Annotated in this window: 50 protein-coding genes and 1 pseudogene (2 of these 51 cut by a window edge); 26 read left to right on the top strand and 25 right to left on the bottom strand. The window is 65.9% G+C overall.

The annotated features are described in order from the left end of the window. The 5 genes from ACIHFD_RS36195 to ACIHFD_RS36175 all read right to left on the bottom strand — a co-directional run. Positions 1-314 carry the beginning of an ATP-binding cassette domain-containing protein gene (locus ACIHFD_RS36195; protein ID WP_397370801.1) on the bottom strand. The gene continues 598 nt to the left of window position 1, outside the view, so the window shows 314 of its 912 coding nt (coding positions 1-314); its start codon is at positions 312-314; its stop codon lies beyond the left edge, outside the window. A gap of 62 nt (positions 315-376) precedes the next feature. Next, on the bottom strand, positions 377-1,471 hold the full coding sequence (locus ACIHFD_RS36190) for a hypothetical protein (RefSeq protein ID WP_397370800.1): 1,095 nt from the start codon (positions 1,469-1,471) through the stop codon (positions 377-379). Continuing rightward, entirely contained in the window at positions 1,468-2,265 is a 798-nt protein-coding gene (locus tag ACIHFD_RS36185) for a hypothetical protein (protein WP_397370799.1), read from the bottom strand. Before ACIHFD_RS36185 ends, ACIHFD_RS36190 begins: the two co-directional genes overlap by 4 nt. Beyond that, positions 2,262-3,467, bottom strand: a complete 1,206-nt coding sequence (locus tag ACIHFD_RS36180) for a M16 family metallopeptidase (RefSeq protein WP_397370798.1) — start codon at positions 3,465-3,467, stop codon at positions 2,262-2,264. The genes ACIHFD_RS36185 and ACIHFD_RS36180 overlap by 4 nt, the downstream gene beginning before the upstream one ends. Before the next feature lie 196 nt (positions 3,468-3,663). Next, positions 3,664-4,452, bottom strand: a complete 789-nt coding sequence (locus tag ACIHFD_RS36175; RefSeq protein ID WP_397370797.1) for a hypothetical protein — start codon at positions 4,450-4,452, stop codon at positions 3,664-3,666. Between the two features lie 380 nt (positions 4,453-4,832). Between ACIHFD_RS36175 and ACIHFD_RS36170 the strand changes: the two genes are divergently transcribed. Then, entirely contained in the window at positions 4,833-5,111 is a 279-nt protein-coding gene (locus tag ACIHFD_RS36170) for a hypothetical protein (RefSeq protein WP_397370796.1), read from the top strand. A gap of 9 nt (positions 5,112-5,120) precedes the next feature. On the opposite strand, the gene ACIHFD_RS36165 is transcribed toward ACIHFD_RS36170, so the two are convergent. From ACIHFD_RS36165 to ACIHFD_RS36145, 5 genes and pseudogenes are all read right to left on the bottom strand, one after another. Next, positions 5,121-6,125: a LuxR C-terminal-related transcriptional regulator gene (locus ACIHFD_RS36165; RefSeq protein WP_397370795.1), complete on the bottom strand. Its 1,005-nt coding sequence runs from the start codon at positions 6,123-6,125 to the stop codon at positions 5,121-5,123. A 215-nt stretch (positions 6,126-6,340) separates the two neighbouring features. Next, positions 6,341-7,114, bottom strand: coding sequence for an IS21-like element helper ATPase IstB (gene istB, locus ACIHFD_RS36160; RefSeq protein ID WP_397370794.1), 774 nt, complete (start codon positions 7,112-7,114; stop codon positions 6,341-6,343). A 73-nt stretch (positions 7,115-7,187) separates the two neighbouring features. Then, entirely contained in the window at positions 7,188-8,660 is a 1,473-nt protein-coding gene (gene istA, locus ACIHFD_RS36155; RefSeq protein WP_397370793.1) for an IS21 family transposase, read from the bottom strand. Between the two features lie 329 nt (positions 8,661-8,989). After that, complete coding sequence (locus tag ACIHFD_RS36150) at positions 8,990-9,130, bottom strand: hypothetical protein (RefSeq protein WP_397370880.1); 141 nt, start codon at positions 9,128-9,130, stop codon at positions 8,990-8,992. Then, positions 9,111-9,236: pseudogene (locus ACIHFD_RS36145) on the bottom strand (IS3 family transposase); the annotation flags it as partial. The pseudogene ACIHFD_RS36145 and the gene ACIHFD_RS36150, both read right to left, overlap by 20 nt. 848 nt (positions 9,237-10,084) lie before the next feature. Here ACIHFD_RS36145 and ACIHFD_RS36140 point away from each other — a divergent pair. The 6 genes from ACIHFD_RS36140 to ACIHFD_RS36115 all read left to right on the top strand — a co-directional run bounded on the left by ACIHFD_RS36140 (position 10,085) and on the right by ACIHFD_RS36115 (position 16,510). Further along, complete coding sequence (locus ACIHFD_RS36140; RefSeq protein ID WP_397370792.1) at positions 10,085-10,942, top strand: ParB N-terminal domain-containing protein; 858 nt, start codon at positions 10,085-10,087, stop codon at positions 10,940-10,942. Between the two features lie 127 nt (positions 10,943-11,069). Then, a complete protein-coding gene (gltX, locus tag ACIHFD_RS36135) occupies positions 11,070-12,530 on the top strand; it encodes a glutamate--tRNA ligase (protein WP_397370791.1) in 1,461 nt (486 codons plus the stop codon). Then, positions 12,527-13,561, top strand: coding sequence for a Gfo/Idh/MocA family protein (locus ACIHFD_RS36130; protein ID WP_397370790.1), 1,035 nt, complete (start codon positions 12,527-12,529; stop codon positions 13,559-13,561). Before gltX ends, ACIHFD_RS36130 begins: the two co-directional genes overlap by 4 nt. After that, entirely contained in the window at positions 13,561-14,472 is a 912-nt protein-coding gene (locus ACIHFD_RS36125) for a carbohydrate kinase family protein (protein WP_397370789.1), read from the top strand. The genes ACIHFD_RS36130 and ACIHFD_RS36125 overlap by 1 nt, the downstream gene beginning before the upstream one ends. A 59-nt stretch (positions 14,473-14,531) precedes the next feature. Next, a complete protein-coding gene (locus tag ACIHFD_RS36120) occupies positions 14,532-15,215 on the top strand; it encodes a diguanylate cyclase domain-containing protein (protein WP_397370788.1) in 684 nt (227 codons plus the stop codon). Next, positions 15,212-16,510 carry a M20/M25/M40 family metallo-hydrolase gene (locus ACIHFD_RS36115; RefSeq protein ID WP_397370787.1) on the top strand — a complete coding sequence of 433 codons (1,299 nt, stop codon included), beginning with the start codon at positions 15,212-15,214 and terminating at the stop codon, positions 16,508-16,510. The genes ACIHFD_RS36120 and ACIHFD_RS36115 overlap by 4 nt, the downstream gene beginning before the upstream one ends. Here ACIHFD_RS36115 and ACIHFD_RS36110 read toward each other — a convergent pair. Then, on the bottom strand, positions 16,471-17,067 hold the full coding sequence (locus ACIHFD_RS36110; protein ID WP_397370786.1) for a hypothetical protein: 597 nt from the start codon (positions 17,065-17,067) through the stop codon (positions 16,471-16,473). The two genes, ACIHFD_RS36115 and ACIHFD_RS36110, sit on opposite strands and share 40 nt — an antisense overlap. Before the next feature lie 79 nt (positions 17,068-17,146). On the opposite strand from ACIHFD_RS36110, the gene ACIHFD_RS36105 reads away from it, so the two are divergent. Beyond that, positions 17,147-17,791, top strand: a complete 645-nt coding sequence (locus ACIHFD_RS36105; protein ID WP_397370785.1) for a hypothetical protein — start codon at positions 17,147-17,149, stop codon at positions 17,789-17,791. A 3-nt stretch (positions 17,792-17,794) separates the two neighbouring features. Here the strand turns inward: ACIHFD_RS36105 and ACIHFD_RS36100 are convergent, their stop codons facing one another. From ACIHFD_RS36100 to ACIHFD_RS36075, 6 genes are all read right to left on the bottom strand, one after another. After that, positions 17,795-19,306 carry a hypothetical protein gene (locus ACIHFD_RS36100; RefSeq protein WP_397370784.1) on the bottom strand — a complete coding sequence of 504 codons (1,512 nt, stop codon included), beginning with the start codon at positions 19,304-19,306 and terminating at the stop codon, positions 17,795-17,797. A gap of 7 nt (positions 19,307-19,313) precedes the next feature. After that, entirely contained in the window at positions 19,314-19,877 is a 564-nt protein-coding gene (locus tag ACIHFD_RS36095) for a hypothetical protein (protein ID WP_397370783.1), read from the bottom strand. Further along, positions 19,867-20,895: a hypothetical protein gene (locus ACIHFD_RS36090; RefSeq protein WP_397370782.1), complete on the bottom strand. Its 1,029-nt coding sequence runs from the start codon at positions 20,893-20,895 to the stop codon at positions 19,867-19,869. The genes ACIHFD_RS36095 and ACIHFD_RS36090 overlap by 11 nt, the downstream gene beginning before the upstream one ends. A 23-nt stretch (positions 20,896-20,918) precedes the next feature. Next, positions 20,919-22,130, bottom strand: a complete 1,212-nt coding sequence (locus tag ACIHFD_RS36085; protein ID WP_397370781.1) for a phytanoyl-CoA dioxygenase family protein — start codon at positions 22,128-22,130, stop codon at positions 20,919-20,921. 263 nt (positions 22,131-22,393) lie between these two features. After that, positions 22,394-23,074: an adenylate kinase family protein gene (locus ACIHFD_RS36080; RefSeq protein ID WP_397370780.1), complete on the bottom strand. Its 681-nt coding sequence runs from the start codon at positions 23,072-23,074 to the stop codon at positions 22,394-22,396. Beyond that, positions 23,071-23,979 (bottom strand): LLM class flavin-dependent oxidoreductase, encoded by a 909-nt coding sequence (locus tag ACIHFD_RS36075; RefSeq protein ID WP_397370779.1) that lies wholly within the window; start codon positions 23,977-23,979, stop codon positions 23,071-23,073. The genes ACIHFD_RS36080 and ACIHFD_RS36075 overlap by 4 nt, the downstream gene beginning before the upstream one ends. 170 nt (positions 23,980-24,149) lie before the next feature. On the opposite strand from ACIHFD_RS36075, the gene ACIHFD_RS36070 reads away from it, so the two are divergent. The 6 genes from ACIHFD_RS36070 (at position 24,150) to ACIHFD_RS36045 (ending at position 31,550) form a co-directional block, all read left to right on the top strand. Continuing rightward, positions 24,150-25,085, top strand: a complete 936-nt coding sequence (locus ACIHFD_RS36070) for a PHP domain-containing protein (protein ID WP_397370778.1) — start codon at positions 24,150-24,152, stop codon at positions 25,083-25,085. Beyond that, a complete protein-coding gene (locus tag ACIHFD_RS36065) occupies positions 25,082-26,737 on the top strand; it encodes a carbamoyltransferase N-terminal domain-containing protein (protein ID WP_397370777.1) in 1,656 nt (551 codons plus the stop codon). The genes ACIHFD_RS36070 and ACIHFD_RS36065 overlap by 4 nt, the downstream gene beginning before the upstream one ends. Beyond that, complete coding sequence (locus tag ACIHFD_RS36060; RefSeq protein WP_397370776.1) at positions 26,712-27,947, top strand: PLP-dependent aminotransferase family protein; 1,236 nt, start codon at positions 26,712-26,714, stop codon at positions 27,945-27,947. Before ACIHFD_RS36065 ends, ACIHFD_RS36060 begins: the two co-directional genes overlap by 26 nt. Positions 27,948-28,070: 123 nt before the next feature. Continuing rightward, complete coding sequence (locus tag ACIHFD_RS36055) at positions 28,071-29,174, top strand: radical SAM protein (protein WP_397370774.1); 1,104 nt, start codon at positions 28,071-28,073, stop codon at positions 29,172-29,174. After that, a complete protein-coding gene (locus ACIHFD_RS36050) occupies positions 29,171-30,235 on the top strand; it encodes a Gfo/Idh/MocA family protein (protein ID WP_397370773.1) in 1,065 nt (354 codons plus the stop codon). Before ACIHFD_RS36055 ends, ACIHFD_RS36050 begins: the two co-directional genes overlap by 4 nt. Positions 30,236-30,269: 34 nt before the next feature. Beyond that, on the top strand, positions 30,270-31,550 hold the full coding sequence (locus tag ACIHFD_RS36045; RefSeq protein WP_397370772.1) for an HAD-IA family hydrolase: 1,281 nt from the start codon (positions 30,270-30,272) through the stop codon (positions 31,548-31,550). Positions 31,551-31,587: 37 nt separating this feature from the next. Here ACIHFD_RS36045 and ACIHFD_RS36040 read toward each other — a convergent pair whose 3' ends face one another. Then, positions 31,588-32,436, bottom strand: coding sequence for an LLM class flavin-dependent oxidoreductase (locus ACIHFD_RS36040; RefSeq protein ID WP_397370771.1), 849 nt, complete (start codon positions 32,434-32,436; stop codon positions 31,588-31,590). Positions 32,437-32,540: 104 nt separating this feature from the next. Here ACIHFD_RS36040 and ACIHFD_RS36035 point away from each other — a divergent pair, with 104 nt between their 5' ends. After that, positions 32,541-33,419: a sugar phosphate isomerase/epimerase family protein gene (locus ACIHFD_RS36035; RefSeq protein WP_397370770.1), complete on the top strand. Its 879-nt coding sequence runs from the start codon at positions 32,541-32,543 to the stop codon at positions 33,417-33,419. After that, positions 33,416-34,654: a tyrosine--tRNA ligase gene (gene tyrS, locus ACIHFD_RS36030; RefSeq protein WP_397370769.1), complete on the top strand. Its 1,239-nt coding sequence runs from the start codon at positions 33,416-33,418 to the stop codon at positions 34,652-34,654. Before ACIHFD_RS36035 ends, tyrS begins: the two co-directional genes overlap by 4 nt. Here the strand turns inward: tyrS and ACIHFD_RS36025 are convergent. Continuing rightward, a complete protein-coding gene (locus tag ACIHFD_RS36025; RefSeq protein WP_397370768.1) occupies positions 34,599-35,048 on the bottom strand; it encodes a phosphopantetheine-binding protein in 450 nt (149 codons plus the stop codon). The two genes, tyrS and ACIHFD_RS36025, sit on opposite strands and share 56 nt — an antisense overlap. 49 nt (positions 35,049-35,097) lie before the next feature. Here ACIHFD_RS36025 and ACIHFD_RS36020 point away from each other — a divergent pair, with 49 nt between their 5' ends. The 7 genes from ACIHFD_RS36020 (at position 35,098) to ACIHFD_RS35990 (ending at position 49,315) form a co-directional block, all read left to right on the top strand. After that, entirely contained in the window at positions 35,098-43,794 is an 8,697-nt protein-coding gene (locus tag ACIHFD_RS36020; RefSeq protein ID WP_397370767.1) for an amino acid adenylation domain-containing protein, read from the top strand. Next, positions 43,794-44,012 (top strand): MbtH family protein, encoded by a 219-nt coding sequence (locus ACIHFD_RS36015; protein WP_397370766.1) that lies wholly within the window; start codon positions 43,794-43,796, stop codon positions 44,010-44,012. Before ACIHFD_RS36020 ends, ACIHFD_RS36015 begins: the two co-directional genes overlap by 1 nt. Beyond that, positions 44,009-44,965 (top strand): ABC transporter ATP-binding protein, encoded by a 957-nt coding sequence (locus tag ACIHFD_RS36010; RefSeq protein ID WP_397370765.1) that lies wholly within the window; start codon positions 44,009-44,011, stop codon positions 44,963-44,965. Before ACIHFD_RS36015 ends, ACIHFD_RS36010 begins: the two co-directional genes overlap by 4 nt. A gap of 8 nt (positions 44,966-44,973) precedes the next feature. After that, positions 44,974-45,765, top strand: coding sequence for an ABC transporter permease (locus ACIHFD_RS36005; RefSeq protein ID WP_397370764.1), 792 nt, complete (start codon positions 44,974-44,976; stop codon positions 45,763-45,765). 10 nt (positions 45,766-45,775) lie between these two features. Next, on the top strand, positions 45,776-46,573 hold the full coding sequence (locus ACIHFD_RS36000) for an ABC transporter permease (RefSeq protein ID WP_397370763.1): 798 nt from the start codon (positions 45,776-45,778) through the stop codon (positions 46,571-46,573). A gap of 70 nt (positions 46,574-46,643) precedes the next feature. Next, the gene (locus tag ACIHFD_RS35995; RefSeq protein WP_397370762.1) at positions 46,644-47,771 is read left to right on the top strand and encodes a hypothetical protein; all 1,128 of its coding nucleotides are present in this window, start codon (positions 46,644-46,646) and stop codon (positions 47,769-47,771) included. Between the two features lie 11 nt (positions 47,772-47,782). Then, entirely contained in the window at positions 47,783-49,315 is a 1,533-nt protein-coding gene (locus tag ACIHFD_RS35990; protein ID WP_397370761.1) for an amino acid adenylation domain-containing protein, read from the top strand. Positions 49,316-49,364: 49 nt separating this feature from the next. Here the strand turns inward: ACIHFD_RS35990 and ACIHFD_RS35985 are convergent, their stop codons facing one another. After that, the gene (locus ACIHFD_RS35985) at positions 49,365-49,745 is read right to left on the bottom strand and encodes an integrase core domain-containing protein (RefSeq protein ID WP_397370760.1); all 381 of its coding nucleotides are present in this window, start codon (positions 49,743-49,745) and stop codon (positions 49,365-49,367) included. Between ACIHFD_RS35985 and ACIHFD_RS35980 the strand changes: the two genes are divergently transcribed. Beyond that, complete coding sequence (locus ACIHFD_RS35980) at positions 49,738-51,534, top strand: transposase (protein ID WP_397370759.1); 1,797 nt, start codon at positions 49,738-49,740, stop codon at positions 51,532-51,534. The two genes, ACIHFD_RS35985 and ACIHFD_RS35980, sit on opposite strands and share 8 nt — an antisense overlap. Positions 51,535-51,541: 7 nt before the next feature. Here ACIHFD_RS35980 and ACIHFD_RS35975 read toward each other — a convergent pair whose 3' ends face one another. Beyond that, positions 51,542-51,802, bottom strand: a complete 261-nt coding sequence (locus ACIHFD_RS35975; protein WP_397370758.1) for a hypothetical protein — start codon at positions 51,800-51,802, stop codon at positions 51,542-51,544. Positions 51,803-52,046: 244 nt separating this feature from the next. On the opposite strand from ACIHFD_RS35975, the gene ACIHFD_RS35970 reads away from it, so the two are divergent. Beyond that, positions 52,047-52,340, top strand: a complete 294-nt coding sequence (locus ACIHFD_RS35970) for a hypothetical protein (RefSeq protein ID WP_397370757.1) — start codon at positions 52,047-52,049, stop codon at positions 52,338-52,340. Continuing rightward, positions 52,337-52,474, top strand: coding sequence for a hypothetical protein (locus tag ACIHFD_RS35965; protein ID WP_397370756.1), 138 nt, complete (start codon positions 52,337-52,339; stop codon positions 52,472-52,474). Before ACIHFD_RS35970 ends, ACIHFD_RS35965 begins: the two co-directional genes overlap by 4 nt. A 469-nt stretch (positions 52,475-52,943) precedes the next feature. On the opposite strand, the gene ACIHFD_RS35960 is transcribed toward ACIHFD_RS35965, so the two are convergent. The 4 genes from ACIHFD_RS35960 to ACIHFD_RS35945 all read right to left on the bottom strand — a co-directional run. Next, the gene (locus ACIHFD_RS35960; RefSeq protein ID WP_397370755.1) at positions 52,944-53,915 is read right to left on the bottom strand and encodes an endonuclease/exonuclease/phosphatase family protein; all 972 of its coding nucleotides are present in this window, start codon (positions 53,913-53,915) and stop codon (positions 52,944-52,946) included. 9 nt (positions 53,916-53,924) lie between these two features. Then, entirely contained in the window at positions 53,925-55,733 is a 1,809-nt protein-coding gene (locus ACIHFD_RS35955; RefSeq protein WP_397370754.1) for a metallophosphoesterase, read from the bottom strand. Between the two features lie 9 nt (positions 55,734-55,742). Beyond that, positions 55,743-56,780, bottom strand: a complete 1,038-nt coding sequence (locus tag ACIHFD_RS35950; protein WP_397370753.1) for an endonuclease/exonuclease/phosphatase family protein — start codon at positions 56,778-56,780, stop codon at positions 55,743-55,745. A 139-nt stretch (positions 56,781-56,919) separates the two neighbouring features. Continuing rightward, positions 56,920-57,671, bottom strand: partial view of a GntR family transcriptional regulator gene (locus ACIHFD_RS35945; RefSeq protein WP_397370752.1) — the 3' portion only. It continues 19 nt past the right edge of the window; only the last 752 of its 771 coding nucleotides appear in the window; its start codon lies beyond the right edge, outside the window; it ends in the stop codon at positions 56,920-56,922.

Raw genomic sequence — 57,671 nt, 5'->3', positions numbered from 1 at the left:
GCGTTCGTCGGCTGCCGATAGAGCGCCGACCAGTAGACCAGGTTCTGGCGCGCGGTGAGGCGGCCGTACAGCCCGCGTTCCCCGCCGAGGACGATCCCGATCAGACTCCGCACCGTACTGGTGTCCGCGACCACGTCGTGGCCCAGGATCTGGGCCGATCCGGACGTCGGCAGAAGCACGGTGGAAAGGATCTTGCACAGTGTCGTCTTCCCCGCACCGTTGGGTCCGAGCAGCCCGTGCACTTCGCACGTGTCGATCCGGAGATCGACCCTGTCCAGGGCGGCACGTGCAGGGTGGCCCTTTCTCTCATACACGCGCGTGAGGCTGTCCAGCACGACAGCCGGGGCGGCGGAAACGGCTGCCTTTCGTCCTCCGCTCACCCGCGCTCCAACCGCTCCAGTTCCACGAGTGCACGTTCGTACAGCTCGTGGGTCACGATCTCGTGATCGACCAGGAGGTACGTGCCCACCGGCGTTCGCAGCAGGCAGCCCTCGTCGAACGGGTGAAGGAGGGACTCCCGCATGTCTGCATGCCACCTTTGCTCCTCCAGGAGGAGGCCGCCGACGGGGCGCCCGGCCATCAGGGCTCGTGCTGGCTCGCCGACGCCGGTCGGCACAAGCGGCTGCGTCCACTCTCGGCGACGCCGCCGCTCTCGGACGACCGCGTCATGCAGGGAGTCGGCCACTTCGCCGAGCGGGCCGATCTCCGCATGGCGCCGTGTCAAGTCGAGGAGTTCCGACAGCTCCGGGGCGAGATGGAATTGTCCGGCCGCCGCAGCGATCTGGTCGATGAGTCCCGTGCAATGACGATCGGCAACGATGACATCGACGACGTCCTTGATCTCGAAAGGCCGTTGAAATCGCTCTTCGGCCACTGCCAGCAGGTTGGCGATCACCGGGTGCTCGGGCACGGTCGCTCGGGTTCCGACGTCGCGTCGGTTTCCGGCGAACACCGCAGTACAGACCTCCACCTTGAGCGACGGCTCAAGCGCGGGATCCGCTGCCGGCCACAGCAGCGACACGAGCATGTGGCGATCCGTGCGGCCGTACAGAGACACACCAATCTCCTGGACTGGATGGCGTGCGACGACGGCGCCGACCACCCGCCACAGTGCCGCCTCGTCAGGCACGAAGAGGTCGAGGTCCCCGACTGGCCGGACGAGACCCGCCGGGTAGAGCTCGGCCAAAGCCAAGCCTTTGATGACCCGCGTCGCCGGTTCGGCCGTGATCACGTCGACCAGGATTCCTGCGTACGTGCCGCGTCGATCCCTGATCCGGCGAAGCTCGTCGCGGGAGCCGGTCCCCAGCTGATGTCCCTCGTTTTCCAAGGCCGAAAGGGGCAGGGCCGGCAGCGACCAGCTGCGTACCCGAGCAGCTCGCACCAAGGCCCAGTCGGCCCCTTCCTCGGGGTTCTCCGGTACGTCCAGCAACCTGCCCAGCAGGTCCGTGTCTATCCGCATCTCCTGCATCACGGCGCCAACCGCCAGTCGACGTGGTCGACCTGCCATCCTTTGCGCCACAGCGATTCAAGGACCCGCCGGCCATGCTCCATGGTGGCGGTTGCGGCCTTCTGATGGACGACGTTGCCGACCAGCTCCATCCCCGTTTTACCGGCGAGCGTGATCACGGCACTGAGGAGACCGTCCCGTGCGTCCTTCGCGGACGGGCCCGGTTCCACGAACATGTCCACGAAATCCGCGTACTCCTCATCGGTCACCTCATCGCGCATGCGCGTGAGCAGGGTGGCATGGCCGACGGGAACGCCACCGGCGATCGCCACGTAGGAACGCCGGTCGACGGACTCAAGGATGGTTCGAGCGGCGCGCCGCGCCGCGTCCAGCCGCGCCGCACGCCCCTGCTTCTCGTAGCCCGTCTGAAAGGCCCGGACCAGCCAGTCTTCAATAAGCCGCATGTAGTCGGAGGTCGCCTCGACGATCGACACCTTCGCCTGATGGATCGGTTGGGTGGATGAGTCGGTCAACCGCACATAGGTCACCGCTCGCTCCCACGGCGGAGGAAGATCGACCGGTGTCCGCACCCGGATGGTCAGCACGTCGGCATCGGTGAAGCTCCCGCTCAGCGCATCGCGTAACGACCGCACACTCTGGGCGGTGGAAAGCAGGGCGGGGTCACAGTACTCCACCAGGCAGTGGCGGTCACCGGTGATGCCGTCGACGAACTCGCCGGCAACATACGGTCGTCCATCCATGACGTACAGCAGCTGCGCCGCGTCAGCGGATCTCAGATAGGAATCGAGCGGGCTCACCGTATTCTCCCCTTGGGCCTGACCACTGTGACCAGATTTCGCAGGACGTCGTCGGCGGCCTCGGCCACGGCGCTGGCTGATACCGCCTGTAGCGCGGCCAGATCCCGCTCCGGCGACCACGTGGTTCCTCCGTTAGCATGAGCGCCGACAAGCTGAGCGAGTTCGAAAGGGCTGTCGGAATCCCGCATCAGACCCACTTCGGCCCGTCGCCGAGCGACCTCCAGGTCAACGTCGGTCGGGCCGCTCTGGGCAATTTCCGCCAGGGCCGTCCGCACGACGTCGATGACCCGATCGCCGTTGCCTGGTTCCACCCCGACCAGCACCCTCCACGCGCCGGACTCGGTGTAACCCCGATCCCAGGTATAGAAGTCGTAGGCCAGGCCATGCTCGTTGCGCAGCCGCCGATACAACAGAGACGCGGCATTGGCGTCCAGCAGGGCCGCCAACAGGTCATAGGCCGGGCGGGAGGGCGCATCCCGAGCCGGTGACCGAGCTCCGAGACATACCCAGGCGTATTCAGCAGGCCAAGATGGCGACTGCTCGACGACAGAGCCCAGCTCCACTGGCCGGTGTGCTCTCCACGGAACAACCGCGCCTCGGTAGGAACCCGTGTCGAGCGTAGGCATCCGCGGCCCTACGACGACGAGCGTCATCGGTTTCGATAGGAACTCCGTGGTGTAGTGGTCGATCAAGTCGCGCAGGCCGATGGCGCGGACCTCGGTCTGCGTCCCGCCGACCGGCCGCCCCAAGGGATGGCCGGCGAACAGGGCGGCGAGGATCGCATCCTGAACAACATCCTTCGCATCCGCCTCGGCGCCGATCAGTTCCTGGAGAACGACGTCACGCTCGGAGTCGAGTGCATCGAAGGTCAACTGGGGCGTGAGCACCGCGCGGCAGAGCACATCAGCCAGCGCATCGGTGTCGTCGGCGTGGACCTGTGCGAAGAAGAGCATCTGCTCCAAGCCGGTCTCGGCGTTGGCGTAGCCGCCGAGCCGCACCACTCGCTCACACAAGGATGGTCCATCACCGACCGGTGCCGACATGAGCAGGTGCTCGAGAAGATGCGCTAGACCTCCATGGCCCTCCGGGTCATGCCTCGACCCATAGGACACGCTCAGGCACATGCTGGTGGTCTTGAGACGTGGATCGAGGAGGGGGAGAATCGTGAGGTCACATTCCGTGGCTTTCTTGGGCGCGTACATACAGCCCTCCGCATGAGATAGGGAATGGGGCGAGGGACGGCGCCGCCGAGCCGGTGAGCAAAGCGGCGCAATCGCAGGACATCCCTCTAACGGATCGTCTTCTTCTTGACCTTCTCCAGCCGGGGCCGAAGCGCTGCGTCCATCTTGCGCATGGTGCACCTCCCTTCCTTGTTGGGTGTCGTCAGGATGGGGAAAGTCAGACCAAGCAGTCCGGGTGGGCGTCACCCGAAAACTCCGATGTCACCTTGAGGCCCCATTCAGCCAAAATCGCCGCCCACATGCCGATCTCAGCATGGAGGCCCCTCCGCAGGACGAGCCGACCCGCCCTCTCAACCTCCCAGACCGCGCTCAGTGCCTCGATGGGCGCCATGTCATCGAAGAGTTCACAGAGGCAGGACGCGGCATATTCCAGCGTGGTCCGCTTGTCCTGGTGAAGGACCAACCGCGTGAGGTGGGATATCTTGGGATCGGACCACAGCCCACGCCAACTACATGCCACAGCTTTTTGCCAGAGCTGTTCTGCGACAGTCGCCAGTTCGTCATCGGAAAGCGAGGCAAGCCTTCCCCATATAGGCGGGAGGAGCTTGACCGGATACACGGCACCTCGGCCTGCGAGTCCCTCCGCTTTGACCCCGAAAAGGTGTAAGTTGGACTCAACCTCGATCCGGTCACTCGGCGAATGAAGGCAATTCGCGAACGCACCGCGGGCGTGGTGGCGCCTGATTCGTTGCTTGATGGCCAGACACTTGGCCACGGCGTCGACACCCTCGACTACGAGCAGGTAAAGGGGGCCGCTGCGTAGATAGCGTGCCAGGAGGTTTTTGGTGATCGGTTGTTTTCCATGCGTGACGTCGGGCCACATCTGATCGACCTGGTCGCGCTCCAGGATGATCTCGCGAGCGACCTGCACCTGCAGCTCCGCGCAAGCGACCTCCGCCATGACATCCGCGCGGACCTTCGGGTCGGCGAGACCGTCGGGTTTCACGAGCAACAGTGATGTCTCCAGCGAAGCGGATCCTGTGATTCGTGAACGCTCATGGTCACATGCTTTTCTCCGGGTACGCGTCGTTATTCCGAGCAACCCGTCAGTGGGCCACGCGGCAGTCATCGGTCGTCCCAGCCGAATCCGAGGGAAATTCTGCGGCCCCTACGGCCTCCTTGATCCATGGAGCCAGTATCACCCGGCGGCATCGCTTTCGTCAGCGGTTGTGCCTGGCAGCTTGCTGCATGGCAGCAATATCCGTTGCGCGTGATGTCGGCAGGTAGAGGACAGCGATCGCCCGTGGCAGGAAATAACCACTGTCAACGGAGGCAGTAACCGGGTTCTATTGAGAGCGTGACGGAGCAGCGGCCGGATCTGACGGCGTGATCATGGAATGCGTTCTTATCATTGTAGACACGCCAGATTGGCGAGCATCCGAAGCTGCTCTACGGACCGCGTTCAAAGATTCAGCCGTCACGAGCGATCACTTGGAGCATATTTTTCTGCAGGTGCAGGAGGGCCTGTTCACCCTGGTCCTGTATCTCAGTGCCGCGGGTCAGAAAGAGGCGCATGCCAAGGCTGAGCAATTATGCCGTCGTGCGCTGGCCGCAGTCGTACCGCAGCATGTGGTCTGGATGATTCGGCTGACGACCGTGCTCTGATGGGGCGACCTATTCAAGGTCATCTTCCTCGATCCAGCCCAGAGCAAGCGCTCGTGCGCCGGCCTGGAACCGGCTCTGCGCCGCCAGCCTCTCGAGGAGGGCGGCTACGACGCGCCGGACAGTGCGCACCGAAACCCCGAGCCGCTTGGCGACCGCCTCATCGGTCTGGCCCAGACCGAGCAGTCGCAGCACCTGCTTCTCCTGAGGGGTCAGCCCTTTGTCGTCCCGCCACTGCCGCTGCGCGCCAAGGGGCACAGCGTGCTTCCACACGAAGCTGAACAGGGCGAGCAGCGCGGTGAGCAGACCGGGATTGGAGACCTCCAGCGCGGCGGCGTTCGCCTTGTCCACGATGACCGGGACCACCGCGATCCGCCGGTCCACGATGAGCATACGCATGGGGAGGACGGGAGTTGTGCGCACCTCGCTCCCGATCTCGCAGAGCCATTCGGCGTAGGAACACGTCAGGGGATCGTTGCGCACGCTGTCCATATAGACGGTCCGCAGCCGTACTCCTCGGTCGACCGCGTCTTTGTCCAGAGGTCTGCTCGCCGTCATGCTCGCCTCCGACTGGGCGCCGCCGTACATGAGTGACGCCGCCTCCCACTCGCAGGTCTCGGCCAATTCGCGGAGTCTGGCCCTGATGGCCTCGACTCCCTCGATCCGTTTCACTCCGGCCTCGGACTTATTCACCCGGCTGCCGGCGTACATGTCCAGGAGCATCGCGAGAGATGCCCTGCTCTCCTCGAACTCCTGCTGCCGCTTGGCGATCTCTGCCTTCTGCCGGGCCAGCAGAGCCTCGAGCCCGGTCTTGGGGTTGACCGGGGCGAACACTCCGGGGTCGGTCATCGACATCCGCAGGAGGGACATACGCGCCAGGTCATCCAGTGCCTGACGAACAAGATGTTCTTTCGTGTCCAGGATCCCTACCAAATCCTCAACGCCGGCTTGAGGGTGCTCGAGCATGGCGAGGTACACCGCCTCGGCCAGGTCATTGAACCCCAAGACCTCGAACACAGGTCCTCCTTGCCCTTTCGCGGGGCCGGTCACATCGTGCGTCTAGCCTGTCTAGCAGGAGGGGGTATATCGCCGGTATCTCACCGCAGCGAGCCGGTGAGGTTCGAAGACAACTGTCAACGGCCATGAGGATCCCCAGGTAGGTGGACTTGGGTTCTCTCAGCTGGCGGCCATCAGAAATCCATGCTGATGGCCGGGGCGGTCCTGATGGGTGGTCAGGTCAACGGGGTGACGCCCTTGCCCGCCAGAGCCTCGGCGAGCCGGTGGGAATCGCCCTTGGTCAGGACCAGGTGGGCGTGGTGGAGGAGCCGGTCGACCGAGGCGGTGGCCAGGGTCTTGGGCATGATGGTGTCGAACCCGCTCGGGTGAATGTTGCTGGTGATCGCGATCGAGCGGCGTTCGTAGGCGGCATCGATGATCCGGCAGAACGCCTCGGCGGCGTCGGTTCCGGCCGGGAGCAGCCCGATGTCGTCGATGACGATGAGGTCGGCGCGGCAGATCCGGGCGACGGTGCGCGCGATGGAGCCGTCGACTTTAGCCTTGCCGATCGTGGTGGTGAGGGTTTCCAGGGTGAACCAGGCCACGCGGAGGTCCTTCTCGATGGCCGCGTGGGCCAAACCCTCGGTGAAGTGCGATTTGCCGGTGCCCGATGGGCCGGCGATCACGAGGTTTTCGGCCCGGCCGATCCATTCCAGCGTGGCCAGGGCGTTCTGGGTGGGTTCGGGGATGGAGGACTCCTCCGGTCGCCAGGACGCGAGGGTCTTGCCGGTGGGGAAGTTGGCCGAGGTGCGACGCAGCCGCCGGGTGGCCGCGTCGCGGCCGGTGACCTCCTCGTGGATGAGAATGCGCAGGACTTCGGCGGGGTCCCAGCGTTGCGCGCGGGCGGTGGCCAGCACGTCGGGGGCGGCTTTGCGCAGGTAGGGCAGGCGCATCCGGCGCAGCAGCCGGTCCAGTTCGTCGGGCAGAGCCGGTGGGGTGGGCGAGGTCATGGGTGGGGTTCTCCTCATCGCGGGCACCCGCCCGGCCGGGCAGGCCGGGCAGGCCGGGCAGGTGGTGGGGTGGTCACTGGCCCAGGGCCTGCCAGGATGCGGTGCCGGGCTGAGCCGAATGCGTCTCGTCGGCGCGCACGAGTTCGCCGACGGCCCGGTGGTCGCTCAGATGGTCGACGATGGCGGGCAGGTCGTCGTCGGCGAAGCGGCCGGCGATCGCGGCCAGGCCGAGTGCCTCATCGACGCGTTCAGCGCCGAGCACCGCGGCCAGCTCGACGGCGCGGGCCATTTTGGCGCGGATGCGCACGGCTCCGGCGGGTCCGGCCTCGGTCAGCCATCGCTCGGCGCCCGGCCCGATGTCCAGGAACGCGACCTCCGCCTCGTTGCGCGGCCGTGGTTTCGGCTGGTGGATGCTGCGCCCATTGGGATGGTGCGGGTAGTGCTCGGCCAGGATTTGTGGGTTACCCGGGACAGACACTCGATGGCGGGCGATCTCGGCCAGCTCCCCGCCGGCGGCCCGGGCGGTGATGACGAGTTCCTCGCCGACCACGCGCACCCAGACCTTGGTGTCGACGTGTCCGGGTGGGGTGGAGTAGCGCACCGAGGCGAAGCTGATGGTCTGGTCGTCATAGACGATCCGCTGCTCGCCCAGCGCCAGCGCGAACGGCTCGGCGGGCAGCACGTGCAGCGCCTGCTGCTCGATTAACAGCTGCTCGGGGATCTGTCCGCTGCCGCGATGCCGGCGGGCGTTGATCTTCTCGCACCAGGTCCGGCATTCGTCGGCCAGCTCGGCGAAACCGCCGTACTGGCTGCGGAGGTTGGCCTCGGTGGGCACCAGGTCGGCCTTGGCGAGCCGGACGGTGGCCTCCACCCCGCCCTTGGATTCGGGATCGTAAGGCACGCAAGTCTCCACGGTGCAGCCGTAGTACCGGCCCGCGGCCACGATCTGCGGATGCCGCACCGCGATCCCGGCGACGTGGTCGCTGGTCACGGTCTTGGCGTTGTCGGTGAGCACGTAGGTGGGGGCGCCGCCGATCCGCCGCAGCGTGGAGTCCAGGCACGACACCAGCGTGCCGAGCGTGCAGTCCCAGACCGGGATCACGACCCGAAACTTCGACCAGGCCAGCCAGGCGCACCACAGCCAAGTGCGTCTTCCGTCGACCCGCGGGCCTTCGCCCCAGTCGAACTGCAGCCACATGCCCGGCTCGGGGATCCACGGCCGGTAGGTGCGCTGCCGCCCGGCCCGCCACGCAGCCTTGGCGGCGTTGACCGCTCGCCGGGTGGAGCGGGGGCTGCCCCGATATCCCATCGCGATCAGCTTGTCGTGGGCGACATCAGCGCGGATCTTCGCCTTCGACGCCTCCACCCATTCTTCGATCTTTTCCAGGAACGGATCGATCAGCTTCGGCCGGGCCGCCCGCTCATACGGGTTGAGACCCAGCTGGCGCAGCTCGACGTAGCGTTTGACGGTCTTGGGGTCCGCGCCGGACAGTTGCGCGGCGGAGTGGATGGTCTTGGTCAGGTCGTATGCCTCAAAGATCTTCATGATCTCTCTGTCAGACTTTGTTACGGGACCTCTTCGGTCGGCTTGCGAAATGCGGCAAACATCAGCAAACCGGACCGGGGAGGTCTCCCAAGGGGGCGGGTGGAGATCAGGGCACCCGAGGCCATCCACGGGGAATTCTCGTGGCCATCAGCCGGGACTCAACTGGCCGCCAACCAGGAGTCTTCCATGGCCGTCGGCAACAACCTCTGACCTTGCGATTTAACCTCTGATATTCGAGTATGCCTTGGTTGGCGCTGATGGCGATCTCTCGCGCATAGCGGGCTGTAGGGGTATGCCCCTTCGCCAGACGAGAGGAGAGCAGTGATGGGTTAGCGGAACTCGACCTCGACGGCGTGCTCGAAGAAGATCTGCAGGAGGTCGTCCAGTTCGATGCGCGGTCGCCAGTTGCGCAGACGATGGCTCGGCCGGTCATACCCGGCGACGAGGGCCCGCCGACTTGAGGATCTCATTGGCCCGCCACAGTTCCCGCACCTCCCGCTCCAGCTCGGCGATCCGCTGCGCGTCCTCGGTTGAGATGCCGGGCCGCTGTCCGCCATCGATTTCGGCTTGACGCACCTAGCTGCGCAACGGTTCACGGTGCACGCCGAGTTGCTGAGCCACTCGCGCGGTTGCCGTCGTGGTCGGCGGTGAGCAGGGCGGCGAAGGAGCGCACGTGGTCGGCGACGGCCTGCAGTTCGGGGCAGCGTTTGAGGATGCACGAGCACTGTCAGCAGGCCGAACAAGCCCCTCACCGACCGGTAGACAAGCGACAACAACACCTTGCGATGTCCTAGTCGCCGCTCTGATCGCGCAGCGAAACCCCAGCTCACAGTGCGAAACCGTGTTTTCGAGCGGGATACGGCGCTCAGTGACGTCAGCCGGCCGAACACTCGGAGCGTGATGAGGTAGAGCAGGCGGACAAGCGCAACACGCGAGGACGGAGCCCGTCAAGCCGCAGGCTGGTGCGTTCTGATGTGGTGCAGGCCGCCCCGTAAGTCATCGAAGCCGACGTAGGTGTGGGTGCGTGAGGACCTGCCGTGGTCGTGTACGTCGGTTCCAAGGGCGGGACTCGGAAGTGAACATACCGCTGCTATACCGCCCGGTATTACCCTTGGCGGTGAGCTATTTTAATAATTTGGGAAACCTGGGAGATATGTTCGCGGATGTCTTACGGCCTCTCAATCGTTGGCGTCATCGTGGTTGCTGGCGGCGTGCAGGAGAGGGCGAGAGCATAGAAAGGCGGTGTTATGTCCCGACCACTTCAGTCGGTGAAGGTCGACCAAGGTCGTGCGACGCAAGTATTTCATTTGCCTGAAACCCTTCATGACGCAGGGATGGCCGTATCGCGAGAAGTAGTCAAAGTGCATATCAGCAAACTTAGTGCTGCAGACTCGCCTCGGCTGGCAGGAGTGGACAGGAACCACGTGCGCGTTCTGGCCGAGGTCGACGGCCCGCTGCCGCCCATTATCGTGCATCATCCGAGTATGCAGGTCGTCGATGGTATGCATCGGCTGGAAGCCGCGCTTCTGAACGGCCACTCCGAAATCGAGGTCTACTACTTCTTCGGAGACGCCGAGGAGATGTTCCAGCTTGCGGTGGCAGCGAACACCACGCACGGGCTGCCTCTGACGCAAGCGGAGCGCCAGGCTGCGGCAGCGCGAGTCATCGATTCCCATCCGCAATTGTCAGACCGATCGATCGCCCGCATCACAGGGCTATCCGCGAAGACGGTCGCCAGGATTCGGCGTGCCTCCAAGGAGGGAGGCAGCGACCGCCGACTCGGGCGGGATGGCAGGTTGCACCCTCTGAGGACCGCGGAGGGCCGGAGAATCGCATCTAGTATGATCACCGCGAGACCGGACGCGTCGCTGCGGGAGATCGCGCAGGAGGCGCGCATATCGGTCGGAACCGTACGAGATGTGCGAGCACGCCTCGCGTCGGGGAAGGACGTGGTGCCGCCCCAGCAGCGCGAACCAATCGAGCAGGATTCGCTGGGCCTTCTCGACAACGGGCCAGACGCGACGCAATCCGCCTGCGCGCAGAGCCCCGACACGGCGTTCGACAGGTTGCGCCTGGATCCAACATTGCGTTATAGCGAGTCGGGCCGGAATCTGTTGCGGTGGCTCGGCGCACACCTCGTGACGATGGAACAATCGCGCGAATTGCTTAACAGCGTGCCGCCGCACTCTGCAGTCGTGATCGCGAGAATAGCCCGCGGATGCGCCGATGTCTGGAGGTCGCTGGCGGCGGAGTTGGAACACCGTGGCGGAAATCATCCGTGATGAAGACCAGGCGCTCGGCTGCCTGAATCGTGTTCGCCGAGCACTGCCACATCCCGTCGGCTGAAGATGGTCACGATCGACATCGTAATCCAACGATCCACCCGTCCCTGCTTGATTGAGGTCCACTATGACTCGCTCAGCCATCCGTGTGCGTTTCGCGCCTTCTCCGACCGGCATGTTCCACGTCGGGGGTGCCAGGTCTGCTCTCTATAACTGGGCGGTCGCCCGGCAATCCGCAGGCACATTCGTCCTGCGGGTGGAAGACACTGATACGGCACGCAACAGCCCCGAGTGGACGGCGGGCATCATTCGCGCCCTGGAAACGATTGGCATCAGTGCCTCAGACCCGGCTTTCGAAGGGCCGTACTTTCAGTCGGACAATGTCGCCAGACATCGGGAGGCGGCCCTCCAACTGCATGTGGCCGCCTTGGCGTACTACTGCGACTGCACGCGCGACCAGGTCAGGGAGCGGACGGGCTCGGAGCACTCGGGATATGACGGATTCTGCCGGGAGCGAGGGCTCGAGTCCGGCGAGAACAGGGCGTTGAGGTTCCGTACGCCGGATCATGGTCACACGCTGGTAGCGGACGCCATCCGAGGCAGAACGTCCTTTCCCAACAGCGCGATCGAGGACTTCTTGCTTGCCCGGGGCGATGGCTCTCCGTTGTTCCTGCTGGCCAATGTCGTCGATGACGTGGACGAGGACGTCACCCATGTGATCCGCGGTGAGGAGCACCTGCCCAACACGCCCAAGCAGCAACTGTTGTGGGAGGCACTGGGCTCGGCGCCACCTCAATGGGCGCATCTGCCGGTCATCGTCAACGAGAAGCGGCAGAAGCTTTCGAAGCGGCGGGACAAACTGGCACTCGAAGACTATCTGGCCGACGGATTCCTCGCGGAGGCGATGGTCAACTACCTGATGTTGCTCGGCTGGGGGCCTGGTGACGATCGCGAGATCCTGCCCTATGCCGAGATGGAGCGTCTGTTTCGGATCGAGGATGTGAACCCCGCGCCTGCGTTCTTCGACGTGCGGAAGCTGACGGCATTCAATGGCGAATACATCCGGGCGTTGTCCGCCGAGGCATTCGCCGAGGCATGCGCTCCTTGGCTGGTCGAGCCGTACGCGCCATGGCCGCCGGAGGCCTTCGACGCGAAGGTCTTCGCGGCTGTGGCGCCCCTGGCCCAGACACGCCTGGCGCTGCTGTCCCAGATCACGGAGCAGGTGGATTTCCTGTTTCTCGACCGGCCGGTGTTCGACGAGGCGTCGTGGGCCAAGGCCATGAAACAGGACGCGGCCGCACTGCTCGGCGATGTGCGGTCCGCGTACACCTCTGTGCCCTGGCGGGAGGATGAGTTGAAAAGCGTGCTGACGGCGGTGGGCGGGCGCCACGGGTTGAGGCTGGGCAAGGCCCAGGCTCCGGTCCGTGTCGCGGTGACAGGGCGTACGGTCGGGCTGCCGCTGTTCGAGTCGCTGGAGCTCCTGGGGCGCGAGCGTACGTTGAAGCGCCTGGACGAGGCGCTGGAGCGTATTCGCCGACCGCATCGCGCATTTCATCACGACCAAGATCTCGAAGAGGAGCAGATGTGATCGTTGCACGGCCGGAAAACGGGCGGTTCGAGAGGTCCGGGCCCATGCGTAGTGCTGTCCTTGGCGTCGGCGGATTCGGTCGTGAGGTCCTGCCGGCGCTGGTGGCGAACGGCATCGAGATCGCCACTGTGGTCGATCACGATGCCGCCGCGCTCGCGGAGGCGGTCCGAACCTACGATCTGGCGTCCTCGGCCGTCTACGACAGCGACGAGGGCGGATGGTGGGACACCAACGTCCAGATGGTGGTGGACTGCACACCGCCTGGCGGTCACCTCCGCCACGCGGAAGCGGCGTTCCAGGCCGGCCTGGACGTTCTGGTCGCCAAGCCCATGGCCCTCAGCCTGGCGGACGCGTCGCGGATGGTGGAGCTGGCCGGCCTGGCCGGCCGGCGCCTGGCCACCATCCAGCAGATGCGCTACCTGCCAGCTTTCCTGAGGGTCCGCGACATCATTGCGCAGGGAACCCTGGGAAGGCTCGGCGTTGTGACGATCACGTTCAACGTCGATGGCACGTTCTGGCAGCCGGGCCTCGCGTGGCGCCTGGCCATGGACCAGCCGCTTTTGTGGGAGGGCAGCGTGCACGTGCTGGACCTGGTGCGGTGGGTCACCGAGGACGAGCCGGCGGCCGTCGTCGCGCACGCCTTCCAGCCACCGTGGAGTGAATTTCGCGGCCCTGCGGGTCTGGTGATGTGTGCTGAGTTGCGCGGCGGAACGACCGTACGCTACCTGGCCAACTGGGCGCCGCGGGGAAGCACGGTGGTACCGCTCAACTCCGGCTGGGAGCTGGAGTTCGACCACGGCATCGTGACCGTCACCGAGGAAAGCGTCATGGTCAACGGTGAAACGCTGCTGGCACCGCCCGCCCGGCTCGCATCGCTGGCAGACCTGAACACCCGGCTCGTGCGGTGGTATGTCGACTGGGTGGCCGGTCAGGATGCCGCAGGCCCCACCGGCGCGGACAATCTCCGCACTGTCGCGTTCGCGGACGCCGTTCAGCGTGCCTCCACCAGTGGGAGCCGGGTGATCCTGTGATGGGCGCCGCCGCCTCTCCTGTCTACGTATTCGGAGACGTCTGCTTGCACGTCACCATCCGGCCGTCCGGCTCGGGCAAGTTCTGCGCTGGTGACGTGAGGCTGGATCCCGGCGGTAGCGCCGCGATGGTCGCATGGCAACTGGCCGCGCTCGAACGGCCGGTCGCGATGGTGGGGGTGGCCGGTCAAGACCACGCCGCGAAACGACTGCGTGATCGCCTGGTCGCCGTCGGCGTCGACTGCTCGTGCTGGACGTCGGTCGTCGGGGAGACCGCGAGGGTCGCCATATTCGTCGAGCCCGGGGGAGACCATCGCGTCGTCGTAGAACAGGGTGACGTGACCCGGCCCGGCGAGGCGCTGGCGGCGCGTGTCCAGGAGGTCGATCTACCTGAGGACGCCCTGTGCTACGTGCCGGGGTTCCCGGCATACGATGCGGTGCGTACCGCTCTGCTGGACCGGAGTCTGCGGGTGGTGTGCGACTTCGGGTTCCGCCCGTGGCTGACCGACATCGACACGGCGGTCGCTCAGATCGTGCCCCGTGCCTGCGGCGTCGCTGTGGCGGTCTGCAGCGGGGCGTCATTCGCGGAGGCGGACAACCGGCTTCTGGCACAGCATTGCATCGCCGCCGGTGCGTCCGCCGTGGTGACCTCACTCGGCTCAGAGGGATGTCTGGTGAGCGATGCGCGCGGGACCACACACCGGCCTGGTGTCTCCGTTCGGCCGGTCAACACCCTGGGCGCCGGGGACTCGTTGGTGGCGGGCCTGCTGGCGGGGCTGGCGAACGGATTCGCCCTTGAGCAGGCATGCGTCTTCGCCCAGATGGTGGCCGCGGCCAAGATCACGAAGCTTGTGGGGCCCGCGAGAAATTCCGATGTCCAAGCCCTTCTCGGAACGGCAGGTCGATCACGATGACGCATTCGGGTCTGGAAGCGTATCCGATGGGGGACGAGCCAAAGGACAACCTCCAGCGTATGTTCGCGGACGTCGGGCGGGTGAATCTCGCCCGCGAGCATGTCGACCGCGTCCTGCGAGCTGAGACCGACGTCTCGATCATCGCGATCGACCTCGATCGGTCCGCGGTGGTGCGGCGCCGGGGCGTGGCGGAAAAGCGGCTCCTGGTCACGCAACTGCACCAACTGATCCGTTCCGCTCTTCCCGGCCACGCCGTGTTCCTGGACTCCGGATCCCGCGACGAGGGCTGGATCGTTCTGACATCCGACCACCGCAGTGAGGCGCAGCTCCTGGCCGAACGGCTGCGTACCTTGATCCCCGTATCCGATTTCCGGCTCTCCACCGGCGAAGCCGTACGGCTGACCGCCAGTTTCGGAGTCGTACGGTCACCCATGCACGGCCGCACCGGCCAGGACCTCCTTTGGTCGGTGGGGGAGGCGCTGTGGCAGGCCAAGCTGACCCGGGACACCGTCCACCTGGCCTGCACTCCCATCGCGGTCGAGTCGTCCGCTTACTCGATAACCGTCGATCAGAAGCGACGGCTCACGGCGCTGGCGCAACGGACAGGCCGTTCGGTCGACTCGCTGTTACACGAGGCGCTGCAACTCCTGCTCGAGAACCACGCGCCCCGCTGGCATTGGATAGTCGAGAAGCGGGGGCCCGTCGCGGGCATGCCACTGCCCGATAGCGCGGCATCCGAATGACCGCGCTGGTCGCGGAGGCGAAGAGCCTTCTGTCCGAGCTCATCCGGGCGCGGTCCTGCAATCCGCCCGGCGACGAAGCGGCGCCGGCAGCGGTTCTCCGGAACTATCTGCGCCACGTCGGCGTCGATTGCACCATCCACGAGGCAAGGGCCGGACGAGCCAACCTCAGCGCGCGCATCCGCGGCACGGGCGATGGCCCATCGCTCCTGCTCCTGTCGCATCTCGACACGGTCCAGGCCGACCCTGCCGAATGGTCTGTGGATCCGTGGGCCGGCCTGGAGCGCGATGGCAGCGTGTGGGGTCGCGGAGCGCTCGATCTGAAGGGGCAGGCCGCAGCACAGGCGGTAGCGGTGGCTTCCCTGGTACGGGAAGGCGTTCACTTCGACGGCGATGTCGTCCTCGCGGCCACGGCGGACGAGGAGCGCGGTTCGGAGCTCGGAACCCGGTGGTTGCTGGAGCACCGGCCTGAGGTGCTACGAGCCGACTACGCTCTCACTCACGGCGCCGGGGACCGGATGCTGCTGGACCAGCGCGCCGTCTACTTCTGTGCCAACGCCGAGCGCGCCAACGCCGGGCTCACCGTCACGTTGACCGCCCCCGCCGGACTGTCCATGCTGGCCGGACGCCCCAATGTCATCGCCGAGGCCGCTCGGCTCGTCAGCCTGGTCGCGGGCCAGCACGAGGGGGACACCCTGCTCGACGAGGTCGCCTACGTGATGCGTGCGCTCACCGGAACCACGCGTTCCCCCAGCGAGGCCGCGGCCGCGGCCCGTAAGATCCACCCCGCTCTGCACACGCTCCTACACCCATTGACCGGCGCCACGCTCACACCGGCCGGCATCGCCTCGTTCTCCGCCGCAGGGGCGCCATCGGTCTGCAGCATCGACTTCGAGTGCTGGCTGCTGCCCGGGCAGGACCGTGACGAAGTAGAGGCCGTCTTCGGCTCGGCAGCGGCTGGACTTCCTCATCAGGTCACCTGGCGGCCGCTCCGAGGCGGCAGCCGCTCGCCGATGTCCACTCCTCTATGGCAGGCGATCGAGACATTCGTCGTCCAGGTCGATCCCGGGGCGTTGCTGCTGCCGCTGTGCGACGCGGGCTTCACCGACTCGCACTGGCTGAGAGAAAGCAATGGCACGGTGGCCTACGGGTTCTTTCCCATGCGGGAAATGACCACCCTTGAAGCGGCTCGTGCCGTGCATGGCGCGGATGAACGGATGCCCCTGTCCGACCTAGCGCTCCAGGTCGATTTTTACCGTCACGTCATCATGTCCGTCTGCGCCATGAACGCGGCGTAGAGATCGGCGGCGAGAATAGCGCAAAGCAGCGTCAGTTTGTCCCTGCCCGTTTCTGCGGGCTCGCCGTGGGCGAGGTCGTTCACGGCGAGCCGTCGAAGATGAAGGGGCGCGGAGCCATAGGTCCGCGTCGCATCGGCGCTCCTCTCCGCACGTACGACAGCCGCGTGGTCGGCCTCGACGACCTGCACGTGACGGCCGGAGAGCGGAACATCGCGGGCGGCTCGGGCCACCTTGGTGTAAGGGCACGTCGGGCCAGGCGTGGGAGGCCCCGTCCAGAGATACCGATGCCACACCTCGTGCCCTGTCGGCTTGTCACGGAAGAAGAGGAGGACCGGCATGGAGTCTTCGGCCGCCGCGAAGAAGGCGCTGTAGGCCCCGTGGCCGGTCATGGTGGCCAGCTCAGCGCGGGTGCTCGTACCCAGTGCGAGATATACCGCCGCGGCGAGCGTTCTCCTGAACGTCTCGGAGTCGTCGGCACTCGGTGAAGGGACGAACCATGCGGCGCTGTCACGGATCAGGCCGTGCTCGAGGATGGTGCTGGACCAGCGCCGTTTCATGCCGTGGATCGCAAGTCCTGGGCCGATTCGCATGACGAGGACACCGTTCTCTCATACGTACTTGGGTGATCAAAGGGAGGTGAATTATCTTGGTGGCGGCTCGCCGAAAGGAATTGACGAAATGGTTATGTGGGGCGCACTCGAAATAGACACCGACGAAGCGGCGCGCGAAGTCCTTGAGCATACGGTCGTCGCCACCGTCGCCCATATCTCCGAGCGCTTTTCCGCGTCTCGTGATCGGCTCGCTGTCGCCTGGTTCACCGCCCAGCCGGGCGATGCCGACGGGAAACTCGATTCGGCGACGCCGCTTCGCTGGATGGAGCGGATGGAGAATCTGCTCCAGGCCGCAGGCGCACGTCCGCGGTGGCACGGTCTGGGCGCCTTTGTATGGGTCATGAACATACCTACGCTCGCGTCGGCCGCGGCGGCGGCCAGGACCGTCGCCGCGGTCCCCAGCGTTTGTGCCGCGTCCTTCCGCCACGGTGTGGCCCATGGCGACGAGGCCGGTGATCCGGTCGATCTCCTCCGGATGGCTGCTCACCGGTCGAGCTCCACCGGCCGGAATTCCGGCTCGTACACGGGGCGCCCTTCCATGACGCCCGTGCACGTGGCCACTTCGGAAGGGGAGAGAGCGCGGCTCGGGCTCATCTCCGAAAACCGCGCCCGAGAGGTCGAGCCCCTGTTCCGGGAGGCACTGGATCTGCTCCTCGCCCGCCATTCCTGAGGGTCAGGACGCCAGCAGGCTGATGCTCGTCGTCGGGCCGGACTCCGGGTAAAGGATCGAGAGCCGTGGCTGAAGTCCCGCCACGTCCACCGCGTCTGAGAAGGCCTCGTACGAGATCGGCGACTGGCCCGACAAAGCATGGTAATACTGCAGCGCGAGGGCATGGCCTGATTCGAGGCGCTCCTTGACCGCGGCGACGCTGAGAGTGTGCGCCTCGATGACGACCAGGCCGTGGCGTCCACAGACCTGTCTCCACGCCGCATAGTGCGAGGCCCAATCCCCTTGTACCTGATCGGCATGGAGGATCGCCCCCTCGGGGGTCGCGTACACGCCATGGGCGAGGCGCGCCTCTTCCGACCGCCCTTGCTCGACGTGCGCGAGTGACCGATTGTGGTCGACGAAGGCGCGGACGGACAGGATGTCGTCCACGTCGATGCCAGTGGCAGCGGTCACCGCCTGCATCACTGTGGCCGGCTGCCCCACGTCGCCCAGCAGACATATCGCCGGTAGGTCCGCAAGGTTGGCGGCGCTGATCTTCAACGCCACCGCGTCCATGTCGACGCCCAGGAGCAGGAGCGGATGCTGTGCAAGAGACAGGCCACGTGCTGTTCGGTCACGGACGAATGCGAAGAGCTCGCGCAGCCAGGATCCGTCACCGCAGCCGATGTCGAGGATCGCCCGGGGCTGTGCTGACACCGGGCCCTCGTCGAACAGTCGGCCGATGAGCCTGTTGGACGCGTTGAAGTAGCCACGATGAGCCGCCGCACTCGCGCGGACGTTGACAGCACGGTCGATACGTCGCGTGATGCCCAGCGGCGTGACCCTCTCGCCGGCTGACACCTGCTCCGGCAGCCGGATCAGCGCTTCCGCATACGATCCTGCCAGCCCGTACATGGGAGCGAAGAAAGGGAGCCTGTGCTTTGTGCTCCTCTCGGACGAGCCGAGCTCCAGCGCCGTGAGGAGGGGCGGCACAGCGTCGGGGCTGTGCCCGCCGACGATCCGAGGGAGCAGTGGTACGGCGATCAAGCCTTCCACCAGGCGTACCAGTAGCTCCGACACCGCATCCGGTACCGACGTACGGCGCCTGATCGCCGCTTTGGCCGAGGAGACGACGCCGGCGCACCCGAGCAGTCGCTCGACCACGCTCTGCTCCGCCCATGATCCGCCACGATCGCGCTCGCGGATCGCGCGATGTGCGTCGAGGAAGATCTCGAGCGCGAACGCGGCGTCGTTCGGCACGGACCACGACACCTCGGCACCGGCGTCGCCGTCGTCCCGTATCGTCAGCCAGCCCGCACCGGCGACCGCGACCACCGACGCCGCGACTGCGGACGCGTTGACGGAGTCGTGCAAGAGATCGGCGACGCTCAGCCGCCCGCGGCGTAGCTGAGTAAGGGCGCCCGACGCCTCCAGCGTCGCCAGTGCGGTGATGGCGGCCATGCCGTTCTGATGCAGGAAAACGCGACGCAGCAGCTCGCCGTTCCATCCGCCGAGCTTCCGAACGGTGTGAGACATGGTGCGATCACGACCTCGTCTGCCTGGCGGCGTGCTTGAGCACGTCGCTGTACCACGTGTCGGCGCTCGAAGGCGCCCAGTAGAAGTCCTTCACCGGCACCCCCATTCGCTCACACAAATCTCTGGTGGCCCGCGCGCTCTCCGCCCACGCGCGGATCGAGGACGCCAACCCGTCACCGATGTGGCCGGTCAGCTCTCCCACCAGATCGATGACGGCACGGCAGTAGGACCTGACCGGCTCGGCCTCCAGCGGCAGCGCCGCGCGGAAAAGCTTGCTGACCCGGCGCTCCAGCTCTGGGTTGATGGCCGCCAGCATCGCGAGCTCGACTCTGGCTCTTGCCGTGGAGTGCTCGAACGTGGGCAGAGCCACGCCACGCTCACGAAGCCAGACGGCGACAGCCGCGTCGATGAGGCTGGTGGCGGTGTAGCGTGCGAGCCCTACCTGGCCGGATGCCAGCGCGCCGTCGAGGTCGTGCATCAAGGCCATGATCTCCAGGCGGCCCGCGGAGACGTCGTGGGAGCGACGGAGCGCGGCCGGCAGCGGGATGGCCTGTGAGATCTCACCGCGCATCGCCGCTCACCGCCTTCAGCACTCCGGCATCGAGCAGTGCCTGCCGGATGACCAGGCGATGTGCTTCAGCCGCCCAGAACGTGGCGTCAGCCTCGCGGGCCTGCGAGGGCGCTGGCGAGGGTGCCTGCGAGTTCGCCGCGGGAAGCAGGGCGGCGACGGCCGCCGTGTCCTCTGGCAGCAGGTCGAACGCGGCCTTCCGGGTGACGAGAGTCGAGACGTGTTCACGAGAGTCGTACATGATCGGATGTGTCGGCTCTGCCATCATGTTGTCGTCGTGCGTGGCGGGCAGGAATTCGGCGAGCACCGCGTCGACGTGCGAGGCCACTCCACGAACGTAGTACTCGGGATCGTCCGCGGGGTGCAACAGAACCGCGAAGGCCTTGACCTCGGCCGAATCACGCCCATAAGCCCGGGCTGCCTTCTCGAAGGTGTATTTCGGCGACGGATAGAGCTCGCCCACATCGGTGAGCTCGCCCATGGCGCAGAGATGCGCGCCGTGGCCGGCGTAGAGCACGGCCGCGGTCACATCACCGTGGTGCAATGCGATCGCCGCGCGCCTGGAGAACGCTCCAGCGTGAATGATGGCCCAGGACCTCAGCACCGCCCCGAACCGTTCCAGAGAGAACATCGACTCCTGGCTGTACGTTCCCTTGATCGTGGGACCGATGGCGAGCCGGTAGTAGCGGTCGAGTTCCGGACGTGAAATCCGCAGGACCTCGACGCTGTTTTGCGGATCGGTCGTTCCTATTCTGTGGACGAGGCTCCGCACCGTCCGCGCCTCGACATACTCGATGTCCAGCCAGCTATCGCCGGTGAACATCATGCGTACGGGCACGTCGGGCCTGTGAGCTTCACTCAACACGAAGAAGTCCAAGTCCGACCGCAGGTTGCCGATGCCTTCCACCAAGGAACCCGAAACCACGAGCGCCTCGTCCTCGGCGATCGAGGCGGACAGTTGCGCCCAAGCGTCATTTCCGGCTTTTCGGCGAATCAGATCTATCGCAGTGCGGGCGTCCACGGCTGTAGTTCCCATCCCGGGCGCTACGCGTAGACGTCCCACGCCGACGAGACAGCGTTCGACCAGTCGGAGTGCTTGATGGGGTAACGGTTGTCGACGCCTGTTCCCGACGCGGTGTCGACGAGCGAGAATCCGGAGTACATCAGCCGGCGCTCGCCTTGCCCAGGAGCGATGGTCTCGTGCATTGTGCACGAAAGGTGCACCGTGAGATCCCCGGGCTCCCCATAGAGCAATCGGACCGGTAGGTCGATCGCGTCGATGTTGCGGTCAACCGCAGGGAAGTTCGTACGATGCGAGCCGGCCATCACGCGGAAACCTCCCGTGAGCTCGTTCGAAGGCGTCAGCAGTATCCCGATGGTCACGCCGTTGCAGAAATACGGATGTTTGCCCTGCCAGCAGTCCTTGTGCCAGCGGATCTCCGATGGCCCCTCCACCACACCAGAGGGTTTGACGAGTGATTCGACCCACGACGGAGGAAACGCGAGAGAGTCACCGGTGAGGCGGCAGATGCGCTGGAGAAGTGCACTTTCCGAGACGCTCTTACTCGCCTCTGATATGCGATCGAAGTGCTTGAGACGCACGCAGGTTTCCGTGCCGTCATCGAGTTTCGCCCACCAGCGGTGCGGGTCGTCCCGGCGCGCGGTTCGCAGCCCCCGATCGATGTCTTCCGATAGCGCGGCCACGGTGTCGGCGCCGAACCAGCCGCGCAGCATCAGAAAGCCGGCCTGATCCAGGAAACGTCCCATTTCGGCATCATCATCGGCGGGAGTGAACGACTTGTTCACATCGAGTGGCGAACCGTCGAGATGGGTCAACGTCACGGACCCGGGCTCGTACATTGGGCGCCCATCAACCATCGCCCGGAGGACGACGTCCCAGCCCAGCGCTGCATTCGAGTCAGCGCCACTCACTCTGGCGTCCCCGGAGACCAGGAGCGCCAACATGCTGCGCAGGTCCTGAACCCAGTCGGAGAAGGGCGCGCTGCCGATTTCGACGTTCACCGCGCCGGGGCCGGCGGCGCCATTGCTGATGCTGATCGTGTCGGCTGCCGGGGCGAGCGTGTAGATCGCGTCGTCGATCCGGAGCACAATCGGTCCCACCTCCAGTAGCGTTGCGGCTCGCGCGGCCAGTGGACCGTTTTTCTCCAGCAGCCCTGACAATTCTCGGGAGAAGAATGCGTGCGGTTCGATTGTCCGAACGTCCTGATAGACGCGCGTACGTGAGTCAATGGTCATGGCATACCTCTGTGGATTCGATCGGCAGCACCCGGCTGATAAGAAACCCGCATGAAAGCGACGACGCTGGCAGTTCACACATCGCCGGCGGTCTGAGGGAATCCAGGCGGGATCGCAGCGCGCTTTTGGTGAGAAGGACTATGCCAGTTCGTATGTTGTATCTGAAGCTCGCCGTGCGGCCTCTGGGTGAGTGCGTCCGACGCGTGTGCAACCGCGGACAATCCTCGGTTGCACACGTCGGCGGAGTCGGCGATCCGGCCGAATCATGGACGTGGGTGCAGACCTAACTGCCGACATGCGGCCTTCGCCACCTCGGCTCGCGTTCGCGCACCATCGAGCACGATCAGACGGTCCGGCCCGAACTCCTTAAGGATGCCCTCGATATGTTCACGGTGTACCCGAAGCCGCTCGGCGAACGGTTCCTCCTCGTCATCCCACCTGCGCCCCAGCAGCGAACCGCATCGTGCGCAACGGTCGGAGTCGGACTCCGCGATGGCGGCCTGCGATATCCCGCCGTCACATGTGACGCACACCGAACGTTTCCGCATGCGTTCCATGCAGACCTGGTCGGGGGCGTCCAGATAGATGACGGCGGCGATGTGCCGGTCGCGGGTCGCCAGAGACTTGATCACCAGTTGCGCCTGCCGGGCGCTGGCCGGAAGGCCCTCGATGAGCATCCCGCCGGGGAACTGCGCGTCCAGCCGTCGGGTGAAGGCCGCTATCACCACCTCGTCAGGGAGCCACTGACGCTTCTCCTGTGATTCGGCAGCTGCCAGCCACAGGTCTGACCGCTTCTTCTTCTCCTCGAGAAACTGACGGCGGACAGCGAAGTGGGCGAGGCCGGGAACGGCGCTCAGGATGGTCTCCACGAGAGTGCTTTTGCCCGCGCCCGGAGGCCCAAGCAGCACCAGCAGAGACCTGGCGTCGACGGCTGAGGCGTTCATCGCACCAGCCCCGTGCTCTTGACCGCGGCCACCGCCCCGACGGATGGCAGCAGCGGGAACACCTCTTCGGCGATCCGAGTCGCTTGCTCGATGCGGTCCGGCCCGAGAACCGTGACGTTGAATCCGTCGAAGCCGAGATCAAGAAATTTCACCATTTGCTCCGCGACAGCTTCGGGTGTGCCCGTGATCGCGTTGACCGGTGTCTCGGAGAGCTGCCCAACGTGGGCTTCGACGCTCAAGATGCAGGTGAGCGCGGCAGGATCGCGCTGAGCCCGCTCCGCCGCGGCCGTCAGACGACGCCGGCAGACCGTCAACCGCTCCACCGTCGTGTAACGCAGATAAGGGATCCAGCCATCCGCCGCCTCGCCGGCCAGTTCCGCCCCACGCGGGCCCAGCACACCCAGCCAGATGGGTATCCGGCGCGCGGGCCTGGGGCTGATTTCGGCGTCAACGACGCCGTGCTGCCGCCCGGACCGAGTGACCTGGGGGTTGGACCACATCTCGCTGATGATGGACGTGGCCTCGGCAAGGCCGTCGATCTTCTCGCCGGCGGACAGAGGGGCGATGCCGACGGACCGCATCTTCTTGTCCGCGCCGCCGCCGCCCAGCCCGAGGACGAGACGGCCGCCGGAGAAACGGTCGATGGTCTCGGCCATCTTCGCCACCATCGCGGGATTACGGAATGGCACGCCCAGAACCCGCGTGACCAACCCGATCCGCTGGGTCGCTGCTCCGATCCAGGCCAGCGTCACCAACGGCTCGTTCGTCGGGCTGCCGCCGAATGGATGGTCCGGGACGGAGACGAAATCAAATCCCAATTCTTCGGCCAGGGTCGCCTCGCGTACCGGGGATTCTTCGCTAATGGGATGCATTGAAACGCTCAGGCCGATTACGGGTTTACCCATACTTCCTCCTATGGCCGGTCGGTCGGCTCGGCACATGCTAGGCCCCGGTGTCGGGTGCGGTCACTCGACGGCACTTCGGGAGACGGCCATAATGATGCACACTAAACAGGCCATGGGCGCGGAATACAGGGCAGCGCCGGGATTGATGACCTGACTTTGAGGTGAAAAGGATGATCCAGTCACCTGGCGACGCAGTCGCCGACCAGATCTGGTGCGATCTGCACCTTCATTCCACAAACTCTGACGGCCACGTGGCGCCAGAGGATCTCATCGAAAAGGCACGGCGTGCGTCGCTGCGCGTGATGAGCATCAGCGATCATTCACGGCCGACATTTGACGCTGACCTGGAAGGCCTGGCGGCCCGCCACGGTATCACCCTGCTGCCGGGGCTCGAGATAAGCACGATGCATCATGGCCGCAAGTATCACGTCCTGGGTTATGGTCATGGTGTTCTCGATACGGAACTTCAGAAATTCGCATTCCTGCCGACGGCAGTGAAGAACGCAACGTACGAGCGGGTGATCGGGCGGCTGCGGGCGGAAGGAGTGGAGCTCCCTGCCACGGAGGACATGCTGGTCGGCATCCAAGAGGATGGCCCGCCGGCACATCCGGGGAAGTGGATGCTGAGTTCCACGCTGATCGGCCGGTACGCGGCGCACTCGCTCGGCATGGATCCCACTCGGGCCGCCGGCCTCGTGAAAGAGCGGTACAACCTTCTCAAGGGTCGTGAGCCGGACCGCTATGTGCCCGCCGAACGCATGATCTCGATGATTCGCGATGCCGGTGGGATTCCCGTGCTGGCACACCCGTTCTGGGAATGCACCGCCGGCAGAAATTCCTGGGACGGGGTCACAAGCGACCTGCGGCAGTTTTCGACCGTGGGCCTCGTGGGCTTCGAGGTGAGCTCCCGGCACGACTCGCAGATAGGGGAGGGGCAGCGTAGAGACGTCGCGAACGCGCTCGACCTCATCCCTTTCCGTAGCTCGGATTATCACGGGAACGGTAAGACCGAGATCGGCCAGTTTCCGATGCCGGTCGCACATTTGATGGAAGCGGCCCGGCGCTGCGGCGTCGTGATCCCACTACACGGAGTGGACGGCGGATGAGATTCTGCGGGATCAAGATCACACACGACGGAGCGGTCGCGGTCATTGACGACGGGCGCCTGATCATGTCGTGCGAAAGCGAAAAGATCGCCAATCGTCCTCGCTACTCCCGAATTGATGACCTGAGCGACGTGGAGCTTCTGCTCAGTGATTTCGGTTATGACCTGGCCGACATGGACGTCGTCGCCTTCGACGGCTGGCACCGGCCCTACAAGAAGCGCCGATGGGGCGGAATCGACGTTGAGATCCGGCTCGGCCCGTACGTCGAGGGCATCAGAGCGAAGACGCTCATCAATCCCGTCCGTGAGCGGACGCTGGACCTTGAATATCTGACCTTCCCGCACTACGCCGGCCATGTGGCCGCTGCCTATTGCACCAGCCCGTTCGCCGCGGCGGGCGAGCCGGCGCTGATTCTGAGCTGGGACGGCCTGATGTATCCGTATGTGTACAACTGCCGCGGAGATCTAGCCAAGCTCCAGACCGTCGGCCCTCTGTTCCCGTTGGTGGGAAACGCCTATCCGGCTCTCGCCGGGTCGTTCCCGCCTTTTTCCAGCCGTGGCCCGGGGCTGGAGAATCTCGGTCTGGCCGGCAAGATCATGGCGTATGCCGCGTTCGGCACACCCCGCGCTGAGGCGATGGAGAAGATAGCCGCAGCGCTCGACCGTTGCCACTCGGCGTGCCGTCAAGAGTCCGCCTTCGGCGACGACCAGGCGTTCCAGTTCGAGGCCGGCGTCGAGCGGCTGGAGAAGCTCGCCTCCGAACTGCACCTCGACGGTGTCCCACCGGCGGACATGATCGCGTCTATCGACCGGTATCTCGGCGATCGGCTGGTCGAAGGGCTTGCCCGAATGCAGCGCGCCGATCCCGGCACGCCGCGCAATCTGTGCCTGACCGGCGGGACAGCTCTCAACATCAACTGGAATCGCCAAATCCGCGACAGCGGGATTTTCGAGAACATCTGGGTGCCGCCCTTCCCCAACGACTCCGGTGTCGCGCTCGGTGTGGCATGTTGCGCCATGGCGGTCACCGAGGGGCGCTCGCAGGTCGAGTGGGATGTCTACAGCGGACCTCGCCTAGCTCCCTCACCAGTCCACTCGGACTGGACCAGCCGTCCGTGTTCCCCGTCCGAGCTAGCCCGGCTTCTGCATGAGACGGGGGAGCCCGTTGTTTATCTCACGGGAAGGGCGGAGCTGGGTCCACGAGCGCTCGGTCATCGGAGCATTCTCGCGCCGGCGACGGATGAGACCATGCATGACCGGTTGAACGCGATGAAGGAACGTGAGGATTTCCGCCCCATCGCGCCCGTCTGCCTGGAGGACGCCGCGCAGGAGGTCTTCGAGCCAGGCACGGCCGATCCTTACATGCTGTTCAGCCACCATGTCCGGGAGGCGTGGCGCGAACGGCTGCCGGCCATCTGCCATGTGGACGGCACGGCCCGGCTCCAGACGGTCAACGAGACGCAGTGCCCCGAGCTGGTGGAACTCCTGAGGGCCTACCACCGGATCAGCGGCGTGCCGGTGCTCTGCAACACCAGCGCCAACTTCAAGAACCGCGGCTTCTTCCCCTCCGTCGCCAGCGCGATGGAGTGGGGACGGACACGCTTCATCTGGTCGGAAGGGACGATCTATGAGCACCCATCCCTCTCATCCTGACTCTTCGCCAGCGGGTCCGCACGCGACCGCCGATCCACTCGCCACCAAGCGGCCGGCTCCCGCGCGGGAACGGGTCAGATGGCCGCTCGACCTCGGCCTGCCCGACCCTTCGACGTTCCCCCGCTCGGCCTTCCTGCACTTCGCCGGCCAGGCGCTCGCCGAGGGCGACACATCCCTGTTGTACGGAGGACCCGGCCGCGCCGGCATAGCGCGCGGGCACGCCGGGCTCCGGGCCGTCCTGGCCGACCGGTACGGCGGCGCCGGCGGCGCCGACGGTGTCATGCTGACGTCCGGAGCCGCGCACGCCGTCGAGTTGCTGTGGCGGGCGACTCTCAGCACTGGCGACACGTTCGCGGTGGAGGCTCCGACGTGGGGCGCGTCCATCCGGATTGGCCGTGCTCTCGGCGCGGAACCCCTTGCGGTTCCGATGGACCAGGACGGCATGCGCATCGACATCCTGGAACGCGGGCTCGCGGACCTGGAGGCTCGCGGAGGTCGTCTGAAGCTCGTATACGTGATCGCGGACTTCAACACTCCCACGGGATGGTCGCTTTCACTGCCACGCCGCCGGCGCCTGCTGCAGCTCGCCGAGGAGCACGACTTCCTGGTGGTAGAGGACCGGGTCTACGCCGAGTTGCGCTACGACGGCCCGGCGTTGCCCGCGATCTCCGCGCTGCACGACGGCGATCGAGTCGTCACCGTCGGCAGCTTCAGTAAGACGCTGGCTCCAGCTTTGCGTTGCGGATGGCTCAGCGCGAAGCCGGATCTCGTGTGCGCGATAGCCGCCACGCGAGAAGATCTCGGCTCCAGCCGCCTCACCGCCGAAATCCTGGAGCCCTTCCTCCGTACCGGTGGCTACGACCGGCATCTCAGCGACGTCACACGCCTCTACCGAGGCAAACGCGACACTGTCGTCTCGGCTCTGCGCACGCACTGCGGTGACGCGGTTCGCTTCGACATCCCGCACGGAGGCATGTTCTTCTGGATCGAACTCGCCGACGACATCGATGGTCGCCAGGTCATGGAGGAGACGGCCAGGGCCGGCATCCTCTGCCGGCCGGGAGAAGCCTTCTTCGGTGACGACGGAGATCACCAGCAGTGGTTCCGCATGGCCTTCACCAAGGTCGCGGAGCCGGAACTCGCCCGCGGCGTCCAGGTGCTAGGAGAGGCGATAGGCCGGAGCGGAAAACGTTCCGGGTCTCGCCTTTGAGAAGTCGGGTCCGGGGCGGCTCGAGCGCAGCGTCAATTCGGCTGAATGCGCGTAGGTAAACCGACGAGTCGGCGGCCCAGAGCCAGGGCCGCCTGCGATCAATCGTAAGGAGCGATGTCCGTCATGGGAATCAGCACTTCCGGCGCTGCGATCCGGATACCCCACGGAGAAGTGCTTCGGACAATCGGCGAGAAGCCTGAGAAGTTCGAGGGCGAAGAATTCTGGAACTGCAATATCGTGCGGTTCGGGGCGCAGACCCATGTGGTCAGCCACCGTGCCATCTTGACGCTCGTGGTCGTCTCAGCCTGCAACGCCGCCTGCAAGTTCTGCTCCAACGAGATCACCTTCACCCCGTCGGGGCCATATCTGACCTGGGGGCCCGCGCTCCAGCGGGTCAAGAGCTTCGCCCTGGCTTCTGGGGTCCGCAAGGTGGCGTTCACCGGTGGGGAGCCCACGCTCCACCCGCAGCGGATGTTCGACCTGGCGCACGCCGTGATTCCCGACTTCGACAAGGCGCGACTGCACACGAATGGCATCGGCCTTCGAAAAGAGGTCCGGACGCCTTGGGGCGAGGCCGCCCTTCTCGATGCGCTCATCCGGTCAGGTCTGTCGGGCGTCTCGGTGAGCGTCGCCCATCACGATCCGGAGGCCAATGCGGAGATCATGAGATTTGGTCCGTCATGGGCAGGGATGACTGACGAGGACCATCGACATGTCACCCAGCGTGCTTCTGATCGGTTCGCCCCGCGGCTGAGCTGTGTCATGACGCCGGAGGGCGTTTCCACCGTCGCGGACATGTTCGCCTACATGAAATGGGGGCGTGAGCTGGGATATCGGCGATTCATATTTCGTTCGTGCTCCGAGATCCCGGAGCCGTTCCGCAAGCCCACCGACTACTCGGCCTACAACGCTCAAGGCTATATCCCCATCGATCCGCTCGTGGCCGAGCTGGATGAGCTGCCGGAGCTGGAGAAGATTTTCGTTCAGCGTAAGAGCGACTCGAAGGTGGACTGCTACCGCTGGGGTGACATCGAGTTCGACGTGGATGAGTCGAGCGAGGAGCCGAACCCCGACCGCAAGATCAGGCGCATCAACGTGATGCCCAACGGCGTTGCGTACGTGTGCTGGATCGACCCGATGGCGGTCCTGTTCCCGGACGAGCGGCCTGCCGCCGCCGAGTCGATGAAGCGTGAGTTCGGTGGCCTCACCATTCTCGGTCAGTCGTGAGCCGCCGCCTACGTGTCGGCGTCATCGGTCTCGGGCGGGTCGCTCAGCTTCACCATCTTCCCAACCTTGCCGCATCACCTCGGGCAGAGGTGTCCGCTCTATGTGATCTGTCCCACGGCCTCGCCGGCGATGTGGCACGCGCGTATGGGTTGCCGTCGAGCGCTGTCGCATCGTCCGCCGGGGACCTGATGTCACGGGACGTCGACGCGGTGCTGATCGCGAACCGACATCACGGCCCGCTGGTCCTGCGGGCTCTGAAGGCGGGCTTGCACGTCCTGGTCGAAAAGCCGGTGTGCTGGGGGATGGACGAGGCGGCCGCGATCGAGCGGCAGGAACGTGCGTCTCGATCATCGGTGGTGGTCGGGTACATGAAACGGTATGACCCCGCGTTCTTGCGATTGCTGGACAGAACCGACCCGCCCATGTTGGTGCGCTTGCGCGTGTTCGCGGGCGCCCGGCACAAGCATGAGAGGCTTCATCAGAGCATCAAGGGCCGCGACGTCGCTGGGCACTCGGCGGCAGAGGCCGCCGCGGTCGACTCACAGATCACCGCGTCGCTCGGCGACGACGCTCCGGGGCGCGTCCGGGACGTGCGGACACTGGCCGAACTGGCGATCCATGACCTCAACCTCGCCCAGGCACTGGCCGGCCCCCTCACGCTCCGCGAGGCCCATCGGTTCGCCACGCCTTTCGGACCCGGCTTCACAGTGCTGCTGAGCGCGAACGGGATCCCGGTGCACCTGGAGGTCGTTCCCGACTTCGAGACAGCGCGGGACTGGGACGAGACCCTTACTGCCTACTTCCCGCACGAAACCGTGGAGCTGCGATTCGGATCGCCGTTCCTACGGTCGGCGCCGACCGTCCTCCATGAACGATGCGCGGCCGGCACCGACGTGGTGAACCGCGAGGTCATCGCCTCGCGCGACAGCGCCTATCGACTTGAGCTGGAGCATTTCATCGATTGCTCCCTGGGGATGGCCACACCACGAACGTCCGTCCTCGGATCCGTCGCCGACCTGGCGCTCGTCTACGAGATCGCCTCGCGTATGAGAGATCTGTGAGCCGATGACCCAGAGATGCTGGATCGTCCTGGACGTGGATGACACGCTGGTCGGCACGTACGAGACGGGATTCGCGAAGTGCCGGGAGGTCGCGCGCGTGCTGGACCTCGACGCGCCGGACCGCACGACCTTCTCCGCCCTCTACGGGGCCATGAGTTTCGACGAGTGCGTCAAGCGACTCCATCCAGGGGTGGACGCGGCGCGGTACGTCTCGGCCTACGACGCCCTCGCCACCCGATTCCCGCCCGTGCCCTTGTGCGACGGAATCCTGCTCCGTGACGCGGTGGAGAAGATCGGGGCCCGCATCGGAATCCTCACCAACGGCCCAGGAGAGAAGACCTGGGGCAAGCTGCGCGCCTGCGGCTTCGACGCATCCGATTTCGACTTCGTGGTCCACGCGGACAACGCGGCGGTGCTAAAGCCCGATATCGGATCTTTCATCAAGTTGGGGGCATTCGGGGTCGATTCGCGTGCCGCCTGGTACGTCTCGGACTCCGCGGCGGAGTGGCGCGCGGCCGAGACCGCCGGCTTCCGCTCCGTCGGCGTCGGCACAGGCCGTCCAGCCAGCAGCGGATACCTGCCCACGCTGCTGCTGCCGAACAGCTCTGTTTTGCCGGAGGTGGTTCCCCTGCTCGTGGCGGCAACGGGGTCACCTCATGCCGATCAGCCGGCCGCGGTGACGTTCGATGCGGGATTCACACTCGTCGAGCACATCCGGGACCCGGCGCGCGTGGTGCGGGACCATCTCGCGCGGTCGGGTCCGGCGCCGGCCACAGCCGAGGTGAACGCCGCTCTAGCCGGCGCGGCCGCCGTTCTCGCGTCGCCGCAGTCGTGGTGGGCGGATCCCGTCGCCGCGGACGGGACCCTGCGTCGTTTCTACGGAGAAGTGCTGAACGGCCTCGGCCGCGGCTCGCCGTCTGGAGCGGGCGCGATCCTCGGAGAGTACGTCAGCCCGGCGAACTGGCGCGCTCTGCCAGGAGCGAGTGAGGTCCTAGCCACGGCACGCGCGTCTGGCCGGCGCATCGGCGTTCTGTCGAACTGGCAGCCCTCCCTCCCGGAGGTCCTGACCTTGACCGGGCTGGACCAGTACGTCGACGTCATCCTTCCGTCCACGACCATCGGTGTCGCCAAACCGTCGCCGGAGGCGTTCCTCGCTGCCGCGGACGCTCTCGGCGTCACTCCCCGAACGTTGCTTCACGTGGGAGACCGACTGGCTGACGATGTTCTGGGCGCGTTGCGCGCCGGCTGCCGGGCCGCGCTGGTGGCAGGGCCTGTGTCCGAGCTGGCCGCCGCGTTCCGAACTGCGGGCGGCTGACGGGAAACCCCAACCGGCGGCCTGCGGGCTGACGCAGTCAGTTTCGGCCGAGCGAGCTCAACGTGGTGATGAGGCTCTCGACCGCCGCTGTCCCGTACGGTGGCCGGAGCCGGAGAATCACCAGATCGGCGCCGGCGGCCGCGAGCTGGGATACCTTTCTGATCGTCGTCTCCGGCGTGGAGCGTTCGGCGAGCACGGTCGCCGAGGTGGTGATTGCAGCCGGATCGCGAGCGAGACGGGTGCAGTATCGGTGCAGCAGCGCACGCTTGCGGGAAAACTCTGCCGCGCATTCGCCAGGGTAGTTCCAATGCTGTGCCCATCGCGCGGCGATGCGCAGCGTCCTCAGTTCGCCTTTGCCGCCAATGCAGATCGGCGGGTGCGGCTGCTGAACAGGAGGAATATCGCATTCTGCCTCGTCCATCGCGAAATGATGTCCGTGAGCTGAGAGACGGCCGCCGGACAGGAGCGGAATCAAAGCTGCGCATCCCTCTTCAAGCCGGTCCGCGCGGATGGGCGGCGCCCCCATGGAAATACCGTGTGGCCGGTGGTCGGCTTCCCGCCATCCAGCGCCGAGCCCCAGTTCGATCCGGCCCGCTGAGATGGTGTCGAGTGTCAGGGTCATCTGTGCGAGCAGCGCCGGATGCCGGCGCGCCACAGAGAGCACCATCGTGCCCAGACGGAGCCGGTGCGTGGCCTGGGCGAGCGCCGACAGGATCGTCCACGCCTCGTAGCACGGCCCGGCCGCATCCACGGCGGTCGCCGAGAAATGATCGAACACCCAGCCGGACTCGAAGAAATCTGTTTCGTCGGCGGCCTGCCACATTTCCAGAAGACTGGGCCAGGACGGGACCTGCTCGGACAGGATGGGCATGAATGCGAATCGCATTCCCCCATTGTAGGCGCGAATTCATCGATAACAATTTCCTGGTGGCGCTCCCTGCCTGCGCCTGTCATTTTACAGGGGCGGTCCGATATTCCAGAATCGTGACCATGGGTAACTCGAACAGGCCCGAGTCGGTAGATGATCTGCAAATCTCCTTCAATCAGATGACCGCTCGGGACCTTCCCTTGGAGACCACAGCCCGTATCGCCCGCGAGACGGGCTTCGAAGGGATCGGAGTTCTCCCCGCCACCATCGATCGACTCGGCGCGCGGGGCGTGGCCGCCGTCCTGGACGCGGAAGGGCTGAGAGCGACCAGCGTGTCGGCCTTCGTCGGCCTCATTGATCCGAGCCCCGAAGCCCAGATGGCGCGCATGACCGCGGCGGCGCGCATGCTGGCGGCCGCGGCCGAGCTCGGTGTTCCACTGGTCACGGTGGTCGGAGGCCCGACCCCGTTACTCAGCCCGAGGCAGGCATGGGAAAGGGCGCTCACCGCCATGGACGAGCTGCTGGAGCGAGCGGAGCAAGAGGGGGCCGAGGTGCTCGTGGAGCCGTTGCACCCAGTCCTCGCCGGCGAATCGGTCGCGACATCGGTGGCGGACGCCCAGATGCTCATCGGGCGGAGCGACGCCGGCGGCATCGTGGTCGACACCTGGCACGTGTGGTGGGATACCCAGCTTCGCGAACAGGTGCGTAGAGCCGGCGGGCGGATACGGATCGTTCACCTGTCCGATTGGGCTGCCGGGCCGGGAGCGGGCCTCGATCGCGTGCTGCCAGGCAAAGGGATCTCGGACCTGCCGGCGATCTGCGCCGATCTGCTCGACGGCGGCTTCGGCGGATGGTGGGAACTGGAGATCCTTGCGGAGAACCTACGGGCCGAAGACCAGGTTTCGCTGATCCGCGCCTCGTACAACTCCGCGCGCGAGGTGCTGGGTACGGCGCTGTCGTTGGCCAAGGAGAACGGCGCGAGAACGGAGTCCGGGCAGTGAGCCTTTCGAGAGCCGACCAGGAAGCGGAGGACATCCTTCAGGGAGCCGTCTTTTCCGAGGAGGCACTCGCCCGAACGATGCGGAGAGAGCTGATCGAACGATTGGCCGAGCACCACCGTACGCGGGTGCCACTACGCGTTTTCGCGGGCTATGACGCGAGCCGGCCCAATCTCCATCTCGGACACACCATCACCATGCGGAAGCTGCGCTTGTTCCAGGAACTCGGGCACGACGTCGTTTTCCTGGTCGGCACGCTCACCGCGCAGATCGGGGATCCTTCCGACCGGTTGTTCGACCGGCCGCGCATCCCTCGCGAACAGGTCGTCGAGGCGGCGTCCACGTTCGTCGACCAGATGTCGCTCATCCTCGATCCGGAGCGCACGACGGTCGTGTACAACGGAGACTGGCTGAGCGACGTGACTCTGTCCGAGATTCTGGCCGCAGCGTCAGCGTTCACCGTCCAGCAGGTGACGAGTCCGGCGGCGATCAGAGGCCGGATCAAGTCCGGCAGACCGGTTGGCCTGCACGAGCTTTTGTATCCGCTCATGCAGGGATATGACGCACTGCATCTGGATGCGGACATCCAACTGGGCACAGTAGGCCCCATCTTCAACATCCTCGCGGGCCGCCGCCTGCAGCGGGTCCGCGGCCGGCGACCGTGTGTCGGCATCACCTATCCGACCCTTTGGGGGACTAGAGGGCACCGGCGGATGTCGAAGCGTGAAGGCACTCACATCGCATTGACGACGGATCCGACCGAACAGTTCGCCAAGGTGATGAGCATCGACGACGAGACCATGCGTCAGTGGGTGACACTCATTTCGTCCTGGTCGCCTGGCGAGGTGCGGTCGCGTCTTCAACGCTGGGAGTCGGGAGCTCTGCATCCCATGACTCTCAAGCAGGAACTGGCCCACGACATCGTCCGCACGTACCACGGAGAGGCCGCGGCGACCGGAGCCAAGGAAGCCTTTCTCCGCCGCCGGAGGGACCGGCATGATCCGGACCCGTCGATGGCGGTGGCCCTTGACCTGGCTCCGTGCCCGCTCCTGGAGGTCGTCCTGTCCGTCGACTCCGTCTCGTCCAGACGGCAGGCTCTGCGCCTCCTTGGAGACGGCGCCGTGCGCGTCAACGGTGAGAAGGTCCTGGGGGAAGGCTTCCGGGTCTCTTCAGGAGACGTGATCAGCGTGGGACGGCGTCACCTGTTCGTCCTGCGGCCGGCTGTCCAAGAACCTTGACCTGCTGCTCGACACACCCCTCGACGATGTGGATGATGTCAGCCGTGGTGGACGCCTCCCACACCGGCTCCAGCGGCACCTCCACCTCGAACAGCTCTTCGAGCTGAGTACAGATCTCAAGGACCGTCAAGGAGTCCGCTCCAAGGTCGAAGAGATTGTCTGTCATCTCCACCGTGTCCACGAGCAGAACCGCCCGGATGATCCCGGCCACCTCGGCGGACACACTGTGCAGATCTTCAGGCACGGTCGATCCCTTTCTCTCTTTGTGCAACTGCGGAAGGGCCGCGCTTGCACACCTGTTCCACGACCCGGCCGCAATAGTACGCATCTGCCGGGATATGGCGAGCAACACAATATGGATGGCGTTCCGGCTGGACGGAAGAGCAGGAGGCACTGCAACATGCTGTTCCGTACGGAATGCGACTGGCCTTTGGAGTGAGCTCGTGAACGATCGCGCTGAATCCACCCTGACGTTCGGGCAGGAGCGACTGTGGTGGCTTCAGCAACTCAGCCCTGACAGCAGCTCCTACAACGTGGGGATGGCATTCCGATTTGCTGAAGGCGCGGATGAACGGGCCTTGAGCGCGGCCCTGACGCGGCTGGTCGGGCGCCATGACGTCTTGCGCCTGAGGTATGTGGCAGACAAGGACGGCGTCCCGCGCGGCCGGCTGGAAGACGACTTCGAGATCCCATTGGCCCGGCTGTCCGCCACTGGCGGCCGCGATTGGCAGGAAGTCGTTGGCGGAATGGCGCGCAAACCCTTCGACCTGGCCGGAGGGCCGCCGATTCGTGGTGCGGTGATTCATTCTCCCGACGGCTCCGACGTGCTTTTCCTGGCTCTGCATCACATCATCATCGACGGATCGTCTCAACGAATCCTGCGCCGCGACCTTGCGGCGTTGTACAAGGCGGAATTGCTGGGAAAGACAGCCTGTCTGCCCCCGTTGAATGTCGGATATCTGGATTTCGCGGTGACCCAGCGAAAGCAGATGGGGGTGACGGAGCTCGCCTCTCATGTCGACTACTGGTCTGCCGAATTGCTCGGCTTCGAGCCCCTTGACCTGCCGGCGGATCATCCTCGCCGCCCGGAGGCCGGCCTCGACGGCGCGAAGGTGGAGCTCACGCTTTCGAGGCGGCGAACGTCGGATCTGCAGGCTTTGGCCAGTCGCGAACGATGCGCTTTCTCCAGCGTGGTGGTCGCCCTGTTCGACGTGTTGCTGTCCATCCACTCGGGTCAGCATGACATCACGATCGGCACGGTGCTCGCCGGACGGCGCCGAGGCACGTTCAACGACGTACTCGGCTACTTCGCCAATACCGTCGCCCTGCGGGTGGACCTTTCCGAGGCGGCGAGCTTTCGTGACGTGGCCCGCCTCGTTCACACCAAGCTGAGGAAGGCCCACGCCCACCAAGAGGCGCCGTTCGAGCGGGTGGTGGCGGCCGTGCAGCCCGCACGTCAGCCGGGCCGGCACCCGATCTTCGACGTGATGGTGATCCACCATGGCGAAACGGCCGCGCGGGGATCCTCCGCACTCGATCCCCGGCTTCCGGAGTGGATACGGTGGAACGAGCCGGAAATCCGCTTCGATCTCGAGGTGGACACGATCGTTCTGGACGGCTGCCTGACCATCGCGCTGGGCTATCGCGAAGACATCTTCAGCCGGTCCACGATAGATCGGCTCGGCACGCAGTTCACCCGGATCGTGGAGCAGGTGCTCGACGATCCGAACCGGCCGCTGGAGGAGCTGTCGCTGCTCGGGCCGGACGACGCTGAGAAGGTTCTGGACGAATGGAACCGGACGAGCCGAGCGGCAGGGCCGGCATCCATCCTGGAAGCCTTCGCCGAGCGAACCGCCGCGGATCCGAGCGCGACAGCCGTGGTGTGCGACGACGCCGCGCTGACCTATGCCGAGCTGAACCGGCGCGCGAACTGCCTGGCCCGGCTGCTGATCGCGCAAGGAGTCGGTCCCGAGCAGGTCGTCGCGCTGGCCATGCCACGCTCCTTGGACCAGGTCATCGCGCTCTTCGCGATACTCATCGCTGGGGGCGCCTGTCTGCCGATCGAGCTGGACCATCCACCCGGCAGGATCGCTCGGCTTCTGGACACCGCACAACCGGCTCTGCTCCTGGCCACCAGCGCCACGGTCGGCTCGCTGCCGGACTCAAGCGTCCAGGTCCTGGTCTACGACGATGTCCCTACGGCACACTTCCTGGCTGGGTCCTCCGGCCTGGAAGTGCTCGACTCGGACAGGCTCGCGCCCCTACGGCCGGATCACGCGGCCTACGTCATCCACACCTCCGGCTCGACGGGTGAGCCGAAGGGAGTAGTGGTCTCCCACCGGAGTCTGGCCAACCTGTATACGACCCAGGCCACCGACCTGTTCGGGCGGCACGCCGCGGGCCTGGGCGGGCGGCTGAAGGCCGCTCTCACCGCGGCCCTGTCGTTCGACACCTCCTGGGAAGGATTTCTGGCCATGGTGGCCGGACACGAGCTGCATCTGATCGCAGACGACGTCCGGCGCGATGCCGAGGCCCTGGTCGCGTACGTGAAAAAGCGCCGGATCGACTTCATGGATCTGACCCCGTCCTATGCCGACGAATTGCTCTCCGCCGGGTTGCTCTCCGATCCCCATGACGCGCCGTCGGTTCTCATGCTTGGTGGAGAAGCCGTCGGGCAGAAGCTGTGGGACGCGCTCGGGTCCGCGCCACGCACGACGAGCCTCAACTACTACGGGCCCACCGAATGCACGGTTGACGTGCTGTCGTGTCCATTCGCTGACAGCGCGCGGCCCCTCGTCGGCCGGCCTCTCCGGAACATGTCGGTCTACGTACTCGACTCCAAGTTGCGGCCGGTGCCACCCGGTGTTCGCGGAGAGCTGTACGTAGCCGGTGCGCAGTTGGCGCGCGGCTATCTGAACCAGCCCGGGCTCACCGCCGAGCGGTTCGTGGCGAACCCCTTCGGACCGGCGGGGGAGCGGATGTACCGTACGGGAGACCTCGCCCGCTGGACCTCTGAGGGAGCGATAGAGCATCTCGGCCGGGTGGACGAGCAGGTCAAGATCAGGGGCTTCCGCATCGAGCCGCGAGAGATCGAACTCGCCCTGGCCGAGCACCCCGACGTCACGCGAGTGGCTGTGGTGCCCCGGCAGGTGAAGCCGGATGATCGCCGCCTGGTCGCGTACGTGGTGCCGCGGGCCGGCCGGCCTGACACCGAGGCGCTGCGCCGGCATGCTGCCGAACTGCTGCCGGCTCACATGGTTCCCACTGCCTTCGTCTCCCTGGACCGGCTGCCGCTGACCACCAGTGGCAAGCTCGACCGGCGTGCGCTGCCGTCCCCCTCGATCGACGTCGGCGACGGCGGTCGTCTGCCCCGGTCACCGAAGGAGGACGTGCTCCGCAGCCTGTTCGCCGAGGTGCTCGGCTTTCCCCAGGTCGGTCCGGACGACGATTTCTTCGACCTCGGCGGGCATTCGCTGCTGGCCATGCGCCTGCTCAACAAGATCCGATCCGCCATCGGTGCGGAGCTCGCCATCCGCGACATCTTCGAGCACCCGACGGCGGCAGGGCTGGCGACGGTCCTCGCAAGAAGCAGGGGCGCACTCCCCGCCCTCACACCACGGTCCCGGCCCGAGCGGCTGCCACTGTCACCCGAACAACAACGGCTCTGGCTGCTCACCCAGACCGACGGACCGAACGCCACCTACAATGTCCCCAGTAGCTGGCGTCTCTCCGGTCTCCTGGATCCAGACGCGCTGCGCGCCGCGTTGCACGATGTGGTCGAGCGCCATGAGAGCTTGCGTACGATCTTCCCAGGCGAGGCAGGTCAGCCCTGCCAGCGGCTGCTGCCGACGGTCGATGCCCTCGTCGAGCTGCCTGTGGTCGATGTGGACGAGGACCATCTTCAACCTGCCATGAACACCCTGGCACGAGCTCCGTTCGATCTCGACACCGACCTCCCGCTGCGATGCCGGCTCTTTCGCCTCGCACCCGACGAACACGTGTTGCTCCTCGTCATGCATCACATCGCCTGTGACGGCTGGTCCATGGAGCCGTTCTACAGGGACCTGGCCACGGCCTATTCGGCGCGTCGAGAAGGCACGCCACCGGCCTGGGAACCGCTTCCGGTTCGGTACTCCGACTACACCCTGTGGCGCCAGGAACTGATGGGTGACGAGGCCGATTCGAACAGCCTCACCGCACGGCAACTGCGGTACTGGCGGCTGGCCCTGGACGGACTGCCTGAGGAACTGCCCCTCCCGACCGACCGCCCTCGACCGGCGAAGCCCACCAATCGTGGCGAGACCGTACCGATCTGCTGGGACGCCGAACTCCACCGGCGTTTCCGCGAAGTGGTGCTCAAGGCGCACGCCAGTACCTCGATGGGGTTGCAGGCAGTTGTCGCGACCCTGTTGTCGAAGCTCGGCGGCGGCACGGACATCCCCATCGGCGGGGTGGTGGTCGGGCGCCGGTCCGAAGCCCTGAACGACGTGGTGGGGTTCTTCGTCAACACGCAGGTGCTCCGGTACGACCTCGCGGGCGAGCCCACGTTCCTGGAACTGCTGGCACGGGTCCGGGAGACCGACCTCGCCGCTTACGACCATCAGGACTTGCCCTTCGAGCATGTCGTCGAACTGGTCAATCCCACCCGCGCGGCAGCTCGCCATCCGCTTTTCCAGGTGATGCTGGTGGTTCAGCCCGCGACCGGTGAGCAGTTGTCCTTGCCGGGAGTCACGACGTCCTTCATGCCGGCGGGCACCGGCACCGCCAAGTTCGATCTCACGTTCATTTTCTCGGAGCGAACGCATGGCGGCGTGACGGGATGCGTGGAGTACAGCTCCGATCTCTACGACCGGCGAACGGTCGAACTGCTGGTCCAGCGGCTGACACGGCTGCTTCAAGCGGTCACTCTGGAGCCGGAGCGGCCCGTCGGCGACCTCGGCATCATGTCCGACGAGGAACGCCGCAACGCGCTGGTCACGTGGAACGACACGGCGCACGCCGTCCCTGACGTCACCGTGCCGGAGCTCTTCCAGGTCCATGTTCATAGGAGTCCCGACGCGGTGGCGCTCTCGTCGGGGGACCGTGTGTTGACCTATGCCGAACTGGCCGCGTGGAGCGACCGGCTTGCGGACCTGCTCATGAGCCACGGGGCGGGCCCCGAGCAGCGGATCGCCATGTTGCTCGACCGATCGGTCGAAGCCGTGGTGGCGACCCTGGCCATCCTGAAAACGGGTGGCGCCTACGTGCCGCTGCACCCGGCCGATCCGCTGGAGCGCATGCGGCATGTGGTGCGGGAGGCCGCACCATGTTTGATCGTCGCGGATTCCCGCGGAGCGGGTCGTGCCGGAGAACTCGGCGTGCCCGTTCTCGTCATTCCCCCCGACGAGGGAGGTTCCCGAACGGTCACGCCGGTGAAGGTCGATGCCGCGGACCTCGCGTACGTCATCTTCACCTCCGGCTCCACGGGCGCCCCCAAGGGAGTGGCCGTCACCCATCGGAATGTGGTGAAGCTCGTCTCCGACCGTCGCTTTCGTTCCACGGCGCACAGGCGCGTGCTGCTGCATTCTCCGCTCGCCTTCGACGCGTCGACCTACGAGTTGTGGGTGCCGCTGCTGACCGGCGGGCAGATCGTCCTCGCGCCGCCCGGTGAGCTGGACGTGCAGGTCCTGGCACTGACCCTGAAAGACAGCGAGGTCACGAGCCTTTTCCTGACCTCCGGCCTGTTCCAGCTCGTCGCGGACCTGAATCCGGCGTGCCTGGCCCGCGTCCTGGAGGTGTGGGCAGGTGGCGATGTCGTACCCGCGGCAGCGGTCCGTCGCGTGCTGACCCATTGCCCCGGAACCGACGTGATCAACGGCTATGGCCCCACCGAGGCCACGACGTTCAGTGTCAGTGGACGCGCCGCGCCCCTTCCATCGCTGGGCGAGGTCGTTCCCATCGGCACGCCGCTGGACAACACCTGCGCCTATGTCCTCGACACGAGGCTGCGGCCTGTCCCGCCCGGTGTGGTGGGGGAGCTCTACCTCGCTGGAGCCGGCCTGGCACGGGGATATGTGAAGCGCCCGGCGACCACGGCAGAACGCTTTGTGGCCTGCCCGTTCGGCGCGCCTGGCAGCCGGATGTACCGCACAGGCGACCTGGTCCGATGGACCGACAGCGGTCGGCTGGTCTTCCTCGGCCGTACGGACGCGCAGGTCAAGATCAGGGGCTATCGGATAGAACCGGGTGAGATCGAAGCGGCGCTGGTCAGGCACCCGGCAGTACGGCAGGCCGTGGTGACGGTGCGAGAGGACCGGGCCGGTGACAGGCGGCTGGTGGCGTACGTGGTCACCGGCTCGGGCCAGCACGTGGATGCCGCGGCGATCCGTCTTGCGCTGTCGGTCCATCTTCCTGACTACATGATCCCGTCCGCGGTCGTCGTCCTCGACAGGCTGCCGTTGACACTGAACGGCAAGCTGGATAGACGGGCACTCCCGTCGCCGCAACACGCCGCTCTGCTGGAGTCTCGCCCTCGGACACCCCGTGAGGAGACGTTCTGCGCTCTCTTCGCGGAGACGCTCGGACTGGAAGCGGTCGGCCCCGGCGAAGATTTCTTCGAGCTGGGAGGCCACTCGCTGCTGGCCAATCGCCTGGTCAGCGCCATCCGCGCCGGTCTGGCCGAAGAGCTGACCGTCATGGACGTCTTCGAGCACCCGACCCCGTCCAAGCTCTCGGCCGTCGTCCCCGCGGGTGAGAGCAGGCCATCCCTTCTCGCCGGTACCCGCCCGACACCGGTTCCGCTCGCCCCGACTCAGCAGGGGCTCTGGTTCCTCAACCAGGTCGCCGCCTACCGGGCCGCTTACAACGTGTGTTTCACGCTCCGCGTGCGCGGACCACTTGATCTGGTGGCCCTGAGCGCGGGGTGGAATGACGTCCTGGACCGGCACGAGATTCTCCGCACCGTCTTCCCCGAGAAGGACGGCGTGCCGTACCAGCACATCGTGCCGACCGCGCAGGCCGCGCACGGCATCCCGCTCGTCGAGGTGACGGGGGACTCGCTGGATTCATGGCTCGCGGCCGAGACACAGCATGAGTTCGACCTAAAGACCGATCTGCCGTTCAGGCTGGCCGTGTTCCGGCTGGACGCCGTTGAACACATCCTGTCCATGGTGATCCACCACATCGCTTTCGACGGGGCCTCCGCGGGCCCGCTGATGCGCGAACTGGCCGCGGCATATGAGGCACGTAGCCAGGGCGTGGCGCCGGAACCGCCGCTTCCCGCTCAGTACGCCGACTTCGCCGTGTGGCAAGAGCACTTGCTCGGCACGGCCGAGGAACCGACCCTTTTGGCATCGCGCCAGCTCGAGTTCTGGAAAGCAAGGCTGGCCGGCCTGCCGGAGGAACTGGCACTTCCGTTCGACCGCCCCAGAAGCCTGTCGGGCGGATCGGCCGAGGACACGGTGTCCGTCCGATGGAGCTCGGCTGAGCGTTCCCGGTTCGTCGCGGCGGGACGGGCGGCCAGGGCGACACCGTTCATGGTGGCCCAGGCCGTGGTGGCGGCTCTGCTCACGAGCCTCGGGGCGGGGACCGACATTCCCCTTGGCACTCCGGTGGAGGGCCGCGGCGATGCGGCCCTGTCGGATCTGATCGGGTACTTCGTCAACACCATCGTGCTGCGCACCAGTACGGCCGACAGCCCGACCTTCCACGAGCTGGTCCAGCGGGTTCGACGGGACGACCTCGCCGCGTTCGAGTGTCAGGACCTCCCGTTTGAACGCCTGGTCGAAGCCCTCAATCCCGTTCGCTCGGTCACCCGCAATCCACTGTTCCAGGTGATGGTGGTCTACACCCCGGAACGGGATGTGACGCCCGCACTCGGCGCCACCGACATTCAAGTGATGAGGACCGAGGCGGGGTCCGCGATGTTCGATCTGGTCTTCGATTTCATCGAACTTCCCGGAGGAGACGGGCTTGAGTGCCGGCTCGTCTACAACACCGGGTTGTTCGACGTCTCGACTGCCGTGCGAATAGCGGAAGCGCTACAGCGGTTCGTCGAAACACTATGCGCGGACGACAGGAGGAAAATCGACTCCGTCGTCATCGGTCCCCTCGGCCGCTCACCGGATGAGCCGGTCAACGAGGCCGAGGCCGAGCGCGCCCGGCACACACTGGTGGTGCCGCGGAGCCGGCCGCCCATGGACGATGTGCTGGTCACTCAGATTCTCCGCAACGCCTTCAGCGAACTCCTGGGCGGCGCGCGAGTCGGTGTGGAAGACGACTTCTTCGAGCTGGGAGGTCATTCTCTGCTCGCTGTCAGGCTGATAGGCCGGATCCGCTCGCTGCTCGGCGTCGAGCTCGGGATAGAGGATGTCTTCGCGGCACCAACGGCGAGTCGGCTGGCCGCGGTGGTCAACAGCCGCGATGAGGCTGTGGACGCGCTCGGTGTGGTGCTTCCCATCCGGCAACGTGGCAAGGGCCTCCCGCTCTTCCTCATACACCCTGGGATCGGCCTGAGCTGGTGTTACACCGGATTCTCCCGTCACCTTCCCACGATTCCGTTGTACGGACTGCAGTCCAGAGCGGTCCGAGATTCCCGGCAGCAAGCAGGCGACCTGAACCAGATGGCGGAGGACTACCTCGATCAGGTGCGCAAGATCCAGCCGTCCGGGCCTTATCGCCTGGCCGGATGGTCTTTCGGCGGAAACGTCGCGCACACCGTGGCGGCAATGCTGAGCCGGGCGGAAGAGGAGGTGCAACTGCTGGCGATCATCGACGCCTATCCGTACGGTGGTGCGGCCCACTCCGACCCGACACCACAGGCGGTGCGAGAAGATCTCGAGACGGTGCGGCGCCTGCACCTGGGCTTTGAGGTGTCCGAGGCTCTGGACGATGCGTGGGTCGGCCACCTGGCCGAGGTGCTGTCAGCTAACAGCAGGCTCGTCCTCTCCCACCGGCCACCCGTTCATCGAGGCGATGTGGTCTTCCTCCGCGCAGAGGGACATCCCGAGTCACCCTCCGTGCAGCCGAGGGCCTGGCGGCAGTACGTGACGGGGAATATTTACGTCCATCCCATCGCGGCAACGCACGACTCCCTCATGAGCGTGGTGCCACAAGCGGAAATAGCCGTGGTCCTACGCCACTACCTGCAGGAGAACGTCTGATGTCCAACCCATTCGAGGACCCCGACCGTATGTATCGCGCTCTTGTGAATGAGGAGGGCCAGTACTCGTTGTGGCCCGACCACCTCCCTGTGCCGCACGGCTGGGAGACCGTGTACGGCCCGGCGGGCCGCGACGAGTGCCTCGGCCACGTCGAGCGAGAATGGGCGGACATGCGCCCCGCCAGCCTCATCCGCTCGGCCACGAGTGGCCCGCGATGAGCGGTATCGACATCAAAGGGCTCACGCGCACGTTCATCAAGGGAACATCCGAGGTCGCGGCCCTGCGGGAGATCAACCTTTCAGTGCCCGCGGGGGAGGTCCATGGGTTGCTGGGGCCGAATGGAGCCGGCAAGACCACGCTGTGCAGAATTCTCTCGACGGTTCTTCTGCCGACGTCGGGGGTCGTGCGGGTGTCCGGCCATGACGTGACCACTCATGCCGCTCAGGTCAAATTGTCGATCGGGATCGTATTCGGTGGGGACCGAGGCCTCTACGAACGATTGACCACCCGCCAGAATCTGGATTTCTGGGCCGCGCTCTATGGGCTGAGCGCTTCGGCCCGCAGCAGACGCGTGGACGCGCTTCTCGAGCGTGTCGGTCTGAGCGAGCGCGCCCGCGACAAGGCCCATACCTTGTCCCGCGGGATGAAGCAGCGATTGCATCTGGCCAGAGGACTGGTGTCCGAGCCTGCCGTCCTGATCCTCGACGAACCCACCGTCGGCATGGATCCGGTCTCCGCGCGAGACTTCCGCACGCTGGTGCGCGAACTGCGGACAGGTGGACGCACGATTCTGATGACCACCCACGACATGGCCGAGGCTGCCGCACTGAGCGACCGCGTGTCCCTGATCGACCACGGGAGGCTGGTGCTCACCGAGCGCCCGGACGCGGTGGGAAGCTGGGTGACCTCCCATGAGCGCCTCGACGTGCGAGGAGTGCCCGAGCCCGTCCAGGCCGATCTCATCGCCGCGCGGGGCGTGCTTTCGGTCACGGACCTGGATGCTGGGCAGCGCGGTGCGTTGCGGATCGAGACCGAGAACACAGAGGCGACTCGGGCTGTCCTGCGCCGGCTCGTTGAAGCCGGAGTGACCGAGATCGCGTTCAGCCGGCCGGATCTGGAAGAGGTGTACCTACACCTGGTCGGAAGCCGCGGAATGGCGGTGGACGGATGAGGCGTCCGGTGATCTCGCTGTCGCGGATGAAGCCGATCGGCTTGTGGGTGGGCTTTCGGCTTCAGTTGGCCGAACTTCGTACGCAGGCCGATATTTTCTATGCTTTCGTCACTGCACCATGCTTTGCGCTGATCTTCATGTCGATCGCGGAATACACCGGACAGCGCCACATGGCCGTATCCGCGCTGATCGCTCCCACCCTCATGACGATGTGGGACGCTGCGCTGACCTTCTCCGGGGACATCATCGGTGATGACCGCGAGAATGGCAGGCTGGAGCCCTTGGTGGCGTCTCCCGCGGCATTCTCCCCCGTGTTGTGCGGTCGTCTCCTCGCGTGCATGACGTTGTCGCTTCCCGCGTTCACGTTGTCCGTACTGGTGGCTGGGGTGATCTTCGATCACTGGATCGTGATCCATCACCCGTTGTTGTTCGTCGCGACCCTTCTGGTGACCGGGTTGGCCACCGCGGGAACCTCAACCGCGCTGGCCGCCGTATTCGTGGCCTCGAGCGGGGCGCGGATCATCCAGAACACCTTGTCGTACCCCATTTTTCTGCTCGGTGGTGTCGTGGTGCCCACCTCCGCCTTCCCGGACTGGCTCGAATCCGTGAGCGGGCTCGTCTACCTGTCGTGGAGTGCCGATCTCCTGCGAGCGGCCCAGGAACCCGCGCCCATCGACGCGGCCGCGGCCCGGCTGGTCGCGATAGCTCTGCTTGGAGGCGCCGCTCTGGGCATCGGCCGCGTGGTCATCGCGCGTCTCCTTCGCCAGGCGCGTCACCAGGGCACATTGACGCGAGTGTGAGGAGAAGAGCATGACGACGGTGCTTCAGGCCCTGCGGACTCTGAGCCAGGCAAGTGTGATCGCCCGGGCCGACATGAAAATGATCTACACCTGGAAGACGTGGCTGGGCGCGTGGCTGGTCCGCTTGCTGTGCCAGGTCGCGTTCTACGGGGTGATCGGCGCCTCGATCGACGTCGGCGAGTATCAGAGATTCGTCATCCTGGGTGCCGTCATGGTAATCAGCGCCACCGAACCGATGGCGGCGGTCGCGTCCACGACGTGGGATCGGGTCGCCGGTACGACTCCTCTCCTTGCCGCGTCGCCGGTTTACCTGGGGTTCTTCTACTTCGGACGCAGCATTCAATGGCCAGCCTCCGCATGTGTGACCACTACGACCGCGCTCTTGGTCATGTCTCCGATTTTCGGGGTCGCCTGGTCCGCGAGTGACGTTCCCACGGCGATTCTGCTCATTGCGTTGACCTCGTTCGCGACCTACGGTTTGGCCCTTGCTCTGGGGGCAGCCGCGCTCATGGTGGCGGGGGCGCGCAACATCATCAGCAACGTCACGGTCATTCTTTCGACGGCGTTCTGCGGAGTGGTCGTTCCGGTGAGCTTCTGGCCTCCGCCGGTCGGCTGGGTGGTTCAGGCGGTCCCCCTCACCCACGGTGTGAACGCGATTCGTGACCTGGCAGCGGGAGAAGGCGCATCAACGGTGGCCGCCTCGGCGATGCTGATCGTCGTGACCGGTGTCGGCTGGGTAGGCCTCGCCTTTCTGGCCAATCGCATCGTGTTCGCCTACTCCCGTCACGGCGGGAGGTTGAGCAGCTGACATGACAAGCGCCCCTCCACAACAGCCGACTCTCGATGAGGAGGAATAGGCTTTGCCGACCAGGATGGATATGGACGGTGCCGAGCCGGGCGACCGGTGTCCGCCCGCCGGTGACAGCGGCCCCCCGGGCCCAGCGTGCTCCTACAACGAATGGGATCTGCTGGAGGAGGCCATCGTCGGAATAGTCGATGACGCCAGCTTTCCCACGTGGCATTTGGTGCTGAAGCCGGTTCTGCCCGCCGGTCAGCAGGAGAACTTCCGCAGGCACTCCGGGCAGGAATCTCCGGCCGAGCAGGTGTCGGCCGCACGAAGGGAACTGGATGAGTTCTGCCGAATCCTGCATCGGGAAGGGGTGAAAGCTCGCAGACCCGAGCCCATGCCGCAACGGCTTCGCTACAACACCTTGCACTGGGCTAGCACCGGGATGTACGCCGCGATGTCCTGGGAAGCGCTGCTGGTGATCGGAACAGAGATCATCGAGTGTCCGATGGCATGGCGGTCGCACTATTACGAATCCCTCGCATACCGTCTCTTGCTCAAGGAGCATTTCAAGAACGGGGCCCGCTGGAGCGCGGCGCCGAGCGAGCTCCGGGACGAACTGTTCGATCACGAGGGAGCCGTCTCATCGCCGAGCTCATCCCCGCGGCTGGTGGTCAAAGAGTTCGAGCCGACCTTTGACGCCGCGGACTTCGTACGGTGCGGGCATGACATCTTCACGCAGAAGAGCCATGTCACCAATGAGTTCGGCATCGAGTGGCTGCAACGTCATCTGGGTGGCGGCTATCGCATCCATGTGCTCGAGTTCAACGATTCCCAGCCGATGCACATCGACGCGACCCTGATGCCGTTGGCGCCCGGCAAGTTGCTCATCCATCCAGAGCGGGTGCCGAAGGTGCCGAGCATGTTCAAAGGTCGGGATGTGCTGAAGGCTCCGATTCCTGTGCTGCCGGACAGTCATCCACAGTATTTCACGAGTAAATGGCTGAACATGAACATTCTGATGCTCAACCAGAAACGTGTGGTCGTCGAGCGGCAGGACGAACCGATGATCGCCGCGCTGCGTAAGTTCGGGTTCAGCTGCGTCCTGTGTGACTTCCGGACTTTCTTCACGTTCGGCGGGTTCTTCCACTGCGCCACGCTCGACGTGCAACGCAGGGACATGCTCGAGTCCTATTCTGAGGGGTGCACATGCAGATAAGGAAGCTGCCGATGACCGAGCAGCAGACGGTGGCACGCCTGCACGAACTGTTCGAAGAGCAGGTGAGGCGGAACCCGGACGCCCTCGCGGTGCTGCACAGGGGCCGGCGCATGTCGTACGGCGAGCTCAACGGCCAGGCCAATCAACTCGCGCATCACCTCATAACGATCGGCGCGGAGCCGGAGGTGATGGTGGGACTATCCGTCGAACGTTCGCCGAGTATGTTGGTCGCGCTCCTGGCCGTCGTGAAATCCGGCGCGGCATTTCTTCCCATCGACCCGGTGCACCCGGCCGAGCGGGTCCGCGCGATGCTGCAGGATGCCCAGGCGTCCATCGTCATCAGCGGCTCGCTGCCGTCATTCCCCGTTCCCGCGGGAGTTCGGCTGGTCCGCCTGAACGACGACGCTCACATCATCAGACGGCAGCCCACAGAAGATCCCGGCGTCGATGTGCGTCCAGAGAACCTTGCGTACTGCATCTTCACGTCCGGATCCACCGGACGGCCCAAGGGCGTGGCCGTATGCGTCGGCAGCCTGGTCAATCACGCGAAACACATGACAGTGTCCCTTGGGATCCAGCCAGGCGATCGCTTCCTCCAGTTCTCTTCACTGAGCTTCGACGCCGCCCTCGAAGAGATCTTCCCGGCGTTGATCGGGGGAGGCGCGCTGGTATTGAGTGCCCCTCAAGTTCCTCCGATCTGGCAGTTCATGGAGATCCTGGCGAACGAGAGGATCTCCATCGTCAGCCTGCGGTCGTCGTACTGGCACCACTGGGTCGATGAGCTTTGTGAAACTGAGCCGGACAAGCCGGGCAACCTGCGGTTGGTGATTATCGGCGGCGAGCGGATTCTCGCGGAGAAGCTCCGCCAATGGCACACCCTGTCCTGGAGTGATCAGGTGGAGTTCATCGCCGATTACGGTCCCACCGAAACGACGATCAGCTGCACCACTTACGCCGGCCCGCCCGAAGCGAGCTGGCCCACGGTCCCGCTGGGCGTGCCGATCTCCAATGTCGAGACTCACCTTCTCGACGACGAGCTCGAACCGGTTCCCACGGGCGTGATCGGAGAGCTGTACATCTCCGGCGCGGGTCTCGCACGCGGATACATCAACCGCGCCGGGATGACCGCGGAAAGATTCGTAGCCGCCCCCTTCGGTGCCCCCGGCAGCCGGATGTACCGATCAGGAGATCTTGGCTACCAGCTCCCGGACGGCCGGATCCAGTTCGTCGGCCGAGTAGATGACCAGATCAAGGTTCGCGGCCATCGCGTCGAACTTGGGGAGATCGAGGCGGTCCTGCGTTGCTTTCCGGACGTCCGCGATGCAGCCGTGGTCGCGAGCGAGATCACGCCTGGCGACATCCGGCTCGTCGGATACGTGGTCGCCAAGACCTTTTCCGAGCCGCGGCTGAGAGAGTGGCTAGCGGAACGTCTTCCCCCCGTGATGATCCCGGCGAAGCTCGTCGCAGTGCCGCGTCTGCCCCGATCGGTCCTGAGCGGCAAGGTGGATCGGACGCGGCTCTCGAACTGTACGAAGCTCGAATAACCTGCTTCTCATGGCCTGTTTCCGCGTGGGTGCCGAATATCGTGTCACCTCATGCGACCTGGGAGTATTCGTGTAGTAGACCACCGAGCCGGTCTCTTCGAGTGACCGGGATGTCGGCGTCGATAGGCTCGGGCAGCGCCTGCAATGGGCTGGCTTGATCCAGCGCACGGTGCGGCCGGTGCTCATTGAAATGGGCCTCGTACTCGGCGAGGATGGCGCGCAGGTGCGCGGCGTTGATGACGAGGATCCGGTCGAGGATCTCGCGGCGTACGCTGCCCACCCAGCGCTCCATGATCACGTTCATCCGGGGAGCCTGTGGAGCAGTGAGCACCACGCGGATGCCCTCCGTTTTGAACACTTCATCGACTCTGCTGGTTAACTCGCGCGGTGTCGGCTGGTTCGTGATCTGATGGCTTTTGCCCTTGATCACGCCCGTGGGAGCAGCCGTCGTCTTTGTCCTGGCTGCGGGATGGATAGAGGTGGCCGTGTCGATGCAGCCGATGCCGTGGCCGGAGTCGGCGCCTGAGGTCGCTGCGGCGATCCGGGCCAGCTTCCGGGGTAAGCGGCAGGTGCCGTTGCCGGTGCGGGTTCGTGATGAATTGGGCGAGGTGTTCGCAGACGAGGCGTTCGTGGGCGAGTTCGGGCGGGAGGGCAGGCCGGGCTGGTCGCCGGGTCGGCTGGCGTTGATCACGGTGTTGCAGCGGGTGGGCAACCTCACCGACCGTCAGGCCGCCGAAGCGGTTGTCACCGATTTGACCTGGAAGTACGCGCTCGGCCTGGACCTGGACGACCCGGGCTTCGACGCCAGCGTGCTGAGTGAGTTCCGAAGCCGGGTGATCGCTCATGAACTGGAGGAGAAGCCGCTGGATCTGCTGCTGTCGGCGTTGCAGGAGCGCGGCATGCTAGCGGCGGGTGGCAAGCAGCGCACCGACTCCACCCATGCGATCTCCGCGGTGCGAGATGTGAACCGGGTGGAACTGGCCGGGGAATGCGTGCGGGCCGCGTTGGAGGCGCTGGCGGTGGCCGCGCCCGGCTGGGTGCAACAGGTGCTGGAGGTGCCCGGCTGGGCTGAGCGCTATGAGCTGCGGGTCGATTCCTGGCGGATGCCCATCTTCAAGTCCAAACAGGAAGAACTGGCGCGCGTATACGGGGCGGACGGGTATGCGCTGGTCGAAGCCGTGTATGCGCCGTTCTCCCCGGCCTGGCTGCGGCACCTGCCGGCCGTCGATGTGCTGCGCGTGATGCTGATCCAGCACTATGTCCGCAGCACCGACCGGCGGGGACGGCAGGTGATCAAACGGCGGCAGGACCTCGACCAGGGTGGCGAGGGCCTGCCGCCGGGCAGATATCGGCTGGCCTCCCCTTACGACCTCGACACCCGCTGGGCGGCCAAGGGCAGTGAGCTGATGTGGAACGGCTACAAGGTGCACATCAGCGAAACCTGGCACCCCGCCGCCGACGCCCAGGCCGGAACCGACAGCACCGGCGCCGGCACGAGGCCGCCGAACCTGATCACGAACGTGGCCACAACCGACGCCCTCGTGCCCGACACGGCGATGACCGAGGTCATTCACCAGCACCTGGCCCGGCGCGGGCTGCTGCCCGCCGAGCATTACCTGGATGCCGGCTACTCCTCCGCTGAACTGATCGTCCAGGCCCGTGAGCTGCATCAGATGGCGCTGATCACCCCATTGCGGAGCGACACCTCCGTGCAGGCCCGCACGCGCAACGGCTATGACCGCACCGCCTTCACCATCGACTGGGACCGTCGGCAGGTCACCTGCCCGCAAGGACAGAGGAGCACCTCCTGGACACCCTGCCGGCAAAAGGAACAGCCGATGATCGTCGCCGCCTTCCCGCTCAGCACCTGCCGCCCCTGCCCCGTCCGGGCACCAGCGCCCAGCGCAGCGGCCGCCACCTCACCCTGCACCCCCCGCGCGATCCCGGAAACCCTCGATGCCGCCCGCGCCGAACAGGCCACCCCCGCCTGGCACGACCGATACGCCCTCCGATGCGGCATCGAAGCCACCATCCACCAAGCCGTCACCAGCACCGGACTGCGCCGCGCCCGCTATCGCGGCATCAAGAAAGTCCGCCTCGAACACCTCGTCTCCGCCATCGCCGTCAACCTGATCCCGCTGAACGCCTGGTGGAACGGCCGCCCACTGGAACGCAAACGCACCAGCCGCCTGGCCCTCGAACCAGCCCTGACCGCCTAAAAATGAGTTAACCAGCAGAGTCTTCATCGAACAGAGCGGTGAATTTGCTGTCCCGGTCTCTGATCAAGAATCGGAAGTCGCCGGTTCGATCGCCCAGGTCGAGCAGGAGGTTGCGGGCCTGCTGGGCAACCCGGACGGCGGTCGGGTGCGCCGTGACCCCCAGCACGTGGACACGGCGAGTGGCGTGCCCGACCACTGTGAAACAGTACAGCCGGGCGAGTGTGATCGTCTCCACCTGGAAGAAGTCAGCGGCCAGGCGCAGCACCAAGGCTCGGATGGTGGGCCGGGGCGACGGTCGCCCCGGCTCGCGCTTGGGATAGGTCCACCGTCCCTTCACGAGCTCGGCATGCCACCGCAGAAGCATCCGTGGTGTGACGAACAGGTGGTGTCGGCGGCGTCGGGGCAGGAGCCGCGCCAGCGCGGAAAGGATCGCTCGGTCGGCCCACGATGGCCGGGGAGCGGCGACCTGGCGACGAAGGACCGCGAGCTGGTGGCGCAGTACGAGGATCTCGATGTCTTTCGACGTCTGCGGCAAGGCGTACGGCCCCGCCCCCGGCGACGAGTGGCGCAACGTCGAGAGCCAAAACGGCTGCAGGGAATCTAACAGGTTCGGCGGGCTCGGCGACTTCTACCGGTTGGACGCAGGAGCCGACTTCGGCAGGCTTGAGATTCGCCGCGAGGATCAGGTCCGGCCGCAGAAGGCGGTGGACTACCTGGGAGAGCCGATCGACGATCGGCCGTGGCTGCGCATTGGAGATGCCGACGAGCAGGCGCTGCTCATGGACACCGCTCCGGTGAGGTCATGATCTACTACGGCTTCTACTTCAAATACGGCTGGGAGTCGGGGATCATCCTTGTCTGCGCCGACGTGCCAGAGCTCATCGACACCGTGGCGCTCGGTCAGAGGTATCCGCCGATCTTTGGCCCGAAGCAGAAGTAATCGGAGCCCTGGTGGCAGGACGACCCGTGGTACGCCTACCTCCTTGAAACCGGCATGCTCCCCAGCGAGGAGGCCCTGTGACCGACAGGGTGCCGAAGGGGTGAACGTACGGGGCGTCCTGGTGCACCGATACGGTGGAGTGCTTCGGCGGCACCGCGTCCATAACCCTGCCCGGCGGCTCGCCTTCACGTAGGCGTAGATGCCGTCCCAGTCGGCTTCCCTGCGCCGCTATGGAAGCGGTGAAGTTGCGCTGCTGCAGGGCTGCCGGAAGATCTCCAGCGCGGTGCCAGGCCGCGAAGGGGTTGTCGAAGACGTACCGGCTGCCTTCGAGAGCGGTGGAGCACAGCGTGGCGGCGAGCTCGACGGCGATGTCGTCGAGGTCCATTGTCACCCACACGATCATGGTCTCCTCCATGGCGCGGAGCCGCCCGGCTCCCATAGCGGAAGCCGGGCGGCTACGGGTGGAAAGTCAGCCGATCAGGACCGGAACCGTGCCTGTCACGATGCGGTGGTCAGAGCAGGCACTCTCGGGGATGCCCGTGCAGGTGGTGGGGATGGCCAGGGCATTGCCGATATACGATCCGGCGATCCGATCCTCCCTGACGAAGATCAGGTCGACTTTCGAGCGCGGTTCGACGGCGGCGCACGGGGACGGGTCCGCGGGTATCGCGTTCGCGGTCCAGGCGCCGTACCCGTGGCACGCAGCGGGATCGTTGTCGTCCATCTCCCGGTAGTGCCCGGTGTTGTTGCCGTTGTTCACGGTGTTCAGTGAGCTTGAGTACCAGTTGTTCAGCCGGCCGTAGTCCGGTTGCGCGTTGAAGTCTCCCGCGATGACGACCGTCTGGCCGTCCGCGCGATAGGCCTCCATCTGGTCCAGCACGAAGTTCAGCTGGTTCTCGTTGTGCTTCTTGCCGTTGTCGGCGAGGGCGTTGCTCGTGGTGATGTGCGTGGTGCAGAACCTCGCGCCTGGGGTGGTCAGCAGTCCGGCGCACAGGAGGTTCCGCTGCTCGCGCGTGCCGTCCCGCGGCAGCGTGAACCGGCTCGCCGGTGAGAGCGGCTGCTTGCTGAAGATCGCGTTGCCGTAGTCCTCGTTGCCGTCGCACACCCCCTCGGTGGGCCCGAGGATGGTGGCGAACCGGGAGTAGTTGGTCGAGTCGTTGGGCCACCCCGCCGTTCTGAGCGCGCCCTGGAGCGCCTTGTACTGACCCCAGCAGAGTTCGTTGAAGGCGACCAGATGCGCGTCGCTGTTGAGAATGGAGCTGACGGCCACGGAGACCAGTCCGTCGGTCGTCGAACCGTGGTGCATCTTGTTGCCCGCGACATTCCACTGCCAGACGTTGAATGCCGTCGGGGCCGACGCCGTGGCGCTCGACGGGAGCGCGATCAGCGCCGCGCAGAGCGCGATGAGAAGCGCGCTGCGTAAGTGCTTGCGTGGATGCACACTGACTCCTTAGCCGGTCGGGGCGCCGTTGGAGGCGATGTCGATCACGGTGCGGTCGTCGTAGGTCCGCCGTTCGGTCTTGACGAGGTGCAGATCGGCGTCGAGCACGGGGAAGAGGTGCACCGGCGTCAGCGTCAGACGTGCCGTGCGATCCTTCCTGTGATCGCGGTTGATGTCGATCTCCAGGTGGCCGTAGTGCTTGCCCCCTGAGGTCAGCCGCGGCGTCTCCCCGGCTTTCTCCCAGGTCTCGGGCTCGCTCTGGTCGGCCGTCCAGCGGCTGAAGGCGTTGTAGCCCAGGAGCGGGCTGTCCAGTGTCGACCCGTCGCGGCGAACGCCGCGCAGACCGTCGCCGGACACGCCGACGTCGTAGTAGTGAACGCCCGTGCCGTCGCCGTCACCGTCGACGAAACTTCGCTCGAACATCTCGCTGTGACCGGAGATCACGGCTGCCACGCCGTACCGCTCGAACAGCTCGTGGTAGACCCGCATGGGGGTGCCTCCCTGGCCGGAGGTGAGGGCGTGGTTCATCGGCAGGCCGTGTTCGCCGCTGCTGTAAGGCGCGTGATGGAACTGCACGAGGACGATCTGACCCGCGGCGCGGGCGGCCCGCAACTGCTCCTCCGCCCAAGCCCACTGCGGGCTGCCGGGGTTGAAGGCGGACAGGTCGCGTCCACCGGCGGCCTCGTACTCGGCACGGGTGAAGTTCTCCTGCGTGTCGGTCCCCGGGCCGGCGTACTGACGGCCGGTCAGCTTCTCCTCGGGTGGGTAGGCGGTGGCTCGGTCGTCCGGCTCACCGTTGTTGCTGTCCAGCGTGAGCACCGTGACGGGTCCGTAGTCGACGCGGTAGTAGTTGTCGCGGTGTGCGGTCGTGCCGTTGCCGGGGGCGTCGAAATAGGCGTGGTACTTCGCGCGGGATCGCACGACCGGCGTGCGGTCCTGGGGCGTGCCGTACCCGCCGTTGAGCGCGCCGAAGCTCTCCCAGTTTCCGAAGGCGGGCAGGATCGGGACGCCGGTCAGCAGGTCGCCGCTCTCGCCCGCGGTATGGCGGAAGAACTCATCCCAGCCTGGCTGGTATCCGCCGCCCTGGACGAGATCGCCGGTGAGGAGCACCGCGTCCGGCGCGCGGCTCTTCACGGTCGCCAGGTTGACGCGCAACCCCTCGTCCTCGGTGAGGGGGTAGCGCAGGACCCGAGTGCCCAGCAGGGTCGTGGTGCCATAGGTGCGATCCCAGATCGATCCGGGGTCGGCGGACGGACGTTGCGTGCTTCCGGTCGCGAGCGCGCCTGGCGACCACTCCCGCCGTAGCACGCGGCCACGCGGCTCGGTCTCGGAGTCGGACATCGCGATCAGCCTGATGTGGTTCCAGCGATCCTTCGCCGGCGCGGTCCGGAAAGTGCCGCGGTGCGTTGCTCCGCCCTGGTCCACGGTGTAGTGGTAGCGGCTGCCCGGCCGCAGGCTGTCGATCCTGATGGTGTGCTTGTGGTTGCCCTGCCCTCGCAGCCACGATCCCTTGCCCAGGCCCGGGATCTCCTCGGCGAGCTCAAGGTCCGTGTAGGCCAGCTCGGGTCGTGGATCCCCGGCGATCTCGTAGGTTCTCGGGCCGCGGATGCCTGGCCCGAACACGGTCAGCCGCCCCGGCCGGCCGTCTTCGGTGAACCACGTCAGCGTGATGCCTGAGGAGTTCGGGCTCTGCAGGTAGGGGAGGATGCGGAACTCCGAGAGTGGCCGCGCGGCCGCGGCGGGGGAGGGGAGGACACCGATGTGCAGCAGGCCCGTCATCAGCGCCATGGTCGCGCAGGCCGTCTTCCTCTTGCGCATCGTGGCTCCTCAGTGCCGCAGCTTCACGTCGCCGACCACGATGCGGTGATCGGAGTACGGGGTGGTGATGACCCAGCCGGAGTTGGCGTCGACCTTGAAGTGGCGGTGGTCGACGAAGATGAAGTCGATCCTCCGGTTGCTCTGATAAGGCCGGTTGTAGTCGTCGGGGAGACCGTCGGCGCCCATGGTCCACTCGCCCTGACGGTGCGGGCAACTCTCCGTCCCGAGCACCCACTCGCGAATGTTGCCGCGCCAGCGCGGGTCCTCGCCGTCGACCTCGTTGAAGACGCCCTGGCCGCCGCACTTGGCGTAGAAGTGGTCGAGCGAGGGGAGGAAGGGCAGTTCGTTCAGGTCTCCGAGCAAGGCGACCGGCATCCGCCGGGCCATCGGGGTGATGGTATCCGCGATCAGCTTCGCCTGGGCGTAGTTGATCGAGCGTCCATAGTAGGGGTCGGCGGCGATGTCAGGATCGTTGGGGAAGCTCGTCTCGTTGATGATGACCAGGGGAACTTCGGTGTGCGTCACGCAGGCGCGGACGACGGCCGCGTGCGGCACGTCGATGTCACCGCAGACGAGTTTGCGGTACCTCTCGCGGTAGTGGTAGCCGATGTCCAGGTAGGGAGTGTCACCGAACATCACGGGCTTGGACGCGTGCTTGCTCAGCAGTCCCATGACGTACCAGCCGCCGGGGTTCACGACCGGGTCGTAGCAGTTGGGGATGTTGTAGTTGGTCACGACGACGTGCTCGGAGAGCTTCTCGTAGCCCGGCTTGGCCTTCAGCCGGTCCCGCAACGCCACCCACTGCGTGTAGCACATCTCGTTGAGGCCGATGATCTCGGCCTTCTGCTCGGCGATCTTGGCCACCGTGTCGTCTACCGGCGCGCCGGTGCTGCCCTTGTTGAACCCGTTGCCGGCGAAGTTGAAGTCGAGCATCCGGATCTTCCGGTCGCCATGCGTGGCTGAGGGCGGGGCGCTGGCATCGGCGGCGAGGGGCGTCGTCAGGAGCAGGGCGACGGCCGCGGCGACCGCCATGATGGGACGTCTCATGATCACCCTCCAGGGTGAAGACGATGACCGGCATTCCTGTATAGACCGGTATTTTGCGCGGAACGTAACACTGCGGTGGAAGGCGTGACAAGAGGTGCGGAGGAGACCGTGCGTGTCCGCTGTGGGCGAGTGCGTGGGGTCAGCGGGTGGATGACCTGCTGACATGCATCCGGATGGCGTAGCGGTCGCCCCGATAGAGTGACCGGCCGAATTCCACGACGTTGCCCATGGTGTCCACGGCTGTGCGCTCCACGAGAAGGGCGGGGTCGTAATCCGGCACTTGGAGCCGCTTCGCCTCCGCGGGGCTGAGCCGGGCGATCGAGACGGTCTGCTCGGCGGTCTGCAGGCGGACGCCGAACACCGTGCCCAGCACCTCGTACAGGGAGTCGTCCCGCCCCATCTCGGTCAGCAGGGTAGGGAAGCGCTCGGCCGGCAGGTTCGTGCGCTCGAGGGCCATGGGGACGCCGTCCGCGGTGCGTACCCGCTCGATGGAGTGGATCGGGTCGCCCGGCGCGAGGCCGAGGTGCGCGGCCACGTCGCGCGGCGCCGGCCGCGTGCGGCTCCGGTAACTCTTCGCGCCGGGCTCCATGCCGCGCATGCGCATGTCCTCGCTGAACGAGTGAAAGATCTCCGAGCGGACCAGCGCCGGGTGCTGCACGAACGTGCCACGGCCCGCCACGCGGCGGACCAGGCCCTGGGACTCCAGCTCGACCATCGCGTTGCGCACGGTCATCCTGGCCGCCGCGAAGCGTTCGGCCAGGACCCGCTCGGACGGCAGCAACTCGCCGTCGCGTGACTCCAGCACCAGCGCCGTCAGGACGTCCTTGATGTGCTTGCCTTTCGGTTGCCCCTCGTCGGCCGTGAAGACCTCTGGCGCGACATTCCGGGGTT

The organism is Nonomuraea sp. NPDC051941, assembly GCF_044593615.1.
This window is presented reverse-complemented; position numbering and strand designations above follow the sequence as displayed.

Excerpts from the sequence above, each read along its gene's own strand:
- ACIHFD_RS35970 (WP_397370757.1), top strand. The coding sequence starts at position 52,047 with ATGTCTTTCGACGTCTGCGGCAAGGCGTACGGCCCCGCCCCCGGCGAC.
- ACIHFD_RS36000 (WP_397370763.1), top strand. The coding sequence starts at position 45,776 with ATGACGACGGTGCTTCAGGCCCTGCGGACTCTGAGCCAGGCAAGTGTG.
- ACIHFD_RS36110 (WP_397370786.1), bottom strand. The coding sequence starts at position 17,067 with ATGAAACGGCGCTGGTCCAGCACCATCCTCGAGCACGGCCTGATCCGT.
- ACIHFD_RS36120 (WP_397370788.1), top strand. The coding sequence starts at position 14,532 with ATGTTCGCGGACGTCGGGCGGGTGAATCTCGCCCGCGAGCATGTCGAC.
- ACIHFD_RS35990 (WP_397370761.1), top strand. The coding sequence starts at position 47,783 with ATGACCGAGCAGCAGACGGTGGCACGCCTGCACGAACTGTTCGAAGAG.
- ACIHFD_RS36035 (WP_397370770.1), top strand. The coding sequence starts at position 32,541 with ATGGGTAACTCGAACAGGCCCGAGTCGGTAGATGATCTGCAAATCTCC.
- gltX (WP_397370791.1), top strand. The coding sequence starts at position 11,070 with ATGACTCGCTCAGCCATCCGTGTGCGTTTCGCGCCTTCTCCGACCGGC.
- ACIHFD_RS35950 (WP_397370753.1), bottom strand. The coding sequence starts at position 56,780 with ATGAGACGTCCCATCATGGCGGTCGCCGCGGCCGTCGCCCTGCTCCTG.
- ACIHFD_RS36055 (WP_397370774.1), top strand. The coding sequence starts at position 28,071 with ATGGGAATCAGCACTTCCGGCGCTGCGATCCGGATACCCCACGGAGAA.
- ACIHFD_RS36100 (WP_397370784.1), bottom strand. The coding sequence starts at position 19,306 with ATGTCTCACACCGTTCGGAAGCTCGGCGGATGGAACGGCGAGCTGCTG.
- ACIHFD_RS36095 (WP_397370783.1), bottom strand. The coding sequence starts at position 19,877 with ATGCGCGGTGAGATCTCACAGGCCATCCCGCTGCCGGCCGCGCTCCGT.
- ACIHFD_RS36125 (WP_397370789.1), top strand. The coding sequence starts at position 13,561 with ATGGGCGCCGCCGCCTCTCCTGTCTACGTATTCGGAGACGTCTGCTTG.
- ACIHFD_RS36150 (WP_397370880.1), bottom strand. The coding sequence starts at position 9,130 with ATGAGATCCTCAAGTCGGCGGGCCCTCGTCGCCGGGTATGACCGGCCG.
- ACIHFD_RS36070 (WP_397370778.1), top strand. The coding sequence starts at position 24,150 with ATGATCCAGTCACCTGGCGACGCAGTCGCCGACCAGATCTGGTGCGAT.
- istB (WP_397370794.1), bottom strand. The coding sequence starts at position 7,114 with ATGACCTCGCCCACCCCACCGGCTCTGCCCGACGAACTGGACCGGCTG.
- ACIHFD_RS36115 (WP_397370787.1), top strand. The coding sequence starts at position 15,212 with ATGACCGCGCTGGTCGCGGAGGCGAAGAGCCTTCTGTCCGAGCTCATC.
- istA (WP_397370793.1), bottom strand. The coding sequence starts at position 8,660 with ATGAAGATCTTTGAGGCATACGACCTGACCAAGACCATCCACTCCGCC.
- ACIHFD_RS36015 (WP_397370766.1), top strand. The coding sequence starts at position 43,794 with ATGTCCAACCCATTCGAGGACCCCGACCGTATGTATCGCGCTCTTGTG.
- ACIHFD_RS35965 (WP_397370756.1), top strand. The coding sequence starts at position 52,337 with ATGATCTACTACGGCTTCTACTTCAAATACGGCTGGGAGTCGGGGATC.
- ACIHFD_RS36065 (WP_397370777.1), top strand. The coding sequence starts at position 25,082 with ATGAGATTCTGCGGGATCAAGATCACACACGACGGAGCGGTCGCGGTC.
- ACIHFD_RS36085 (WP_397370781.1), bottom strand. The coding sequence starts at position 22,130 with ATGACCATTGACTCACGTACGCGCGTCTATCAGGACGTTCGGACAATC.
- ACIHFD_RS36180 (WP_397370798.1), bottom strand. The coding sequence starts at position 3,467 with ATGTACGCGCCCAAGAAAGCCACGGAATGTGACCTCACGATTCTCCCC.
- ACIHFD_RS35955 (WP_397370754.1), bottom strand. The coding sequence starts at position 55,733 with ATGCGCAAGAGGAAGACGGCCTGCGCGACCATGGCGCTGATGACGGGC.
- ACIHFD_RS36075 (WP_397370779.1), bottom strand. The coding sequence starts at position 23,979 with ATGGGTAAACCCGTAATCGGCCTGAGCGTTTCAATGCATCCCATTAGC.
- ACIHFD_RS35995 (WP_397370762.1), top strand. The coding sequence starts at position 46,644 with ATGGACGGTGCCGAGCCGGGCGACCGGTGTCCGCCCGCCGGTGACAGC.
- ACIHFD_RS36040 (WP_397370771.1), bottom strand. The coding sequence starts at position 32,436 with ATGCGATTCGCATTCATGCCCATCCTGTCCGAGCAGGTCCCGTCCTGG.
- ACIHFD_RS36080 (WP_397370780.1), bottom strand. The coding sequence starts at position 23,074 with ATGAACGCCTCAGCCGTCGACGCCAGGTCTCTGCTGGTGCTGCTTGGG.
- ACIHFD_RS36010 (WP_397370765.1), top strand. The coding sequence starts at position 44,009 with ATGAGCGGTATCGACATCAAAGGGCTCACGCGCACGTTCATCAAGGGA.
- ACIHFD_RS36060 (WP_397370776.1), top strand. The coding sequence starts at position 26,712 with ATGAGCACCCATCCCTCTCATCCTGACTCTTCGCCAGCGGGTCCGCAC.